This is a genomic window from Mycobacteriales bacterium (assembly GCA_030697205.1).
Lineage (GTDB): Bacteria > Actinomycetota > Actinomycetes > Mycobacteriales > SCTD01 > JAUYQP01.
On the sequence record JAUYQP010000034.1, the window covers coordinates 56,454 to 112,569 of the forward strand.

Genomic DNA, 56,116 nt, shown 5'->3' on the forward strand with positions numbered 1-56,116 from the left:
CGCCCCGAGCAGGTCCGTCGCCGTCAGCGTGATGGTGCCGTCGGCGAGGTCGGTGACGTCGACCTCGCCCTCGAACGTCGTGAGGCCCGTCGAGGTGGCCGCCGCGGGCGTCGTCTCGTCGGTGCCGTCGCTGGCCGTCACGACCTGCGGCCCCCCGCCCGTGCCTGTGTAGGCGACAGCGGCCTGGTTGGCGGCGTTGACCGGGTTGGTGACGCAGGTGAGTGCGCTCGCGGCCTGGGCCGGCGAGAGCACGAGCCCCGACAGCGAGAGGGCGACCGCAGCGGTCACGGCGACGGGGACGCGGGCGAAGCGCATGGTTCTCCTGAGGGCAGCCGCGATGTGGCGCGGCAGGACGAGCACGGGGTTCGGGCACGAGGGGTCAGACCGCCTCGTGGACAGTCTTCGGCACCAGAGTGGGTCATCCTGGCGCCGTTGGTGGGGAAGTTCGGTGAACCTCACCGCTCGACCTGCCGTGAATCCGGACAAAACGGATGAAGTGCCCGGCTCTCAGCCCCCGGTGCACCCGCGACAGGTGCCGAACACCGCGAAGTGCCCCACGTCGACCGCGAACCCGTGGGCCTCCCGCAGCGCCTCCACCGCTGGCGCGACCAGCGCCAGCGACGCCTCGGTCACGCCCTCGCAGGCGCGGCAGACCAGGTGAACGTGGTCGGCGTCGGTCGCCAGGGAGTACGTCGGAGCCCCGTGCCCCAGGTGGGCGTGGCGGATCAGGCCGAGCTCCTCGAGCAGCTCGAGCGTGCGGTAGACGGTCGAGATGTTGACGCCGCTCGCGGTCTCGCGCACGGCCCCGGCGATCTCGTCGGGCGTCGCGTGGCCGAGCGCACCGACGGCCTCGAGGACGAGCTGGCGCTGCGGCGTCAGCCGGTAGCCCTTCTCGCGCAGCGCGCTCTGCCAGTCCGCACCCACCTGCGCACCGTCGCGGCCCATCCCGCGAGACTAGATCGCGTGACCGTTCTCGCCCTGCTCGGCCCACCGCCCGTCGTCGTCGACCCCACGACCCCGGTGGTGCGCGCCGACGACGTCGGCCTGCTGCGCGGGGAGTCGGTCTTCGAGACGCTCCGCATCGCGGGCGGCTCCGTGCGCCTGCTCCAGGCGCACCTCGACCGGATGGCCCGCTCGGCTGCCCGCCTCGACCTCGCACTGCCGGGCGGGTGGGACGAGCTCGCCCGCTGCGCGGCTGCGGCGTACCCCTCCTCCGAGGGCTCCCTGCGGCTGGTCTGCACCCGCGGCGGGGTCGGCTTCGCGCTCGCGTCGGAGATCCCCGCGGTCACGGTCGCGCAGCGGGCCGGCGTGTCGGCCGTGACGCTGCCGCTCGGGGTCCCCGCGGGCCTGCGCGCCGACGCCCCGTGGCTGCTCGGCGGGGTGAAGGCCACGTCGTACGCCGTGAACATGGCCTCCCTGCGCGCCGCCGAGGCCGCCGGCGCGGACGACGCGGTCTGGGTGTCGACCGACGGCTACGTGCTCGAGGCCCCGACCTCGACCGTCGCGTGGGTGCGCGACGGCGTGCTCGTCTCGCCGGACCCGGCCGACGTCTCGACCCTTCCCGGTACGACGCTGCAGGCCGCCCTGTCGGTGTGCCCGGTGCCGTGGGAGCTGCGGCGCGGCACCGTCGCGGAGCTCGCCGCCGCCGATGAGGTACTGCTGCTGTCCTCAGTACGCGGCGTCGCCCCGGTCACCCGCCTCGACGGCCGGGTCCTGCCCGTCGGCCCCGTCACGGCCGCCCTCGCCGAAGCCTTCGAGGCCCTGCTCCTGCGCTCCTGACCCCCACGCCCTCTCCTCCCTCCCCGCGCCGGCCCCCTCTCCACCTCCCGCTTGTACGCCGCTGTCGGCGCTACGGGGCCCGCTAGCGCCGACACGGGCGTACAAGCGGGGGGGGTTGGTGGCGGGGCTGGCTGTGGGCTGACCGGGCGGTCAGTCGTCGGTGTCGGGCTCGTCGGGCTCGTCGTCGGAGCCGCTGCCGCTGGAGTCGTCGGTGCGGTCGTCGGAGTCGTCGGGCTCGTCGGCCTCGTCGTCGGAGTCACTGTCCGAGCCGCTGCCGCTACCCGAGCCGCTCGAGGTCGAGTCGTCGCTGTCGTCGGACTCGCGGTCATCGAACTCGCGGTCGTCGGAGTCGTCACTGCTGTCATCGCTGCTGTCGTCGCTGCCGCGGCCCGAGTTGTCGTCGGAGTCATCAGAATCGGAGTCGTCGTCGGAGTCGTCGTCGCTCGGGGTGGGCTTCGGCGTGGGCGCCTCGGTGGACCGGGTCGTGACCGGGGGCGCGATCGTCTCGACCGGCGTCGGGGCGTCTTCGTCCAGCGAGTCGTCATCCGTGGCGTCGTCGTCGCGGGTCGGGAGGTCCCAAGGCGTCAGCGCGTTGACGGTGCCGGCGACCGCGGTCTGCGCCGGGCCGGGCAGCGCGTTGGCCGCGGCGGCCCCGACGAGCGAAGCGGCCAGCGCCGCCGCGACCGACGCGGCGAGCGCGGCGACCCGGCGGCGTCCGCGGGGGGCGGCCGGGCTGACGACGGCCTGCAACCCCGACGGCAGCGCGACCTCGCCCGAGGGCAGCGCGAGCACCGAGGTCGGGTCGGCCTGCGACCACGTCACGGCGGCCGGCGCGGCCGCCGTGACGTGACCGATCGCCTCGACGCCGAGGGGGGACGGAGCGTCGAGACCGATGAAGGCGGCCAGGGCCGCGGAGGGCGCGACGGGTGCCGCGGTCGAGGCGGCGCGCAGCTCGGCGAGCAGTTCGCTCAAGCCGGGCTCGCCGGGGACCGATCGTCCTGACAGCAGGGATTCCACCGCCCGGTCGTCGAGCCCGGCGGTGTCGTCTGCGTCGCGGAAGTCGGTCATCTCAGGGCTGTCATCGTCGGAGTGGCTCACGGGGTTACGCCCCGGTCCGCGAGCTGCGCCTTCAGCGCCAGCAGCCCGCGCCGCTGCAGCTGCTTGACCGAGCCCTGCGACCGGCCCATCGCGGCCGCGACCTGCTCGACGGACAGATCACCCACCAGGCGCATGAGCAGCACGTCGCGCTGGTCGTCCGGGAGCGAGGAGAGGATCCGGCGTACGCCGTCGACCTCCAGCGACGCGAGCGCCTCCTGCTCGGCGGACGGTGCGGTGCGGGTGTCGTGGTGGGGCTCGAGCTCGACGGTGGGCTGGCGGCGGGACTGGCGGCGCAGGTCGTCGACGAGGCGCGCGTGGGCGATCGCGAAGGTCAGCGTCCGCAGGCCCGCCACCCCGCCGGTGACGCCCGGCAGCCGGGGGAACAGCGCGAGGAACACCTCGCTGGTCAGGTCGTCGGGCTCGAGCGCGCCCCGGCCGCGCAGGTAGCCGGCGACCTGCGGCGCGAGCGTCTCCCACACGACCCGCAGGGCCCAGGGCTCGCCGAGGCGGGCGGCCTCCCAGGCGTCCTCGAGCGCGGTCACGCTGCGAGTGTGCGGCCTGGCCTGCCCGGGCACGCGAGGGAGCCGGACCTCGGTGAGGTCCGGCTCCCTGCGCGGTTCGGGCGCGGTCACGCTCTGCGGCTCAGTCGCTCAGGCGGGCGCGGGCGTCGTACGCGGGTCAGTCCTCGTCGCTGTCGTCGTCGTCCTCGTCAGCGTCGCTGTCGTCGTCGCTGTCGTCGTCCTCGTCAGCGTCCTCGTCAGCGTCGTCCTCGTCGTCGTCGCTGTCGTCGCTGTCGTCGTCGCTGTCGCGGGAGTCGTCGTCACGGTCGTCCGAGTCGTCGTCGTCCTCGCGGGAGTCGTCGTCACGGTCGTCGCTGTCGTCGTCGTCCTCGCGGGCGTCGTCCTCGGCCTCCTCGGCAGCCTTCGCGGCGGCCTTGGCGGCGTCCTTCGCGGCCTTCTCAGCGGCCTTCTGCTCGGCCTCGGCAGCCTTCGCCGCTGCCTTGGCGGCGTCCTCAGCAGCCTTCGCGGCAGCCTTCGCCTCGGCCTCGGCGGCCTTCTCGGCAGCCTCGCGGGCGTCCTCGGCAGCGTCGTCCGCGTCGTCGTCGCTGTCGTCGACCGTGCTGACCGTGACCGTCTGCGGCCCGCTGAACGGGTTGTCCACCGGCACCACGCCCGCGGCCGCACCCGCGCCGAGGGTCGTCACGGTCGCGACGCCGGCGACGGTGGTCTTGACGAGCAGGCCGCCGGTGGCGAGCTTGGTGATGAGGATCTCGACGAGGGGGAGCACGGCGACCTCCGGGGTCGGGGTGAGGGACGGTGGGCCGGCGCCGACCAGGTGGCCGCGCGCCGTACTGGTCCCGTCATCGCCCGACCCGGCTGTGGGGTTACGCGCCCGCCCGCCGCTCCGCTTCCCCGCGCCCTCCTTCCCGCCTGTGCGCAGGTGTCGGCGCTACGAGGCGCTGGTGCGCCGACAGCGGCGCAAAGGCCGCAGCCGCCCGCGGAGCAGTCCCGCTTGTGCGCGAGTGTCGGCGCTACGGAGGGCGCTTGCGCCGACAGCGGCGCACAAGCCGCAACGGAGCCGGCGCGGACGCCCGGGGGCGCGGACGTCCCGAGGCGCGGACGTCAGGAGGCGCGGTTGCGGGCGGCGCGCTCGAAGACGCGCTCGCCCTTGCGTCGCAGGTCCTCCGGCCGGTAGACGGTCTCGTCGTAGGTGTAGCGGAACACCTCGAACCCGTCCTCCCGGATCGCGTCCTCCCGCCGCTTCTCCTTGCGCAGCGCGAAGCGGTCCTCGTCGTACTTCAGCATTCCGTCCGCCTCGCCCACGACCCGTCGCCGCAGCCACGCGTGGTCGACCCGCACGTCGGAGTGGTCGACCAGGCCGCGCAGCCATGCCTGCGGCTCCGGCGGCTCCCATCCGAACTCGTGGAACCGCCACCGCGCCATCGACTCGAGCCCCGACTCCGACCGGTCGTCGGCGAACTCGACCATCTCCCGCGCGAGCCGCACGCCCGGCCAGCCGCGGCACTCCTCGACCACCCGCCGGAGGCTCTCCCGAGTCGCGCCGAGCCGCAGCGCCGAGTCCATCGCGACCACGGCGAGCAGCGGGTCACCCCGGCGCGCGAGGTCCACCGCGGTCCGCTCGAGCATCGAGACCAGCACGCCGTCGACCTCGATCAGGTGCGACCTCGGCAGCTCCGACACCAGCGGCGCGGGCGCGGTCCCGCCGGGACGACCCTCGCCCTTCACGCGCACCCGGCTCACGGTCGGCGGTCCCGTCCACGGGCGGACGAGCCACAGACCGTGGTACGCCGCAGCCGCCTCGTGCGTCACCGCCACCTCGTCTCCCGTGGCCGCCGCCGCCGCCCGTGCCGCGGCCCAGAGCTCGGCGCGCCGCTGCGCGTAGCGGTCCGGCTCGCGGCCTTCCGCCAGCAGGGGGCGCGGGCCGTCCGGCGTAACGATCAGCGGACCGGTCGGTGGCGGGATGATCGGCGGCAGCGGTGCGCTGGCCGAGCGGTACACGCCCCGTCGTACGGTCAGCAGCCGCCCCGCTCGGAGCTCCGTGTCGAGCTGCCCGGTCGTCCAGCCGGCCGCGAGGGCGGCGCGGCGCGTGAAGGCCCCCGTGGGGACGTCCGGCCGCACCGAGGGTCGCCGCCCGGCCGCCGGGAGCGGTGCGTCAGGCGTCCCCTCAGGCGGGCACGGCGCGTCGTCCATCCGCGCACTGTCCCGCGCTCCGCAGACGACCGTCCGCGGTTGTCCACACCCCTCGCTCCAGCCCCTGCCCACTACCCCCGCTTGTGCGTGGGTGTCGGCGCTACAGGGTCCCGTAGCGCCGACACCGGCGCACAAGCGGAAGGTTGGGGGGTGGCGGGCGGGGCGGAGCGGGGCGCCGTGCGGGCGGCGCGGTCGGAGGGCTACGCGGCGTCGGGGGCGGTGTCGGCGGCTTCGGCGCGCAGGAGCTCCTCGGAGTGCGGCCCGAAGGCCAGGTCCAGCAGCAGCGACAGGGGGATGCCGCTCTCCAGCAGGTCCATCACAGCAACGTCCTTCGTCTACAGGGCCTCGGGGGAAGGCCCTACAGGGATCGACCACTGCCGCCCCCGTTCCGAAGTACCGACCGGGTGACGCTGCACTCACCCGTACATTCCTCCATGTGGCCCATGGGAACGCGCGCCTCTGGGTCATCAGCGGGTGGTTCGCGGCCTCTGCCCTCGTGACGGCGTGGTTCGCGACCGGTCACGCGAGCGCCCCGGACGACGGCCTGCTGCAGCTCGACGTCTTCACCTTGTCCGAGCGGGTCGACGGCCTCGACGCCGTCGACGGCCGCCCCACGATGGTGGTCGTCCCCGGCAGGGGATGCCCCGCGCGGACAGCGCGCCTGTCGTCGTACCCCGTGGTCCTGCGCCAGGACCTCGCCCGTGTCCTCGCCCTGCCACGCGCTGCCACGACGTGCCAGCCCGGCTACGTCCTGCTCGACGGCAGTGGCACGGTCCGCTACCGCACCTACGACCCCGGCTGGGCCGAGCACGCCGAGGAGCAGGAGATCTTGCTCGAGCACCTGGACGACCACGGATGAGTCCCCGGAGCGCCGCCCGCTGGGCCGCCGTCGCAGGGATCGTGGCAGGCATCGTGGCACTGCAGTACGGCATTGCCACCGCCTACCACTCCCGTGGCACGTGGTGGCACTACCTGCTCCACCAGCAGGTCGGCTGGGGGCTCGGTCTGGCAGTCGGTGCCACGGTCATGGTGACGACCCGCCGGTGGGTCAACCCGCTCGGCGCCGCGCTCGCCGGCCAGCTGCTGAGCATCGCGCCCGACCTCGCCTTCCGCTACCTGCGGATGCCGCACGACCCGCTCATGGACGTCTTCGCCGGCCACATCTCGATCCACCGCGGCCTCAGCCCGGTGCTGGTCACGTGGGCCTTCCTCACGCTCGGCTGCGCGGCCTGGCTCCTGGCCTCGGTACGACGCGACCGCTCCGCGGTCGGGGCCGCCGCGCTGGCCGCCCTGCTGCTGACCGTCGCCTGCCTGACGGCCGACCCGCTGCCCGAGCGGCTGGCCGACTTCCCTTCCGACAGCACCCCAGTAGCATTCCCATCTTGATGGTAGCCTCATGGTATGAGAACTACCATCGACAGGGCCGGACGGCTCGTCGTGCCCAAGGAGCTACGTGACCGCATAGGGCTCGTCCCGGGCGAGGTCGAGATCGAACTCGACGGCGCAGCGCTGCGGCTCGCGCCCGTCGCCGCTGACCGCGTGCACGAGATCGGTGGCCGCCTCGTCGTGAGCAAGACCGGGGTGCCGTTGTCCGACGACGACGTGCGGGCTCTGCGCGATGCCGACCGTCGCTGAGCTGCCGCTGCCGCTGCTGCTACTGGACACCAGCGTCGCCGTCCCGTGGCTCGTTGAGGATCACGAGAGCCACGTCGCCGTCGTGGAGGCTCTGCACAGCCGCGTCCTGGGGCTCGCCGGCCACGCCGCTTTCGAGACGTTCTCGGTCCTGACACGGCTGCCCGGCGACCAGCGGGTCAGCCCCGCCGTGGCCGCTGCTTTGCTAGCGCGCGGCTTCCCCGAGACCCGCCACCTCAGCTCCGAGCGCTCGACAGCCCTCCTCGACTCCTTCAGCCGACTGCGGGTCTCGGGCGGTTCGGTCTACGACGCCCTCGTCGCAGCCGCGGCCGTGGAGCACGGCCTCACGCTTGTCAGCCGCGACGCGCGTGCGCTCGCGACCTATGACGCCGTGGGCGCAGAGGTGCGCTACCTCGACGGCTGACCGGCTCGGTCCAGCGCTTCCCAGTGCTCGTCCTCGAGGTGCCCGCTGCGGCAGATCGCCGCGGTCAGCAGCAGCGCCACGACGGAGAGCACGAGCCAGAGCGAGAGCACCCACGGGAGCACCGACAGCACCATGGCGACCTCCAGGTCAGCGGACCACTGTCCGCCTTCGCGGTCCCATCGGCGCATGACACGCCGGCGTGAGCGACCCGCGGATTTTCCGATGACAGACCCGGGATCGCGTCGTACCGTGGTCTCACACGGGAGAGGAGGTGGTCCAGAATCAGTACTTCTGGGACTCGTGAGGTGGCTGTCCGCTAGGACGCCGTAGCAAGGACAGCTTGCTGGATCACCGCGCGCCTTCTACGGGCGTCACGGCGACTCCAACGACAGGCACCAGACCCCCGGGCGCCGGCCCAGTCCGACCGGCCCTCACCACCAGGTGAGGAAGCGCCCGGGGGTTCGCCATGTCCACACCATGCCCGCTCCGCACGCCAGATGGCTGACGCCAGGGCCGCCTGCCACATGGTCGGCTGCCGTACGAAGCAGCACCGAGTGTCCTCATGGAGTTCGACCACGTCACCGGCACCGGAAGCGAGACGTCGGTCGACAGCTCCGCGACGCAGGCATCCTGCAGCGTCTGCTCGGCTAGGGTCTGCGCCACCCGACTCACTGGCGCGAAGCAGACGGAGGTAAGGGCACGTGGTGGCGGAAGCGCGCCCTCAGAAGGCAGGATTGACCACCACCGTGGTCATCCGGTGCCTCAACGAGGAGGAGCACATCGGCCGGCTGCTGACCGGCCTTTCCCGGCAGGCCGTACCCCCGGACCAGGTGGTCGTCGTGGACTCGGGCTCCACCGACGCCACCCTCGACATCGCTCGGCGGTTCGACGCCGAGGTCCACCACATCGCCCCTGAGTCGTTCTCGTTCGGGAGGGCTCTCAACGTCGGCTGCCGGGCTGCCACTGGCGACGTGCTGCTCTTCGTGTCAGCTCACGTCTACCCGGTGCACACCTCCTGGCTGCAGGACATGGTGGCTCCCTTCGTCGACCCGGCCGTAGCCCTGTCGTACGGCCGCCAGATCGGCAACGAGCAGACCCGCTTCAGCGAGCACCGCATCCTCGACCGCTGGTTCCCGCCGCGCAGCGACCCGGCGCAGCGCCACCCCTTCTGCAACAACGCCAACGCCGCGGTGCGCCGTTCGCTGTGGGAGAGCTGGCCCTACGACGAGGAGTTGACCGGCCTGGAGGACCTCGCCTGGGCGAAGAACGCGATCGAGCACGGTCACAAGGTGGCCTACATCGCCAGCGCACCTGTCGTCCACGCGCACCGGGAGACCTTCTTGCAGGTCGCCAACCGCTACCGGCGCGAGGCGATCGCGCACAAGGCGATCTACGAGGACCAGGAGATGCCTGCCGGGGAGGCGGCCTGGCTGGCGCTCCTCAACGCCGGCAGCGACCTAGCCCACGCGACTCGGGAGCGGCGACTCCGGGAGGCTGGCGACATCTTGTCCTTCCGGACCGCGCAGTTCCTGGGCACATATCAGGGCTTCCAGCAGGCCGGTCCGGTCCGGGCGGACCTCAAGCGGCGCTTCTACTATCCAGCCGCTGTCCGCCCCGGCGCGCGCGATCTGGGAACCGACCGTGTCATCGACTACGGAGCGACCCCCGAGGAGGGCGCGTGACGCACATCGTCGGCCTGGTCCCCATGCGGCACTCGAGCGAGCGCGTGCCAGGGAAGAACTACCGGATCCTCCAGGGGCGGCCGCTGTACCACCATGTCGTACAGGCCCTGCTCGACTCCGGAGTCGTTGACGAAGTGCTCATCGACACCGACAGCGAGCTCATCGCAGAGGACGCCGCCCGCAACTTCCCGCAGGTTCGGGTCGTCCCTCGGCCTGAGCACCTGCTCGGCGGTGAGGTGCCGATGAACGCGATCCTGTTGCACGACGTCACGCTTGCCGAGGCCGACCTCTACCTGCAGACCCACAGCACCAACCCCCTCTTGCAACCCACGACCGTGCGGCGGGCGGTCGAGGCGCTGATGGCGGCTCCGGAGCACGACAGCCTCTTCGGAGTGACATCGCTCCAGACCCGGCTCTGGTGGGCCGACGGCACGGCCGTCAACCACGATCCGGCGGTGCTCCTGCGCACGCAAGACCTCCCGGCGGTCTACGAGGAGAACAGCAACATCTACCTCTTCCCCCGGGATGTCTTGGAGCTCCGCGGCAATAGGATCGGCGAGCGGCCGATGCTCTTCCCCATCGACCGTGCAGAGGCATGGGACATCGATGAGCAGATCGACTGGGACGTCGTGGAGGCGCTGATGGCGCAGAGGGCGGCGGAGCGTGGCTGACCGGGTCCTCATCACCTGCCCGCAGATGGGCGTGAGCTTTCCCCAGTTCGCGCACCGCTTCCAGTCGCAGGGCGTCCTCGTCGACCTGCCCGAGGTGGTCCAAGCGCTGTCGGAAGCCGAGCTGCTGGACGTGATCGACCGCTACGACGGCGTCATCGCAGGCGACGACCAGTTCACGGCGGCTGTCTTGGAAAAGGCCGCGGGTCGACTGAGGATCCTGTCCAAGTGGGGGGTCGGCGTCGACGGCATCGACCGCGACGCCGCTGACCGTCTCGGCATCCTCGTCACCAACACCCCGGGCACCTTCGACGGCGAGGTCGCCGATGTCTGCGTCGGCTACCTCGTCATGCTCGCGCGACAACTGCACGTGCTCGACGCTGGCATCCGGGGCGGCAGCTGGCCGAAGGTCGAAGGAACGTCGCTCGGCGGAAAGGCGCTCGGCGTGGTCGGGCTCGGCGGTATCGGCTTCGCGCTGTGCAAGAGGGCCCTCGCCATGGACATGCGGGTGCTCGGCGTCGATGCCGACCCTGCGATGCGCGAGCGCGCTGCGGCCGCAGGGGTCATCGTGCGCGAACTGGACGAGGTCCTGCCCGAGGTCGACTTCCTCAGCCTCAACTGCCCGCTGACCGCCGCCACCCGCCATCTGCTTGACGCGCACTCGCTGTCTCGCATGAAACGGGGTGCCCGCATCATCAACACGGGTCGTGGGCCGCTGATAGACGAGCTTGCCCTGGTCGAGGCCCTGCGTTCCGGGCAGGTCGGCGGTGCCGCCCTTGACGTCTTCGAGACCGAGCCGCTCCCCTCCGACAGCCCGCTGCGCGACCTGCCCAGGGTCATCTTGGGCTCCCACAACGGCAGCAACACCGCGGAAGGAGTGGCCCGAGTCAGTGCCCGCGCGGTCGACAACCTGCTCGCGGGCCTCCGGGCCGAGCGGACCGGGCCCGCCGCGTGACCCGGACCGCCGTCGTCACCGGGTGTGAGGGCGGCATCGGATCAGCCGTCGTGATGCTCCTGCGCGAGCAGGGCTGGCGGGTCGTGGGCCTTGACCGCTCTGGGGTGCCGGCGCTCGCCGGGACACACCGTCGGATCGACGTCGACCTGACCGACCCGGCGGACGTCACCCGGGCGGTGGAGCTGCTGGCCGAGGAGGCGCCCGCCGGTCTCGTCAACAACGCGGCCGAGCAGATCTTGCGGCCGCTACGCGACCTGACGGCGAGCGAGCTCTCGTCGGTCCTCCAGGTCAACGTGGTCGCTCCGCACCAGCTGACGGCTCGGCTGGCAAACACACTCGAAGCGGTGGTGAACGTCGCTTCCGTGCACGCACTCGCGACAACGGACCAGATGGCCAGCTACGCAACCAGCAAGGCGGCACTGGTGTCCTACTCGCGCGCAGCGGCGGTAGAGCTCGGGCCCCGCACCCGTGTCAATGCGGTGCTCCCCGGCGCAACGGACACCCCCATGCTGCGAGCTGGCTGGGACCGCGACAGCACACGCACACCACAGCAAGCACTCGCCGCGCTGGAGTCACGCACACCTCTCGCACGCATCGCAGGACCGCGGGAGATCGCCCACACGGTGGCTTTCCTGCTCGACGACGAGCGCAGCGGGTTCATCACAGGGCAGTCGTTCGTCGTGGATGGCGGCGTGACGGCGAGGCTGGCCTCGGAGTGAGCGACGTGGTGTTCGTCTCATGGGTGCACCACGGGCGCAGCTCAGACCTGGCAGAGCGGCTCGGGGCCACCCCTGTCTTCATCACCTCCGACGCGCGCCGCACGCCAGCGACCGCGTTGTGGCGCTGGACCGTACAGCTGAGTCGGACCATCGCGCTGCTGATGAGACTGCGGCCCAGGTGCCTCGTCGTGATGGCCCCCCCAATACCTCTCGTCGCGCTCGCGGTCCTGTATCGGCGACTGCCCGGGCGTCGCCTCGCCATCGACGCGCACACCGGTGCGGTCCTGCGGATGCACTACGGAAACCGACCCAACCGCGTGCTCCCGCTTCTCGCCCGGCACTCCGACGCCGTCATCGTCACCAACGCGCCACTTGCCGGTCATGTGGAGCGAGCGGGGACATCCGTGCTCGTTCTCCACGACCCGCCGGCACGAGCTGCGCCTGCCGAGGACCCGGACGGCTCCGTGCTGTTCCCCTGCGCCTGGGCACCCGACGAGCCGCTGGCGGCCGTGGCCGAGGCTGCGAGGTCGATACCGCGAACGCCGTTCGTGTTGACGGGGACGCCGCGCGGCGCCGGCGCGCAGCTGGACTGGCCACCTAACGTGACCTTGACGGGTTGGCTCCCTGACGAGGACTACGCCAGCCACCTGGCAAGGTGCTCGGTGGTGCTCGCCCTGACGACGCGGGAGCACACCATGCAGCGCGCGGGCTACGAGGCCTTGGCCGCGGGCAAGCCGCTCGTCGCAAGCGCAACTACCGCGCTGCGCACCTGGTTCGCGGGTGGGACGATCTTCGCCGAGCACAGTGCGGCCGATCTCACCGCGGCGGTGACCACGGCACTGGAGCGGGCCGACGAGCTGACCGAGCAGATGGTTGCGCTGCGTGCGGTGCGCGCGGACGACTTCGAGCGCGACCTCAGCGCGGTGCGCGCCGCCCTCGCGCTCTGAACCGACTGCCGCCCTCGCCTGGAACCAGCGGAGTCGCCAGACCCTGCAGCCGTAGCCGCAGCTCGCCGTCCGCCATCCGACCTGTCCGGGCGCGCAACCGCCAGCTCAGTCGCGCCGCCAATACCCAGACCCGGGCGGCTCTGGGACCCCGCCAGGTGGCGAGGTAGTGGAGCAGGCTGCGGGTCGGGTGGTCGACGCCGGCGAAGTCGTCCTGGGCGCGCGAGGCCCCACCGACGTGCTCGGCGACTGCTGTCGCACACAGCTCCACAGTCCATCCGGCCAGCGCCATCCGGTGCGCGAGGTCGATCTCCTCATAGGCGAGGAAGTACGTCTCGTCGAAGCCGCCCACCGCGTCCAGCGCGGCTACTCGCGCGAGCATCACCGCGCCCTCGACGTAGCCGACCGGCCCGTCGCGGACCTCGTCCACGGGCGTGCGCCGCGCGGGCAGCAGCCGGCCCACCGGAGCAGGCAAGAGGGGGCGCAGCTCGGTGGCGAGCGTCGGCAACCGACCCGATGACCACGAGGGCCGCGCGTTGGCGGTCAACCGTGGCGCAACCAGGCCGAGCCGAGGCCGTGCCGAGGCGTAGGCGAGAAGGGCCCGCAGCGCCTTGGCGTCGATCACGGCGTCGGGGTTGAGCAGCAGGACCCACTCGCACCGGCCAGCGAGGTGGCGCCAGCCGGTGTTGCAGCCCGCGCCGAAGCCGACGTTGCCCTGCTCCAGGACCTCCGCGCCGAGCAGGCGGGCCACGGCTGCGCTGCGATCCGGGGAGCCGTTGTCGACCACGACGACGCCCGCCAGCTCGTCGCGCGGCAGTGGTGCCAGACAGGCCGGGAGGTACTCAGCGGAGCGATAGGCGACGACGACGACGCCCACCGGCGCGAGCGCGTGCATGCGGGCATGATGCCAGTCGGGCGACGGATGAGGAGGCAGGATGACGGAAGGGCTTCAGGGGGTTCCCGTCGTCGCGCTCCTGGGCACCAGATGGGCGCAGCTCGAGGGGCACGGCACCCGGTGGCGAGCACTCGTCACCCGCTGGGCGGATCGGGGTCCGGTCACGGTCGTGGACTTCCCGCGCTTCTCTCGTCGCGTGCTGGGTCCGCGGGTGCGGGAACGTGAGTCGTGGCTGCCCGGTACGCGACTCCTCGACGTCACCGTGCCGGTCCTGCCGGTCGCGCAGTGGGGACGCACCGCCGACGCTCTGCGACCGCTGCTGCCTCAGGACGCCGTGCACGTCGCCGCGACACCCCTGTGGGCCCCGCTACTGCCCCACCTGGCCGGACGATGCGGCTTCGATGCCGTCGATGACTGGCGCGAGCACCCGGCCTTCGCCCATCTGCGCGCCAGGGTCGAAGCCGGCTACCGATCGCTGCCCCGGGTGGACGTGGTGACAGCGGTGTCCGACGAGCTGGCGCGCCGGCTGCGGGCCGACTACCGGGTCGAGCCTGTCGTGGTGCGCAACGGCGTTGACCTCTCGGCCTACGACGGAGACCGACCCGCCCCTGCAGGCCTGCCGGATGGTCCGTTTGCGGTCTACGTGGGAGTCATCGAGGACCGGGTGGACCTCACCCTGCTGGCGGAGGTGGCCCAGTACCTCCCGGTGGTCGTCGCCGGCCCGGCCCGGCGCACGCACGAGGCCGGGCTACTCGCGACCGGGGCGACCTGGCTCGGCCCCGTCGCCACCGGACTGGTTCCAGGGCTGCTGCAGCGGGCCGCTGTCGGGCTGGTGCCGCACCGAGCCTCGAGCTTCACGGCGAGCATGGACCCGATGAAGGTCCTCGAGTACTTGGCGGCTGGCCTTCCCGTGGTGGCTACTCCGGGCATCGACCATCCTGCCGTGGTTACCGTGGAGCCATCGCGCTTCGCGGCGACCGCGGCCCGCCTCGCGGGCGAGGGTCGGAACCGCTCCTCGCACCCCTCGGTCCGGGACCTCGACTGGGACGTCGTGGCCAATCAGATCCTCGGCCTACTGCTCGGGGACAGGGGCCCCACGTGAGGCCAGCGGTGGCATCCACGACGGCGTAGTGCCGCGCACGGACTTGCCCTGCTCCTCACCGATCCGGATGAGCTGCTCGAGCTGCGTCAGGTGGCGGTCGTAGTAGTCGGCGTAGCTGCGGTACCGGAAGAAGGCGGGATGGGCCTCGAAGACGTCGTTCATGAGCTGCTGGTCGTACTGCGTACCGGGGTTGTGCTTCCAGAAGTAGTTCTCGGTCGGCTGCCGTCCGTCGCAGCCGGCGACGTCCACGGAGTCGGCCAGTGCGAAGGCGATCGGCAGCAGGAACTGGGTGAGGATGTTCCCGCTGTCCCTGACCCGAGGCTCCTCCCGCGAGGGGATGTTCCAGTCTCCGGCAGTCGCCAGTCCCACCAGCCGGCCGGACAGCTCGGGTACGTGCTCGAGGATGAGAGAAGCCGAGTGCTCTGGTACCACCACCGTGAACGGCGCCAGCGCGAGGGCCTCCCGGAGGTCCGCTCGGAAGGCGGCCGCGTAGCGGCTCGGACCGAAGTGGAAGATCGGGTCACCGAAGACGACGTGGGTCGGCTGCAGGCGTGAGATCAGTTCCTTGTTGCGCACGGCAGAGTTGCAGAGAATCCGGACGTCCGCGTCGACCGCGTCGGGGTCCACGAGGGCCGCAGACGGACCGGTCCCCATCACGAAGGCCTTCGCGCCGGGGCGGTGACCGGAGAGCATCTCGTCACGCAGCGGGCCCTGGACAAACGGCGCGCAGAAGACCGCCCGCAGCAGGCGGTAGGGCACGAACTCCGACGTGTAGGACAGCGACGGATCGACGACAAGGCTGCTCCGCAGCACCCTCGCCACGGCCGGCAGGGTCCGCGGCCGCACGTCGTGCAGCAGGTGCAACGGGGACCCCGCGGCGCCCTGCGACTGCCAGGGCCCTGGGCCCACGAGAGTCGCGTCGAGGTAGGGAGCCGCTGCCGGGTCGACCTCGGAGACGCCGGGCACCACGACCGGCACATCGCTGCCCCGGAGGTAGAAGCAGATCCGGCCGACGACGTCGGCTGCGGCACGAGCGTCTGTCGGCGGCGGCCAGTAGACGAGGGTTGCCGCCTGGTCGCGATCAGGTGTTCGAGCAGCGGTCCTGAGTGCCTTGCTGAAGGCCCACCGTGAGTAGAACACCGCCTTGGAACGCGGTCCGTAGGCCGCGCGATTACCCGTCGAAGTCACGTCCCCAGCCTAGAGTGCAAGGGTGACCGGCGATGTGATGCGCGTCCGCCTGGCGTCCGCCGCCGGGCCACTGACGTCCGGGGCTGCCGTCATCGTCGTCTTCGCCGCGACGTCGGGCTTCCTGCCGGCGCCGTTGCTCCTCGGAGCCACCGTCGGCGCCTTGCTGGCCCACCTCGCCCTGGCCCGGCCTCGCGCTGCTGTCGCGATCGGCCTCGTCGCGATCGCTTGCGTGCCGGTCTACTACGGTCAGTACGTCGGTGGCACACAGCTCGGCATCACGCCGGTGGCGGTGGTGTCGGCGCTGCTCCTCCCGCTGGCGCTGCGGGAGTGCCACCGGCTGCGGCTCGGCCCGCTCGACGTGGCGGTGCTGGTGTTCGTGGGGCTGCGGGCCCTGTCCTACGCACTCAACTTCGAGGGGGCCTTCGGCCTCACCGCTGCGCTCCTGCTGCTCGTCCTGCTTCCGTACGCGGTATTCCGGGTGGTGCTGCTCCTCCCCGGGGCATTGCGAGCTGCCTCGTGGGCGCTCGCCGCCGCCGCCGTGCCGCTGTGCGTCGTGGCGCTGCGGGAGCGGGCGGGGAAGCCCAACCCCTTCTTCACGTGGGTCACACCGGAGTACCAGGCCGACGAGTGGGCGAAGGCCACGTCGCGTCTGTCGACCGCCCGCGTCGAAGCCAGCTTCGGCCATCCGATCGCCTTCGGCATGTTCCTCGCGCTGGCCTTCGTACTCCTGGTCGCCCTCGCCCTCACGACGCGCCAGACCTGGGCCAAAGTCGGGTGTTTCGCCGCGATGCCACTTGTCCTCGTCGCGCTCGTGATGACCTTGAGCCGCGGCCCGATGCTCATGGTGGCCGTCGCGCTTCCCGTCTTCCTGCTGACACAGGCATCCCACCTCGACCCGCGTCGACTGCGCGCGGTCCTGCTCATCGGACTCGCCCTCGGGATCGTCGTGCTGCAGAACTCCGGCACCCTGGCCGAGTTGCGAGAGGACAGCAGCGGGGAGTCCACAACGGCCAGCAGCGCGCAGTTCCGCCTGGAGATCCTTGAGATCGTCCGAGACCCGGCCCAGTTCTCCGTGCTCGGGCAGGCAAGCGAGAGCGACACTGGCGTGACGGAGTCGGTCTACTCGCGGGTCGGGGTCGTGTCGGTCGACAACGCCTACGCGCTGCTGTACCTGGCGAGCGGGGCGCTCGTGCTACTCGCTTTCGTCGGCGTCGCGGTCCTCGTGTGGCGCTCTGCGGTGGCCCGCGGACTCGACGCCCTGCAGCGGGCTTGGGCGGTCTCGGTGGCCGTGGCTCTGCTCAACCTCCTGACGGTCAACCTCCTCACCAGTTACGCCGACCTCTTCTGGATCGCGGTCGCGTCCGTCGCGGGAGTCGCGCAGACCACGGTCAGCCGCGGAAAACGGGCACAGGAGCTCCCGCTACCCCAGGATCACAGCGGAAGAGTCCCCCTGCCTGCGGCTGCCCACTGACGCCAACAGCCGCACTGGTCACCCAGAGCGCGTCGTCGGAGAACGCACAAGAGGTGACCTGTTCCGCTGGAACGTCGATCCGGCCAGTCACCGTGCCACGGTCGTCGTAGCGCAAGACGCACCAGCCCCCCCACACCGCGACCCACACACCGCCCTCGTCGTCGAGGGCCAGCCCGTCCGGGACTCCCGCAACGTCGTCGGGCAGCTCCGCGGCCGTGCGGCGGCCCGTCAGCTCGCCATCCGACGTCACGTCGAACAGATCGACGCGACGCGTCGGCGAGTCGACGAACCACATGCGCTCGCCCGCACGGTCGAAGGCAAGCCCGTTGCCGATGGAGAGGCCCCGCAGGACAGCGACTGGCTCCTCCTCCCCGTTCCACCGCCACAGGGTGCCCGCGCCGGCCGCTCCCGTCCTGTCCATGGTGCTGGCCCAGAACCGTCCTGCCGGATCGCACCCACCATCGTTCATCCGGTGCGTCGGCAAGCCGCGCTCCACATCGACGACCGGCTCGAGCTCGCCGTCCCGGACCCGTGCGAAGCCGTCGGCCGTCGCAGCGACTAGTCCGCCGTCGAGGGACAGCACGATGGCGCCGACCTCCATCGGAAGTTCCACCGGCTGCTGCGGGCCTTGAGCTGGGTCGTAGGCGTGCAGTCGCCGCCCCGTGATGTCAAGCCATCGCAACAGGCCGGCAGACCGGTCCCACAGCGGGCCCTCGCCGAGCTCCGCCCGGGCATCGTGCACCAACTCGGCTCTCAACGCAGCGCCCGAGCGGGCACGCCGACCAGCACCGTGCCTGCGGCGAAGCTCCGCGTCACCACAGCACCGGCGCCCACGACACAACCGGGACCTAGCTCGATCCCACCGACCAGCTGGGCACCCGGACCGAGGTAACAACCGTCCCCGACGACCGCGGCGCGACCGTCGCTCTCACCGATGTTGACCCCCGCGTGGATGCGGACGTCGGCCCCCACCTGCGCCTTGCGGCTGACCACGACGGTCCCGACGTGCGCGAGGCAGAGGCCCGGCCCGGTCGTGTTGACGGGGACGGTGAAGCCGAGCCGGGTGCCTGCGCGCAGCAGCCGGTAGCGCAGCAGCGCGGCACCGGCCCTCCCCCAGGGTCCAGGCCAGCAGTTGCTCGCCCACTCAGCGGCCCGTAAGCGCCGCTGGAACGCCAGCTGAGGGCGGGTGAGGAGGGCGCCCGGTCGCACCCGGTCCAACCCGTGCGCCGCCGCGTCGCGGCGCAGGTGCTCCCGGTAGTCCATACGGGACGTGATGGGCACGCTCGTCCTGCCTCCGATCGCCGTCGTTGGAGAGTCTAGGGTTGGGGTCGTGGGAGGTATGCGCGGCACGACAGAGCACCTGCCCGTCGCCGCAGTGGTCCTACCAGTGCACGCCGACCCGGGCATCGCCCACACGCTGCGCTCGCTAAGGCGGCTCGACTGGCCGGCCGACCGCCTCCACGTCCTGGTGGCCCTCGACGGACCGGACCCGGAGACCGAGCGCGTGGCACGCCAGCACGGTGCGCATGTCGTCGTGCTGCCGACCAACCAGGGCTCGTATGCCGCCCGCAATGCCGCCGTGGACGCCCTGCCCGACGACGTCGAGATCGTCGCTTTCACCGACGCCGACTGCGAGGTGATGCCGAGGCTCCTGCACGAGCACGCGGCAGCGCTGCGGGTAGCGGACCTCTCTGGCGGTGCCGTAGAGGTAACGCTGCGGCGACGCGCTTCACCGGCCGAGTGGGTCGACAGCCGCAGACACCTCAGGCAGAAGCAGTACGTCGAGGTCGACGGCTATGCTGCCACGGCCAACCTCGCGGTCCGGCGCTCGGTGCTGGGCCAGGTCCGCTTCACATCTGGCCTGCGCAGCGGGGGGGACGCCGACTTCTGCCTCAGGGCGCGAGCCGCTGGCCTCTCACTCGTCTACACGGAGGGGGCTCGCGTCTTGCACCCCGCGCGGACCACAGACGCCGAGGTGATGAAGAAGGTGCGGAGGATCTGCACCGGCATCGAGGCCAACCCGGCGCGATGGAAGGACAGGGTCATCCGCAAGCCCTCACTGCGGGCCAGCCTCCGCGTCGTCCGCCAAGCCCACCGGGCGAAGACCTCGCGCGGCCCACTGTGGGACCTACGCGCCTTCCTCCTGGACCAGCGCGCGTCGCGAGCCGTCTTCCGAAGTGCCGCCCGCGCGAAGAGCCGCACGTGACCTCGGTGCAGAGCATCGTGCGCACGGTGGTTCCCCACCCGCGGCTGCGGTGGACCCTGGGGCTCATCGGCGTCCTCGCGCGCAAGAACTTCCAGACTCGCTTCAAGCGCAGTTACTTCGGTGTCGCGCTGATCGCGCTGCAGCCCATGGTGCAGGCGCTGGTCTACAGCATCGTGTTCCTCAAGATCTTCAAGGTGACCCGGGTGGAGCACTACCCGCTCTACATCCTGTCCGGTGTGATGCCCTGGGCGCTGATCACGGCAGGGATCCTCGGCGCCACGACATCAGTGGTGGAGAACAGTTCCCTCGTGCGCAAGATCGATGTGCCGCGGATGGTGTTCCCGCTCGCGGCGATCGGCGGTGCCTGCCTCGCCTTCGTCGTCCCGCTCGCGATCCTGCTCGTAGCCGGAGGCGTGACGGGCACGCTGGGGGTCAACACGCTGTGGGTGCTGCTCGCCCTCCCCCTGCAGCTGGTGCTCATCGCCGCTGTCGGCATCCTCGCCTGCGGGCTCCATGTTGCCTACCGCGACGTCCGCTACGTCTTGGACGCAGCCCTGCTCCTGCTCTTCTACTCCGTGCCCGTGCTCTACGTCATGGAGATCGTTCCCGAGGGGGGGCGCGACCTGGTGCGAGCCAACCCCTTCACCGGTGTCCTGTCGCTATGGAGGGCGGCGATCCTCGACCGACCGCTCGACGGGCGTGCCGTGACGATCAGCCTGGTGGTGGCGCCCCTGCTGCTCACGCTCGGCGCCTGGTCCTTCCAACGGCGCTCGCGCAACTTCGCGGACCTGGTGTGACCGCCCCCCTGCTCGTCGCTGAGGGCATCTTCAAGCGCTTCGCGACCGGAGGCACCCGTTCCTTGTTGGCAACGGTTCGTCGGCGTGAGCGTCCGCCGGACATGTGGGCGCTGCGGGAGGTGGACGCGACCGTCGGACCCGGCGAGGTGCTGGCCATCGTCGGTCGCAACGGTGCCGGTAAGTCCACGATGCTCAAGGTCTGTGCCGGCGTCACACGGCCGACGTACGGCACCCTGAAGCGCCCACCACGCGTCGCGCCGCTCATCGAGGTCGGCGCGGGCTTCCACCCCGAGCTCACTGGGCGAGAGAACGTCTTCGTGAACGGCCGACTGCTGGGGATCGGGCAGCGGGAGCTCGAGGCGCGCTTCTCCGAGATCGTGGAGTTCGCAGAGCTCACCGACGCCATCGACCGACCCGTGCGCCAGTACAGCTCGGGGATGTTCATGCGGCTCGGCTTCTCGGTCGCTATTCACACTCGGCCGCAGCTCCTCATCGTCGACGAGGTGCTAGCCGTCGGGGACCTGCCGTTCCAGCTCCGGTGTCTCGACAAGATCCGTGAGCTGCGCGAGCAGGGGACTGGCGTGCTCTTCGTCAGCCACAACCTGGCGGCGGTCCTGAGCCTCGCTGACCGTGCGATGCTCCTCGAAGGCGGTCGCGCGACCCTCACCGGTGACCCGCGCGATGTGGTCGGCGCCTACCACGACAGCCTCGCTGTCACCCAGAGCGCGGCTCGTGACGTGGGCGAGGACGGCGCCTTCGCTGGTGAGGTCGAACTCGAGCAGGTCACGGTGCTCGATGCTGCCGGCCAGCCGCGTTCGCTGTGGTCACCCGGCGAACGGGCCACCCTCGTGCTTCAGGTCCGGGCCCATGCCGATGTCCCGGAGTCGGCGCTCGGGATCCGACTCATCAAGGAGGGCGCCGGGATGATCGGCACCTTTCTCGGCACCGACGGTCCCTACGTGGCTCCGCTGCGCCGCGGCGAGACTGCCCAGGTCCGGGTCGACCTCGACCTCAACGTCGGCGAGGGCTCCTACTTGGTCGACATCGGGATGGGTCTCAAGGACATCTCGCGCGTGTGGTTCGACCAGAAGGGCGTCGCCCGATTCGGGGTAGCGGCACGGCCGGGTGCGAGCGGCATCGTCGATTTCGCGCCCGTCGTGCGCCCGTGATTCGCCCCGGCCGGTCGGCACCGCCCCTCGAGGTGGCCTACGTGCTCGCGCGCTATGCCCAGCTGTCGCAGACTTTCGTGGATGGCGAGATCTCCGAGCAGCGTCGCCGAGGCAGCACCGTGCCTGTCCTGGCTCTTCGCCGTGGTGACCGAGATCTCGGGGACGACCCGAGGGTCACCTACCTCGAGGACGTGCCGGACGACTGGCCGCAGGTCTTCCGGCACAACCTCGCAGCCCTCTTGCGACATCCCCTGGGCTACTCCACGTTCCTGCGGCGGGTCCGGCTGCTGCGCACGGAGATGGGGAGAAGCCGCCCGGAGCTGTTGCGATGGTGGCGCCTGCCCGGGGTCGCGACAGAGCTCCGCAGCCAGGGGGTCCGGGTGCTGCACGCCCACTTCGCCTGGTCTGGCGCGGCGGCCGCGGCCTGCCTCAGCCCGCTGCTGGGCGCGCCGTGGTCGATGACCGTGCATGCGAACGACATCCACGCCCGTCGTCGCAACCTCGAGGTCAAGCTCGCACTCGCCGACCAAGTCGTGACCGTCTGCCGCTACAACCTCGAGGCCCTCCCCGGCACCCGATCGCCCGTCCGTGTTCTCACCTGCGGCATCACACTTCCCCAGGAGGCGCCACAGGTCGAGCGTGACCTCGACCTCGTCTGCGTCGGCCGTCTCATCGCGAAGAAGGGTGTGGACCTAGCGGTGGAGGCGGTGGGGCAGCTGCGCGACCGAGGGATCGCGACGACTCTCCATGTCGTCGGCGATGGTCCCCTCCGATCGGCCTTGGACGAGCAGGTCACCCGGGCAGGCCTGCAGGACCACATCTGCTTCCACGGTGCGCTGCCCCACGAGGAGGTGCTCGGCCTCGTCGGACGCGCGAAGGTGCTGTGCCTGCCTTGCCGGGTAGCGCCCGACGGAGATCGGGACGCGATGCCGACCGTGCTCGTGGAGGCGATGGCCCGCGGGGTCCCCGTGGTGTCGACTGACATCGGAGGGATCCCCGAGATGGTCGACGCCGACGTCGGACGCTTGGTCCCACCCGAGCAGGTGGACGCCCTGGCTGACGCGCTGGCCGAACTGCTCACCGACGCCCCGCTGCGGGAGCGCTTGGGTAACGCAGGACGTGTGCGAGCCGCAGAGCGCTTCGACGTGCGTCAGCAGACAGCGACGCTCGCGGAGTGGCTGCAGGAGCTGGCGACCCGATGACCCCTCTCGACTTCGGCATCGCGCTGCTGCGCCGGCACGCCGACGCGCACCCAGGGGGCGAGGCTCGGCTCAGGAGGCGGTGGAAGCGATCGCAGGAAGCCTCCCGCGTACGTCGGGGACGCCGCCTGGCCCGCTGGATCCGGCTCTGGGGTGGCACCGTCGGCGAAGGCCTCCGCGTGGAGAGGGGCGTTCACCTGCGCCACCTGCCCCACGCCGGTTGGGCGCTGGGTGACCACGTCTACTTCGGCCGCGGTCTCGTCCTCGACGTCTGGCCCGGTGCGCGCTTCGAGCTCGGCGATCGCGTCAAGCTCATGCACTTCGTCGTGGTCAGCGCCGTCGAGCACCTCGCACTGCACGAACGTGCTCAAGTGGGCGAGTGCGCGACGCTGCGAGACAACGATCACGACACGGCAGCCGGCACCTCCATGTCCACGGCCCCGGTCGTGTCTTCGCCCACCGTGATCGGGGCCGACGCCTGGATCGCGCGGGGCGTCGCGGTCACGGCTGGTTCGACCGTCGGATCCGGGACTGTCGTTGGCGCCAACGCGGTGGTGCGAGGCGAACTCCCGTCACACAGCGTGGCTGTCGGCCTGCCGGCGCGCGTCATTCGCTCCCGGTAGCGCTCCGGCCAAGTGCTGCACCAGCGCTGCAGCGACGCGTTGTGAGAACGCATCACGCCCCCGACCGTTCAGGTGGACCATGTCCGCGTAGTAGGACGAGTCCTCGAAGTCGTCGGTGACGTCCATCAACGGCACCTGCTCCTCGGCTGCGAGCCGACGCAGGTCCTCCTTCATCGCGATCCAGTTGGTCCGGCCACCGACGAACATCTCGTCGAGCATCTCGGTCGGCACAGGCAGCATCAGGTAGACGACCTGCGCCCCCCTGGCGCGGGAGGAACGGGCCATCTCGCGCAGGGCGCCGCTCTGCACGCCGCCGTCGTTGAAGTCAGTCTGTGCCTGCTGACGGATCAGCTCACGCATCTTCGGCCCGTTGCGGTAGCTCCGCTCGAGCAGGTCAGTGCCCTGTCCCAGCGGCCCGAGCCTGCCCTCCACCTCGAGCGGCACCCGCCACCCGAGCAGCCCGGGTCGACGCGCCAGCTCCCGCAGGGCGCGGGCGAACGCTCGCGGTCGCCGCACGAGCCCGGCGTGCCGCACCGCGTAGGAGCGATCCTCGCACCGGCGACGCAGCCGCTGGCCGCGGCTGAGCCGATGAGCAGGCGCTGCGAGGTACTCCTCCAGTCGACTGGTCAGCGGGCTGTTGTCATTGACGATGAGCGGCGCGACCTCGATCAGCACGAGCCGCGGTCGGGCGACGGGGAGCACGACGTCGGTCATCCAACGTGCCGACACGCTCGGGACCCCTCTGTAGATCGACGCGTTGTAGCAACGCAGCCCGGTCGCGCGGACGAGCGGATCCGGGTCCACGCCGTACAACGTCATCGACGTGCCGATCACGATGACGTCGATCGGCCCGTTGCGGGCCAGCCGCCGCAGCTGCGCCTCCTTGCGCTGGGTCACGAGGTCGTGCCACCACAGCGGCTCGTCCACCACCTTGGCCAGACCTCGGGCGAGCAGCTCGAGCGCCAGGGCGAGCGCGACCACGCCCGAGAGCAGCGCGACCATCATGGCTGCTTCACCGCAGTGGCCGAGAGCCCGGTCACCATCGTGCCCTCGCGGAACAGCTCAGGCCGCCGATCCTTGGCGGAGAGCACACGCACCACGGGCACCAGGATCCGACTGAGAACGGCGCGCTTCCAGCGGTTCATCGGTCGACGTCGCACCCAGAGGCCGAGCATCTGCGCGAGGCTTGCATCCCACCCGCCCATCGCGCGCACCTCGACCTGTGAGAACCCGGCAGAGCCGAGCAGTCGCTCCAGCGCGAAAGGGGTGTAGCGGTACTCGTCGTACGGCACCTCGTGCAGCGGCCAGAGGAAGGGCACCGTGAGAAGTAGGCGGCCCCCCGGTGCCAGCACGCGGAAGCACTCGCCGAGCACGGACGCAGGGTCCTGGCAGTGCTCGAGGACTTCCGTCAACAAGATCTGCTGCACCGCCGCGTCAGGCAACGGCATGACGCGACCGTCCCACGTCAGCTCCTGGTCCGGATAGCGATCGGACGTCATGTCCAGCCCAAGATGACGCGTTGCACCGCTCGGCGCCACTAGCACGAGCTCGCGGTACGGCGCGGTCCCACAACCCACGTCGAGCACGGTTCCGTGCATGCTCGCCAGCTCTCGCACGACGGCCTCCCGCACAGCGGTCCGATGCAGCCAACCGTCGAGGGTCGCGCTCGTGGGACGCCCCGCGACGGGGGGCCGAACCGGCACGGGCCGGGGAGGGGGACCATCCGCCGAGCGACTGACTGGGGGGGAAGCGTGCACGATGTGGGAGCTCTTTCGCTGGGGGGATACCGCTTCGACGGAGAAGGAGGGCCAGGCGCTCTGCCCAGCCGCCGGCTCCGAGCGTAGGAGCAGAGTCGAGGCCGGGGACGCCGGCGAGGCGCGCAAGACCGCCGACCTACGGGCGGGGGTGCTGCGGATGACGGCCTCCTAGTGCTGGGTCAGGTCCCTGTAGTCCGCGACCACCGGTTGTATCGGCAGTGACAGCGGAATGACGTCGGTCGCATCGAGGCCGTCGAGTGCCCCGACCTGCGCACCGAGCCGCTGACCCCCGACGACGACGTCGGCGAGATCACCGTCTGAGACCAAGAGGCCATCGGCGTCGAGCGCGAGCGGCACAGGCCGCTGGCCCGCGGCGACGGAGAAGCCGAGGTCTTCCGTCGCGCCCGGAGCTGCCAGCCGGTCAGCAGCCTGGGCGATGGCCCGGACGTAGTCGGGCGCCTGCGACTCCCAGACCCAGTTCTGGTCGAGTCGAGCACGTGCCGCCAGGCCGCGCTGCCGTCTCTCTTCGGGGTCGAGGAGCAGCCGCGCGGCGACGTCCGCAAGCGCTCCGGGGGTCTGTACCAGGCTGACGGCTGCGGCGCTGCCGGCAACGCGCTGTGTCTCCTGAAGCGCGTAGCAGACCATCGGCAGCCCGTGCGCCATGTACTCCAAGACCTTGTTGTGCGTGGAGACGTTGGCCAGCGGGTTCGCCGGGTCGGGCGCGATGCCCAACGACGCTGTCGAGAGGTAGGCCTTGATCTGCTCTGGACCTACCCGTCCCGGCCAGCTGCAGTAGTCCGCCAGCCCGAGCTCCTCAGCTCTCACCATGAGCCGTTCGCGCTGGTCTCCGAATCCGAGGAAGGCGCAGTGCACGTCGAGTCGGTGGCGGTGCACAAGCTCGGCCAGGGCGTCGACGGCGTGATCCACGCCGTCTTGCGGGCCCATCACGCCGAGGTACACGAGCAGGTGCTCGCGCCCCTGAGCGAGTTCGAGCTGCGGGGGGCCAGCTCGCATGCTGTCGCGGCGCGGGCCACTCATGACGACGTAGGAGGGCACCCGGAGGCGACCGAGGGCTCGGGCTCGTTGCCGATAGGCCTCATTGGGGAAGACCACGACGTCGGCGAGTCGGAAGGTGAAGCGCTCGAGGAGGACGAGGATGCGGTGAAGCAGCGCTCCGTCAGTGCCCCCGCGCGACAGGAAGATCTCCGGGCAGAGATCGTGCTGGTCGTACACGAAGCGCGTGCGTTGCCACAGCCGCAACATGCCCGCGATCAGGAACATCGTGTCGGGGGGGTTGCAAGCCTGGACGACATGCACGCGCTCACGACGGGCGACCCTGACGACGAGATGGGCCATGCGCAGCAGCGCGACGAGGAACTCGCGGGCGAACCCGAGGGGACCGCGGCCCTCGCGCGGTGCCCGGTAGCGGTGGATCCGGACGCCGTCGAGCACCTCAGCGCGGACGTCGCCGGCGCCCATCGGGCACACCACCGACACCCGCCACCCTGCGGCCTGGGCCTCCGTGCACTCCTGCCACACCCGACGGTCCATGGGCACGCTCAGGTTCTGCACGAGGACCAACAGGTGCGCTCCGGTCGGACGCGAGCGCTCGCGCCGGCGGGAACGCCGACCACTGTGCGTCACACTCCGTGGTTCGACCAGCGCACCCTCCCTCCCTACGAGGTCGAGCGGCGCAGACCCGGTCATGCTCCTCCTAACGTCGGGGAGCCCCAATCGTCGCGCCCTGCTACGTAACGTTACGTGACGATACGATAACCCTCGGTGAAGGTCCGTCGACATGTCGCCGTTGGGGCACTCCTGGCCTCCTGCCGCTGAGCCGCCGGTCGTGAGCCGTCACGAAGCAGGATCCGGCGGCCGAGCATCCCCGCGCTCGCGTTGCCGGCCCGTAGGATGTGGTCCCCCGCGCGGTGCGCCACAGCAGCCCCGCCGCACGGAGCGGCCCCGCGCCGAGCGGCGTTCCATACCGCGGTGGGACGCAGATAGATTGCAGCGATGGACCCTGTGGCTTTCCTCGCTCTGCTACGTCGACGCTCGGGCGCACTCGTGCTCTGCGTCGCGGCCGGGGTGGCGGGTGCCCTCGTGTTCACGGCGCAGAGCACCGAGCTCTACCGAGCGACGACCCGCGCCTACGTTGACATCCCCAGCGGTGTCAGCACGGTGGTCACGGCCAATCAAGGGCAGCAGCTCGTCACTGACCTCCTGCCGAGCATCGCGGAGCTGGCGTCGTCGCGAAGGGTCGCCGAGCAGGTGAAGGCTCAGTTGCGACTGCCCGACTCCATCTCTGCCATCCGGTCCAAGCTGTCCGCGACGACCAAGCCCCGCACCCTGTTCATCGACATCTCGGCGGTGGATCCGGACCCGATCAGGGCTCGGTCTCTCGCTGATGCAGCAAGCCTCGCGGTCTCGGGCGTCTTCAGCGACCTGCAGGCCGGCCGGCCGAAGAACACCATGGTGTCGCTCAAGGCACTCGACGGCGCGGTGACACCGGGGCAGCCCTTCGAGCCGAGGCCCGGATACAACCTCGCGCTCGGGCTCGCGCTGGGCCTCACGTCAGGAATCCTGCTCGCACTGCTCCTCGACGCTCTCGACCGGACGGTGAAGACCTCGGTTCAAGCAGAAGACGTTACAGGAGCACCCGTGCTCGGTCTCCTACCCCGTTTCAAGCGCGGAGCAAGCACCAACATCACGACGACCGTTCCCGATGACCCGGCAGCCGAAGCGTACCGGGCCTTACGCACGAGCGTTCGATTCCTGGACCCAGACCATCCGCTCCAGATCATCGCCGTGACCTCGCCTTCGGCGTCTGAGGGCAAGACCACTACCGCGGTCAACCTCGCTGTGGCCATGGCTCAGAGCGGAGAGCGGGTCATGCTGGTGGACGCGGATCTGCGCCGGCCGAGCGTCGCGACGTCGCTCGGCATCGAGGGCGTCGTGGGGCTGTCCAACGTCGTGACGCGCACGGCGACTCTGTCGGATGCAGTCCAGCACTGGGGGGGCCTCCTGGACGTGCTCCCTGCTGGTCAGCTACCCCCCAACCCTAGCGAGATCGTGGGCTCGCAGAGCATGGGTGCGCTCCTCGAAGAGCTGCGGGAGCGGTACGACGTCGTCGTTGTCGACGCACCACCCGTGCTCGCTGTGACCGACGCCGTCGTGCTGGCTACGCAAGTGGACGGTGTCCTACTCGTCCTGCGCGCTGGATCGACGCAGCGCGGGCTCGCTGTCGAGGCGCGGCGTCGCCTTGACGGGGTGGGAGGTTCTGTCGTCGGGTGCGTCCTGAACGCGGTCGCCAACTCGACTGCCCAGGGCTACTACGCCGCCTACCGGCACGACCAACACGGGTACCGATCAGCGTAGAGCCACGCAGTCGAATCGGACGTTTCATGGCGTACGGCGGCTTGAGGAACTCATCTCGGGTTTCGCGAAACGTTGCTCCGTTTGGCACGTTATGCCTGGTGGGGGACGTTATGCTGACTCGGAACATCTCAAGGGGGAACGCACTGTGCGCGGACGCGGAGTACTTGTAGCCGGAGGGCTCTGCGCTGCTGTGATCATCGGGCCCGCAGCCATCGCCGCGGGCCCGTATCCGCCGCCCAGCGGCGTATCAGGGTCAGTCGGCCCCAGTCGGATTCAGGCTGGTGGGTGTGCCGTGTTCACCGGCCAGGGCTTCTCCGCGAACACGGCGATCGCGGTTGCGGAGGACGGCGCGCCCCTGCCGTCGACCCAGACCGACGCAAGTGGCAAGTTCAGCACTCAGATCTGCTACCCCACCGATGCTCAGCCTGGTGAGCGCACCCTGACCGGCACCGGCTCAGCGCCAGACGGCACGACCGAGCCCACGGCACTGTCCCGCTTCCTGCTCCCTGCTGCCTCCGCGGACGTGACCCGCACCGTGTCGGTGAAGATCACCATCACCGGTGTCTCGCAGAGCAGCCCCAGCCCCAACCCGGGCGGCGGGACCACCGGAGGGACCGGCGGAACCACCGGAACCACCACCGGAGGGACCGGCGGAACCACCGGAACCAACGACAACGACGACGACGGCGAGCTCATCGAAGGCGGCGGCGGAACCATCATCGGTGGTGGCGGTGGCGACCAGGAGGGCGTGCTCAGCCCCTCGCCCGTCATCGGGCTGCCGCGTTCCGGGTTCGGCGCCCTCGTGGTGGCTGCTGTCGGCACCGGTCTCGTGGCACTCGGCAGCGGCGCGCTCCTGTTCGCCGGGCGCCGACGCCGCGCGCACGAGCCGACCGCCACGACCTGACTGGTCCGACCGACCGCCTCGGCCCACAGCCTGCGGCGCAGCACGCCCTTGCCACTAGCCTGGAACCGGGCCGACCCCGCGTCGTCCCAGACGCCGTCCTAGACAGCCCCTCGCCTGACCTCGGGAGCCGCCTTGCTGTCGCGTCGCGCCCGTCGGTGGCGTCGTCGAGGCCGTCCGGTCTGGATCGCGCTGCTCGCCCTCTCGTCGCTGCTGCTGCTCGGCAGTCTCGTGCTCGCCTTCCAACTGCGAGGCGTCTCGTCCGATCTCAGCGACGCGGCGGACGACCTGCGTTCGGCCCAGTCTGCGATAGCTGACGGCGACCTCGATGCGGCGCGCCGCGACGTGGCCACGGCGCGCACGCATTCTGCGGCGGCGCGCGACACAACAGACGGCCCGCTCTGGCGCGCCTACGGCCGGCTACCCCTGGTCGGCACCGCCGTCAACGAAGTCCGCGTCGTCTCGACCGCCCTGGCCCTCACCACTGACGAGGTGCTCCCGCGACTGGTCGCCGTCGACGTCCAGCAGTCCCGCTGGACGGGAGCCATCGACTCCACACCGTTCGTCAAGGCACAGGTCCCGCTGCGTGCCGCCGGCGCAGCGCTGGCGCGCACCCGCGACCTGCTCGTCCGCACCCCCAGCGCACGCATCACCCCGCTGGGCGATGCTCGCGACGAGCTCGAGACGGCCTTGCGTAGCCTGTCCCAGACCGTCGGCGAGGCCTCCGTTGCGGCGGAGGTCGTCCCGTCACTGGTCGGGTCGGACACTCCACGCCGATACTTCCTCGCGCTGCAGAACACCGCAGAGGCGCGCGCCACCGGCGGCCTCATCGCGACCTTTGGGATCCTGCGCGCCGACAGGGGGCGCCTCGTGCTCGAGCGGGTCGGCTCCACCCAAGAGCTCGTCGACACAGAGTCGCCCGCGCTCGACCTGGGCGACGAGTACGACCGGCGCTACTCGCGCTTCGAGACCACGTCCACGTGGCGTGCCGCAAACCTGAGCCCCCACCTCCCGTCGGTCGGCCCGCTGCTCACCGCGCTGTGGGAGCGCCAGACCGGGCAGCGCCTCGACGGCGCCGTCCTGGCTGACCCCGTGGCCCTGAGCCTGCTGCTGGGGGCAACTGGCCCGGTTTCCCTTTCCGACGGGACGCGGCTCACTGAGTCCAACGCTGTGGAGACGCTGTTGGCTGGGGTCTATCGACGCTTCCCCGACCGTCAGGAAGCGGAGCGCAACAGCGTCTACCAGGACGCAGCGCGTGCGGTCTTCGCGCGTCTCGGCCGCCCGGGGCTCAACCCACGGCGCTTGGTCGATCGGGTCGGACGAGCGGCCGCCAGCGGACACCTGCAGGTGTGGTCCGCGGAGCCCGACGTGGAAGCGCAGTTGGTGCAGTCTCGGGTGGGCGGTGCGCTGCTGTCCGCCGGCCCCTACCTCGAGGTCCTGACGCAGGACGTCGGGGGTACGAAGCTCGACTACTACCTGCGGCGCGCCGTCACCTACGACGCTCGCCCGACCGATGAGGCCATCGACCTGGGCGAGGGCGCCGAGTTCGAGGAGGAGGCGGAGGTCACGGTCCGCCTGACCAACGCGGCACCCGTGAACCTCCCCTCCTACGTCACCACGAGACGTGATGTCCGCAATGCCCCGGTGGGCCAGGCCAAGACGTGGCTGTCGGTCTACCTCGGCCGACGTGCGACGGTGCTCGGTGCCACCCTCGACGGTCGAGAGGTGGCGGTCGAGACGCAGACCGAGCGCGGGCTCACTGCGGTCTCGCTGTTCTTGACGCTGGACCGTGGGCAGGCGCGTTCCTTCGTGCTGCGCGTACGTCAACCGGCCATGACCTCCCAGCCGCTGCGCGTCCGCCAGCAACCCCGGACCAGGCAGGACGACGTGGTCGTACGACGACAGGGCGCGCCCGTCCCCGTCGAGCTGGTTTACGCCCCGCCGTCCGGCACGTCGTAGAGCAGGCCCTCGCCCTATCGGCTGCGCTGTACCCGCCTCATGCGAACCCGTCGTGGGCCAGGCGTGCACCGCTACGGACGGGGCGTCCCGGCGGCGCTGGGGTGCGCTGACTGCACGGCGGTGATCGTCAACGGCACGAGCGGCGGCCAGGAGGTGACCTTCGAACCAGGCCCGGCCAGTCGCCGCACCTCGCGTCGGCTGAGCAGCCGGTCAGTCGACTGCCAACGGTAGGCGCTTCGCGCGAACAGGCGCTGGTGGAGCCGCCGGGGCAGCCAGTGGACGAAGAACGTCTTGGTGTGCGTCTCGACCGGCGACCAGCGGTGCGGCGTGGTGTGGAAGACCGCGCAGCGCGCCACGCGGCGGCTCTCGTCGAAGTAGCGCTGCTGGTCCGCTTCGTCACCTACGTGCTCGATGACCGCGTTGCTGAAGACGTAGTCGAAGCTGTTGTCCGCGAAGGGCAGACGGCTGCCGTCACCGCGAACGACCTCGAAGCCCAGCTTGCGACGCAGGTCCTTGAGGGGTGGGTAGAAGAGCCCCACGGCGTCGCGGCCCTGGGCGAGCGCGATCTCCACCTGGTTCGTCACAGACGAGTTGCTGGGGTTCGACAGGCCGACCATCAGCAGCGACACCCCCTTCGGGATGACCGCTTCGACGGCGGCCACCTTTCGGCGGCGGGAGTAGTTGCTCACCTTGAGCGCGACGGGGTCGAGCAGCACGCGATAACAGTAGGACGGCGGGCACAGGCACGGCATACCGGGGCCGGGTGGGGCCGGAAGACGTGCGTGGCCTCCTAGCGCAGCGAACGTGGAGTCGCTGCGCTCCCTGGCGTCCTCGACGCCGACTACTCAGCGGAGGGGGGGAAGTATCCGCTGACCGGCGGGACCGCCTGCACGCCCTCCTGCGCTCCCCACGGCGACGGGGGTGCGACCGGCACAGCGATCAGTGGGGCGGCCGGTGCGTCCGGCTGAGCCGCGAGCTCCCGCGCGGCAGCGCTCTCGAGAGCCTCGAGCCGACGATCGATCCCCTCTGCCAGCTCCAGCAGCCGCGCCATCACCTCGGACTGCTCGCGGGCGAGCAGGTCGAGCTTGAGCTGCACGCGACCCAGGGCACCCAGCAGCGCAACCGTCTGCCCGCGCGCGACTTCGGTGCTGTCGTAGTCCGACGCCGTGGGCGCGGCAGCCGATCCCGAGGCGGGGGCGGGACGCCCGCGGCGCGCCGGCGCGAGTCCTTCATCGGGTCGTGTCATGCCTCGTCCTCCCGGGACGTCGGGGACTTCCGTGGAGTACGACGGGGACGAGCCGCCTGAGCGGGCGCGTCAGGCGTGGCTGCCGGTGCTGTGGGGCGCACCCGTGCGCGGGTCGCTCGCTTGGGCGCCGGTTCGGTGACTGTCGGCTCCGGCTCGATCAGGTCAGGCAGGACGTCGCCCGACGGATCAGCGGGCTCCTCAGATCCCGCGGGCGGCGACGCGGCGATGCCCCGTCGCACTCGGTCGAGCAGCCCTCGGCCCTTGACCCCGCCGCGGGACAGGACGTCCTCCAGCACTCGGACGAACTCGTCCGCGCGGCGGCTCTCGAGCTGCTCGTCCCGGGCTTCCAGGCGACGGGTCTGCGCGCCCAGCGCGTCGATTGCCGCGGCCAGTCCTGCCTCGACGCGCCCGGCCAGCTCGTGGATCTGCTGGCGACCACGAGCCGTGGCCGCTGCGTCGCGCTTCTCCTGTGCCCTCAGCCGAGCGCGCAACGAGCCCAGGAAGGCCTCGGAATCCTCGGCCAGCGACGCGGCCCGCTGTTCGGCGTCTTCCACCAGGGCGCGCGCGGCCTCCGCCATGCTGTGAAGGGCCTCAGCCGCACTGTCCGCCGACTCCTGTCGGCTTCGGATCATCCGCTGCTCGGCGTCCAGCGCCGCCTCGTCGACCGCGGTGATGGCGAACGACGCAGCCGCCTCGAGTCGGGTCGCCGCCTCGATGCCGGCCAGGCGGATCTGCTCGGCCAAGGCCGCGCCGGTGCTGCGCAACGCGGTGTCCGAGATCGCCGCCTGCGTCTCGAGCACCGAGCTGACGGCGTCCAGGCGCTGGACCGTGACCTCGGCGGCCCACTCGAGGGCTGTGCGGGCGTCCTCCGTCCGCACAGCCGCCGCCTCGGCGATGGCTGTGAGGGTCGACGTCGTGAGCCCGAGCTGCGTCAGCACCTGCTGGCTGCTCTCGGCGGCGTCGTCACGCAGCGCCTGGGTGCTGTCGGTGACCGCAGCCGACAGGCGCTGGGCCAGCGCCTCGATGTCCCCGCCCAGCTGCCAGCGCAGGTCGGCGCGCATCGCCTCGACCGCCTCGGCAGTGCCAGTCCCCAGCACCTCGGCCACCGCGCCGAGCCGCACCGCCGCGTCGTCGGTGACCTGCCGAGCAGTTGCGTCGAAGTCCTCGGCGAGAGCTGCCGCCGCGTCGACGATCCGTTGCGCCGTCGCATCAGCGACGGCACACAGGTCGGCCGTGGCATCACCGACCTGCCCGGCGGCCGCGTAGGCGGCACCGGCGAGCGAGACGGTCGCCTCCGAGACCTGACGTGCGGCTGCACCCGTGGCCGAGCTCGTGTGCTCAGCCAGCTGCCGAGCAGCCTGTTCCGCTGCCACCGCCACGGCGACCGCAGCAGCTGCCACCTCGTCAGCGGCTGCGGCGGCCGCACCCTCGGCGGCCACAACAAGAGCGGCCGTCGCCTCGCTGACCTGCTGGCTGTGCCGTCGGATCGCGGCAGCCGCCGTCTGCAGGGAGTAGAGGGTCTCGGCCTGTCCGTCGGCGACCTGATCGCGCAGGACGTCGACGAGTCGATCCCCGGCCACCCGGATCTGGCTCATGACTGCGGCCGCCTGCTCCTCGAGGGGGGGCGCTTGGTGCATGTAGTGATCCTCCAGGGTGGGTGCCACCCGAGGATACGGTGCCCGTGTCGCCCTCTCACGTCCGCTGGCTGCTGCCGATAGAGGAGCGTGGACCGTCCTCGCCCCCGCGCCTCAGGACGCCACCGCGTCCGTGACGCGGTGCTGGGCACCCATCTCGACCCGCGGATGCGGGCCGCCCGCCTCGCCGGGATCCTGCACCTCGTCGGGGCCACGACGATGCTCGTCACGGCGCCCTTCATCGCGATCCCCGACGCACCCGCCTTCTTCGTCACCGTCGTCTACGCGGTCGCCTCGGCAGCCGTCATCATGCTGCTGGACTGGACCCGCTGGCGGCCGTGGGCGACGGTGCTGCCGCTCGTCAACGGCACCCTGATCATCGGCCTGCTCATCGGTGCGTGGGCCGGCGTGATGGACCACTACCTGCTGTTCTACGCCCTCTGCGCGGTCTACGCCGGGCTCACCCAGCCACCAGGTACGGCGCTCAAGCTCGCCCCCTTCACCTTCTCCACCGCCGCACTCGCCCTGGCCGGAGCGCAGACCCGCGAGCACGCCGTCGACATCCTCGGCGCCGTCGTGCTCTACAAGGTCGTCGGTGAGGTCGTCGGCAGCGCCGTCGCCAAGCAGGACAGCGTCCACCGCGACGCCCAGAAGCTCCTGCACGCCGTCAGCAGCCTGCACGAGGAGCGCTCCGAGACCGGAGCCGCCGACCTCGTCGCCGAGCTCGCCCAGACCCTGCTCAGTCCCGACGTCGCCATCACCATGGTCGCGAGCCAGCCCGGCAGCTCGATCTACGTCAACCGCGGCCAGCGCGGCCTCGACGACGCCCTCGGGTCGCTCATCGTCGACAGCGCCGGCAACAGCGGTGTCGGGCTGTCGATGCGCGAGGACCGCGCGATCTTCGTCGCCGACGCCCAGATGTCACCGCTGCTCGCCCGCTCCGTCGTCGCCCGCCTGGGCCTGGCCAGCGTGCTGTTCGTCCCCGTCCCCGGCGAGGGCGGCTACCTCGGCTGCGTCGTCGTCGGCTGGCACACCCGCCAAGACGCCCTCGACGACTTCGGCGAGCAGGTCGTGCACCTGCTCTCCCAGCAGGCCGGGACCCTGCTCGAGCGCCTGCGCAACGAAGGCCGCCTGCAGGTCCAGGCCCGCACCGACGCCCTCACCGGCCTCGGCAACCGCCGCGCGTTCCTCGACGCCCTCGACCGCCTGCGCCCCGGCGGCGCCGTGCTGTTCGTCGACCTCGACCACTTCAAGACCGTCAACGACACCCTCGGCCACGCCGCCGGCGACGAGGTCCTGCGCGACTTCGCCACCGCCCTGAAGCGCAGCGTCCGCGACGGCGACTGCATCGCCCGCTACGGCGGCGAGGAGTTCGCCGTCGTCCTGCCCAGCGCCGCCAGCGTCGACATGAGCGCCGCCGCCCAAGTCGTCGTCCAACGCCTACGCGCCGCCTGGCAAGGCCCCTGCACCTTCAGCGTCGGCATCGCCACCCACCGCCTCGGCGATGCCCCCAGCACCACCCTCGCCCGCGCCGACCAAGCCGTTTACACCGCCAAGGCCAACGGCCGCAACACCCTCGTCCTCGCCGCCAGCTGACCTGCGGTCGACGACGCGCCGCTCACGTCGAGACAGCCCGGAACTCAGGCCGCGTCGATGGTCACCCTGATGAGCCCTGTCTTCGCGGCCGTCGGGGCCTCGCTCCCGGGCTCTGCGAACGACGACAGGTACTCCCGCAGGGCGTCGACGACGGCAACTCGGGCCGCCGCCTCAGTCGGCGCGCACGTCACCACACCGGGCAGCTCGCGCAGCTGAGCCTGCGTCCATCCGCCTTCCACCGGCGTGAGCACGACGGTGAAGGCGAGCGTGGTCGACATGAGGCTGATGCTACGGCGACATGGCCCTGTGACGGGCTTCCCCAAAGACACCTAAAGATGCTTGGGTGTAAGTTACTGCTAGCGGACTTTAGGTGGCAGGGAGCGAGGGCAGCTATGCGATTCGTCGGGCGGGCTCCGGACCTAGAGCGTCTTCGCGAGCTGCTCGCGACCGTCGCTGAGCGCGGCACAGGCACGCTGGTGAGCGTCCGTGGACGGCGCCAGGTGGGGAAGTCCCGCCTGCTGACGGAGTTCCTGTCGAGGGAGGACGTCCCGCACGCGTACTTCACCGCGATCAAGAACGCCTCGACGCAGCAGCAGATGGCAGCGCTCCACACTGACGTCTTGGCGTCCCGTCACCCGATCGCGGGCGCAGCCGAGCTCTTCGCGAGCCCGCCCGTCGACTGGTCGGACGCGTTCGGCAAGCTCGCGCTCGCGGCCCGCCTCGCCGACGGCCCAGTTGTCGTCGTGCTCGACGAGCTTCCGTGGGCGGCCGAGACCGACCCGACCCTCGAAGGACGCCTGCAGAACGCCTGGGACCGCTCGCTCGAGGCCACGCCTGTCCTCCTGGTGCTCGTGGGCTCCGACCTCGCGGTCATGGAGCGGCTGACCGCTCACGACCGTCCGCTCTACGGCCGCGCGCGCGAGCTCCAGGTCCGGGCCTTCGACCCGGTCGAGTGCCAGGCCGCACTCGGGCCGGGCTGCAGCGCCCTCGACGCCTTCGACGCCCACCTCGTCACGGGCGGCTACCCACGTCTGGTCCAGGAGCTCCGGGAGGCCGGCAGCCTCGACCGCTTCGTCCGAGAGGGTCTCAGCGACGACAGCAGCGCCCTCGCTCTGCTCGGGCAGCGCTCGCTCGACGCCGAGTTCGCCCCGCACCTGCAGGCCCGCAGCGTCCTTCGCGCGATCGGGTCACAACCGGTCGGACGGGCGAGCTTCAGCAACGCGGTGGCCCTGCTCTCGTCCGACACGGGGCCTGCGCCGCGCACGGCGATCGCCCGCGGGGTCGAGCACCTGCGGGAGAAGGCTGCCGTCGCGGTCGATCTCCCCTTCGGTGCACCCACGCGATCCAAGCTCACGCGCTACCGCGTGACTGACCCGTACCTGTCTTTCTGGATGCGCTTCGTCGAAGCCCACCTGGCCTCGATCGCCCGCGGCCGTACGGACCTCGCCATCGCGGCCTTCACCCGCGACTGGACGACGTGGCGCGGCACCGCCGTCGAGCCGATCGTGCGCGAGGCCCTCCTCAGGCTCGGCGGTCGTCACCCCGACCTCTCGGGCGTCGAGTCCGTGGGTGGCTGGTGGAACCGCGAGAACAACCCCGAGGTCGACCTCGTCCTCGGCGACCGCCGAGGCGCCGTCTCCTACCTTGGTTCCGTGAAGTGGCGGGCTCGCAAGGCCGTCACAGCAACCGAGCTGCGCGACCTCAGCTGGGCTCGCACTACGGTCCCTGGCTCGGCTGACGCCCGACTGGTGACCGTGTGTCCTGCCGGCCTGGCGCGCGGTGTCGAGTCGGACCTGCACCTCGGTCCCGACGAGCTCCTCGACGCCTGGCGCCCAGGGCCGCCCTGAGAGGAGCGCAGGATCTGGCGCGGACACGAGCACAGCGCGGGGCCGGATCACCGGACGCCCACGCTCTCCAGCGCCTGCTCGATGGCGTCGAGCAGGGAGCTGCAGGGGTCAGAGCTCGCCGGGGCGACCCAGGGCATGGCCCTGCCCGAGGTCCACGCCGAGCGCGCGCAGGGCGTCGCGCTGCCGGTCGGACTCCACGTGCTCCGCGACCACGAGCGCACCTGCCCGATGGGCGACCTCCACCAGGCCCCTGATGACCGCCGTCGCCCCGACCGACGGGAGCCGGCGCACCAGCCCGCCGTCGATCTTGATGTAGTCCGGGGTCAGGCTGGCGAACCACTGCAGCGAGCTGTAGCCCTCGCCCAGGTCGTCCAGGGCGACCTGCAGGCCACGGCTCCGCGCCTCCGCGAGGACCTCCGCGAAGCGCTGCTCGTCGGAGAGGGGACGCCGCTCGGTGACCTCCAGCACCACGCGCGACAGCGGCACCCCGGCGTAGAGCGCGGTGCGCTCCAGCAGGGTGAGCAGGCGTCGCAGCGCGTCGGCATTGGAGGCGCTGGTGTTGACGAACAGCCGCCCCTCGCCGAGCCCGTCCGCGGCCCCCGAGATCGCGGCCACGACGGCGCGCGCGTCCAGCTCGTCGTGCAGCGCCACGGACCCGGCGCCGCCGAACAGGGCGCCGGTGTCGAGCAGCCGGCCGTCCAGCCGGACCCGCAGCAGCGCCTCGTGGCCGTGGACCGCACCGTCGACGAGGCTGACGACGGGCTGGTACGCCGCGGACCACCTGCCCCGCTCCATCACGGCAGCCAGCGCACCGCCCTGCTCGTCGAGCAGGTCGGCCAGCGACCCGGCCGACATCGCCCTGACGACGGCCGACGTACCGATCGGCCCCGGGGGCAGGACGACGGCGCGGACGTGCGTGGCGCGCTCGTGGTTCACCAGCAGCGACAGGCGCTCCAGCAGCACGTCGAGGTCGGGGACGCTGAGCAGCAGCGCCTCCTCGACCACCCGGCTCCCGCCGCCCGGCAGGGCGGCCACAGCGTGCCGGACCGCCGTCACCGTGGCGGCGTCCACGCCGCTGAGCAGGACGCTCACCGGCGACCCATCCGGGGAGCCGCCGACAGGCACCAGCGGCCTCCTCGTCGACGGGATCGCCGTCGCCGAGGCGTCAGCAGGCAAGGGGCAGGGCGGGGACGACGCGCCTCCAGGTGACCGCGTCCTCGCCGCAGGCGCGGGCGTCGAGCCAGGTCAGGTGCTGCTGGACCGCGTCGCCGAAGGGCTCACCCGCCGCACCGAGCAGGTGCAGGGCCGACAGGTCGGGGTCGAGGGCCCGCAGGACGACGATCTCGCGGTGGAGCGCAGCGAGCGCCGGGTCGAGCGGCAGCCCGGACGGTCGACCGCACAGCGCTGCCGCGAGGCAGGCGTGGTCCGCGTCGAGGCCCCGGACCAGTGCGGCCAGGGACCGCAGCAGGTCGCCGCTCATGCTGTGCGCTCCTCGAGCAGGGTGAGCTCGGAGGACAGGCGCGGGTCCACCAGGTCGAGCAGCAGCGTCAGCGGTACGCCGTGCTCCAGCAGATCGAGGACGTTCACGACCACCTCCACATAATGGGACATGTCGAGCATCCCCCAGTTCGACGGTCATTGCGTCAGCCACTCAGCCGGACCTGATTTCGCCACCTAGGGGTGGTCTGGCAGGTCGACCGGACACGTCGGCGCTAGTCCGTTTGGCCCTGGCAGTTGACCAGTGACGGCAACACCTTTGACATCAGACCGTGGCAATCGGGGCGGCACATGGCGTAGAACCTCACCCCGAGTCCGTGCCACTATTATGTCGCCACGACAGTCACCCAGCTCGAGAGCAAGGTCACCACCATGGCCAGCACACGCGGCCTCGTCGTCGACGACCACACCTACATGCGCGCCGCGATGGTCGACTGCCTCCAGCAGGCGGGGCTGGAGCCCGTCCTCGACGCCGACACCCTCGCCGCGGCGCGCGAGATCGCGGCGGGCCCTCCGGTCGGTCTCGTCGTGCTCGACCTCCGGCTGCCCGACGGGTCGGCGCTCGAGATCATCCCCACGCTGCGCGCGACCGGGGCTCGGGTCCTGTGCTTCACCAGCGCCGACGACGGCTACAGCGTGCGCTCGGCCTACGCCGCCGGGGCGAGCGGCTACCTGCTGAAGTCCGCAGCGCACGACACGGTGACCCACGCGGTCCGCGAGGTGCTCGCCGGCCGCGTCTACGCCGACCCGACGGTCGCCGCCCTGCTCGTCCAGGGCGTGCAGGAGGCGCCGAAGGGCGACGGCACCCCGCTCACCCGGCGCGAGATCTCCGTGCTGGAGCTCGTCGCCGAGGGCCTGTCCAACCCCGAGATCGCCGAGCGGCTCGCCATCGCGCCGCTCTCGGTCAAGAGCCACCTGGCCAGGATCGGCCGCAAGCTCGGGGTCGGCGACCGCACCCAGATGGTGACCGCCGCGATGCGCGCCGAGGTCCTGCGCTGAGCCGGGCAGCCTCGCCGAGGGCGGTCAGCCCCGGCCGGTGAGCAGGTCGACGGCGACGCGGTCGAGTTGCAGCGGGATCGCCTCGCCGAGGGTGGCGGGTCGCGCGGAGGTGCGGCGGGCGTCCAACCAGTCGAGGTGCGCGACCACGGCCGCGCCGTGCTCCACCGCCGCCTCGGCCAGCAGCCCGAGCCCGGTGAGCCCGGGCTCGCGGTAGCGGCGCGACACCAGGTCGGCGCACAGCGCGGCGAGCGCCGGGTCGAGCGGGGGCTGCGCGACCAGGTCGCCGGCCAGCACCGCGGCGACCCGAACGTGGTCGGTGTCGAGGTCGCGGACGGCTGCAGCCATCGCCTGGAGCAAGTCGCTCATGACGCGTCCTGGCTCGGCCCGTCGCCCAGCGCGCCCTTGCCCTCGGCGAGCAGCTCGTCGGCGCTGGGCAGCCGCCAGGCGAGGTCGATCAGCAGGGTCAACGGGACACCGGCCGCCAGCAGTCGCATCGCTCGCTCGTTCACGGACGGTTCCTCCCGGTCTGCGTCGTTCTCTCCCTTGACTATCGCCGCAGGAGGGGGGCCATCACAGACCCGAGCAGTCGGACCTGAGCGGGTGGGATGACCCCTACCGGTTGGGGCCGGCCGCGTCCGGCCCGCTGCTCCGTACGGCGCAGCGCTCAGGCGGACTGCAGGCGCGCGTGGGCGCCACCGTGCGCCAGCGGCACCCGGAGCCGGACCGTCGTGCCCTGCCCGGGCCGCGACGCGATCTCGACGCGGCCACCAGCGAGGCGGGCCCGCTCCCGCGCGATCCGCAGGCCGACGTGGCGCCCGAGGCTGCTGTCGACCTCGTCGAGGCGGAACCCGGGGCCGCGGTCGGAGACGACGACCTCCAGCTCCGCGCCCGCGAGGTGCACGTCGAGCCGCACCCCGACGCCGTCGGCGTGCTGGACGGCGTTGAGGAGCGTCTCCTGCACGAAGCGGTACGTCGTCGTCGCGAGCGTGCCCGACATCGGCACCGACACGTCGGGCCACGTCACGTCGACGTGCACGGCGTAGCGGGCACGCAGCTCGGCACACAGGTCGGCGATCGCCGCCGCGAGGTCGCCGCCCGCGAGCTCCGGCGGTCGGATCCGGGCGAGCACCGCCCGGAGCTGGTCCTCGGCCTCGCGGACCGTCTCGATGCCCCCGAGGCCACCCGCGGGCAGCTCCCTGTCCAGCTGGAGCAAGGCCTGCGCGAGGGTCTGCGCCACCGTGTCGTGCAGCTCCCCGGCCAGCGCGGCCCGGGTCGCCTCCTCCGCACGGACCAGCTCGGCGAGGATCCGGCCGGTGTTCTGGGTGGCGCTCGAGACGCTCTCCCGCGAGGCCCCCACCACCCGCTTGATGACCTCGGCGTGGCCCGTGTCGCGGATGACGCGGGAGTGCAGGGCGAGCAGCTCTCGCGAGACGGCGGGCGTGCGCCGGCCGACGGCCCTGACCTCCCTCGCGACCGTGGCGCCGCCGGCGAGCGAGACCAGCGCCGCGGCGCTCGCGACCAGCACGGCGTGGTGCGGCAGCAGCACGACCCCCAGCAGAGCGGCACAGGCCGGCCCGGCGACCAGCAGGGCGAGCGGGACCCGACCGAGGAGCTGGCGCAGCGTCAGGGCGGTCATGCCGACTGCCAGCGACCGATGACGACGACGTCGTCCGGCTCCTGCTCGGCGGGCGACACGAGGTCGGCGAGGAAGGAGCTCAGCTTCTCCTCCGCCGCGAGCAGGTCGTCGGCGAGCGACGTGCGGTGCCGCAGCGACACGACGGTCGCGTCGGTCTCGAGGCGCTGGCGCACCAGCCGGACCGCCTCGAGCGCACCGGCAGCGTCGCCACCGCGGTCGCGCAGGTCGACCAGGGGCGGGTCGCCGGCGCCCTCCTCGCGGGCCTTCAGCCAGCCCGAGGTCTCGGCGGCGAGGGTCGACAGCAGCACCAGGTCGCTCTGCCGGAACGGCTCTTGCGAGGGGTCGCGCCACACGCCGATCAGCGCACTCGGGTCGGTCCCGCCGACCGCGATGCCGATCCAGTGGCCGCGCAGGGCCCCGTCCGGCAGGGCGAGCACGCAGGCCGGCCAGCCGGCCCGGAGGACCTCGTGGGACACGCTCGTGTGGGTCACGGTGCCGTCGACGTCGCGCGTGCGGTTGAGGCGCATGCCGTCCAGGGCGAGCAGCTCGGTCCTCGAGGCGGCAAGCAGCTCCCGCACGGTGCGGGCGACGAGGGCGGCGCTGTGGTCGCCGCGTCCGGCGTACAGCTCCTTGGCGTGCCCCGCGAGCGCGAGGCTCACCGACGAGCGCACCCGGCGTCGCGTCGACTGCTCCTGCGACCACAGGATGAGCACCGCGGGGGCGGCGAAGGCCGGGAGCATCGCGGGGTCGAGCTCGAAGGTGTGACTCGCGAGCAGGGCCGTCGAGCTGATCGCGACGACGTGGAGCAGCCACGGCCAGCTGGCGCCGGCCAGGGGGCGGAGGTTGCCCTGCCCGGTGGCGACCCCGAGGACGAGGCGGACCAGCCCGTCGTTGACGAGGACGAAGACCACGAGGCCGAGGATGGTCCCGGCGTCGCCCGGCACCCTCTCTGCGATGACGCAGGCGAGGGCGGTCGCCACGCCGAACTGCGCGGCGTTGAAGGCGAGCTTGTACGCCGGGAGCTGCCTGCGCACCTGGGCGAGCACGACAGCCGAGACGAGCACGAGGACGATCCACCGTCCGGGTTCGAGGGCGAGCGCCACGACGAGCGGGCCCTCGGTGAGGGTGAAGGACTGGCGCTCACCGCCACGGCTGACGTGCACCGGCCGCAGCTCGGTCACCGCGCAGGCGGCCCCGAAGAGCAGCAGGCCGACGATCGAGCCGTGGGCGCCCTCGATGGACAGGACCAGGGCGACAGCAGCGAGGCCGGTCGCGACGGTGAGCGCCGCGACCCCCCTGACGCGCTGCGCCTCGGTCCGCAGGGGCATCAGCGCAGCGACCAGGAGGTCGCGGACCAGGACGTGGCGGACCAGGACGTCGCCGACCAGGAGGTGGCGGACCACGAGGTCGCCGACCAGGACGACGCCGACCACGAGGTCGCCGACCAGGAGGTGGCGGTGGGTGCCGGCTCGCCGGCCGTGCCGCTGCCGTCCCACGCGGGCTGGTCCGCCGCGCGCCGGACCTCGGTCGGGATGCGCAGCAGGCCCGCGCCGTCCGCGGTGCCGGACAGCGGGCTGGCGGCGTGGGCGAAGCTGACGCGCACGTCGTCGGGGCTGAGCCCCTCCCTGCCGGAGAGGAAGACCGCGACGGCACCCGCGGCGACCGCGGTCGCCTGGCTGGTGCCACTGCCGCTCCACAGTCCGGAATCGGTCTGCGCCTCCGGGTTGCTCTGCGCGATCCGCGACGACGGCGGGAGGACCGACAGGACCGAGACGCCGGGCGCGACGAGGTCGGGGCGCTGCAGCCCCGCGACGACGGCGGAGCCGCTGAACGACGCGGTCGACGCCGCCGTCTGCGTGGTGTCGGCCGCGCCCACCGCCATGAGGAGCGGGTCCTGGCCGGGGTCGCCGACCTGCGAGGGGTCGTTTCCGGTGGCGACCGCCACGACGATCCCCGCGTCGCGCAGGCGCTCCGCCCCATCGGTCAGGGGGTCGCGCCCGTAGCCCTCCTCGGGGCGCGCGGCGGACAGGCTGAGGGAGACGACGTCGATGTCGAGGCGGGCGCGGTTCTGCACCACCCAGTCGAAGCCGTCGAGCACGCGCGAGAGGCTGGTCGAGCCGTCAGCGGTCGCGACCTTGACGTCGACGACGCGGGCCGCCGGCGCGACGCCGACCTGCATGCCCTTCCACTTGCCGCCGGCCACCAGGTTGGCCATGAACGTGCCGTGCCCGTGCCCGTCGCGCGGCCCGTCGCCCTCACCGGAGGTGTCGGCGCCGTCCACGAGCCGGCCGCTCTCGCGGGTCAGCAGCGCGGTGTCGGCGACTCCGGTGTCGATGACGGCGACCGTCACCCCGCTGCCCGCGTCGCCCTGCCCCGCGGTGCCTCCGACGGCGGTCGGCGCGAGGACGCCCTCGCCCTTGCCCCCGTTGCCGGCGACGGAGAGCATCCGGTCGGGCGCGACCCCGCGCACCCCCGGCACCGACCGCAAGGACAGCAGGTCCGCCGGAGCGGCGTCGACCACGACCGCACCCACAGCCGTCAGCTCCCGGGCGACCGTGACCCCTGCCGGCAGCGCGCCGGTGTCGAAGCCCGGCGCGACGGACAGCACGAAGCGGGCACTGCCCGCGGCTCCGGCCTGCGGGCGCTCCGGCTGCGCGACCGACGGCGTGGCCGACAGGGCCACTGCGAGGAGACCGGCGGCGCCGGTCAGCGGTACGAATCGCACGGGAATGCTCCAACTTCGAGGGGTATGGCAGGCCCGGCAACACTCCCAGCACCGAGGCCTCCCGCAGCAGGTGCAGCCGACCACCGCGCCACTGCTGCGACCGGAGCAGTCAGCCGGCTCAGACGGCCCTGGGGTGTGCGTCGCCCTCGTCCTCGAGCAGCAGCGCGAGCGCGGCCATCAGGTCCTCCGGCCGGCCCCGGCGAGGGGCGGCGAGCTCTCCGGCGAGCTGGGCGAGTGCGGCGTCGTGCGTCATGGTTGCTCCTGGGTCGTCGGGTGACTCGACCAACGCAGCGGCGCCGCGCGAGGCACGGCCCGCGGCCCGCTTTCACCCGACCGGGCGACGACACACCCGGGCGTTGCGGACAACCGCCCGTAATGGCACGAGTAACTGCTTGCCGATGTTGACGGCACTGGGCAGCGACCGAGGCTTGGTGTCCGAGGGCTGGCACAGCAGGTGCGCGGCGTCGTCGCCTCGTCTGCGGCGATCTCTGCGACGCCGACTCGCTGCTGGTCGACGCTGACCTGCGGGCCGCGGGCACGGGCAGATTCGCCCACTGGTGTCTGCGTGGGCACGCTACATTCGCTCCCGTCGGGGGGGGAACCAGGCCGCTGCCGCGGCCGCGATCATTACACTGGAGTACACGACAGGTGGTAGAGCAGGGCTTGCGCGGCCTTCGCATCCTCGTCGTCGGGATCAACTACGCGCCGGAGCACTCCGGGATCGCTCCCTACACGACGCAGGCGTGTGAGCACTTCGTCGCGCAGGGAGCCGAAGTGTTCGTGCTCGCCGGGGTGCCGCACTACCCCCACTGGTCGATGCCCGGTGAGTACTCCGGCCGCTTGCGCACCGACGAGGTCCGCAACGGCGTCCCCGTGCGTCGCCTGCGCCACCATGTGCCGGCGAAGCAGTCGGCTCTCCGCAGGATCGTCTACGAGGTGAGCTTCGGCTCCCACGCCTACACCCAGCGCCTCCCGTTCCGGCCCGATGTCGTGCTCGCGGTGGTGCCCTCCCTGTTCGGCACGGCTGCCGCCGCACTGCTGGCGCGGCGGCACGGCGCGCGCCTCGTTGTGTGGGTCCAGGACCTGATGGGGCCGGCGACCGCCCAGAGCGGCATCGCGGGTGGAGCCAGCATCAGTCGGGTCACGACGCTCATCGAGGGCTGGGCGCTGCGCCGCGCCGCCGCTGTCGGTGTGCTCAACGCCACCTTCCGGCCCTACGTCGAGAGCATCGGGGTGGCCCCCGAGCGCATCCACGTCGTCCCCAACTGGTCCCATGTGGAGCGGCCCGGAGCCGACCGACGGGTGACGCGCGCGCGACTCGGCTGGGCCGACGACCAAGTGATCGCGCTGCACAGCGGCAACATGGGCCTCAAGCAAGGCCTGGAGAACGTCGTGGCGGCCGCGCGGCTCGCGATGGACGCCGCCCCAGAGCTGCGCTTCGTGCTGATGGGCGACGGCAACCAACGACTCGCGCTGGAGGACATCGGGGGCATGCTCCCGAACCTCGACTTCCTGCCGCCCGCTGACGACACGGAGTTCACGGACGTGCTGGCGGCGGCCGACGTCCTGCTGATCAACGAACGCGCCGCCACCCTCGACATGAGCCTGCCCAGCAAGCTCACCTCCTACTTCCGTGCCGGACGACCGGTGCTCGCCGCTGTGCCCGGCCTCGGGACGACCGCCGACGAGATCCGTCGCTCGGGCGGCGGCGTCGTCGTCGCCCCTGAGGACGCCTTGACGCTGTTGCGTGGGATCCAGGACCTCATGGCCGACGAGGAGCTGCTGTGCCAACTGGCTGCAGCCGCGGCCGCCTACAGCGAGGAGCACCTCGGCGAGCAGTCCAGTCTCCGGCGGTTGGCTCGGCTCGTGAGCTTGTCGGGCGCCGGCGTGGACCAGCCCGCCGGACGCGGCCTCAAGTAGGTCCTGGACCGGTCGATCCAAGAACGTGGGCAGGCTGCGAGTACGAGAGCTCGGTACGTCGCAGGGTCGCTGTGCCTCGTGCGGGGCCACCGCGGATCTCCGCCTGACCGAGTTCCGCGACGCCCGCTCGCCACGCGAGTTCCTCGACCGCCGACGCCCGACCCCGGTGTGGCGATCTGTCAGCTGCGCTGCCTGCGGCGTCAGCTATCCGGTGCGCGGCACCGACCGGACGCCGCGGGGAGCCGAAGACCGGGCAGCGTTCGTCGCACCCGGGCGCGACTGGCACTACGCGGGCTCTGCTGCTGAGGCCCGCAACTGACTCATACCTGGCATGCTGAGGCCGTGACCAGCGAGTCCCTCCCCACCTGTGCCCAGTGCGGGCGTCGCCAAGAGCGCCTTTTCCCCAGGGCGGAGCTGGGTCAGGTCTGCGCCCACTGCTACGAGTCGCTGAGCCGGTTGCGCCCGGAGTGGTCTCGCCTCGAGTACCTCGGCACAGCGGGCCTGCTGGCGGGGTTCGCGCTGGTCGTCGTGGCCGTCGTCGCCTTGCTCGTGCGATAGCCATGCAGCTGACAGTCGAGTGACAAGGCGACGGCGCGCGCTCGTCCTGGTCGCGGTCCTCGCGACTCTGCTCCTCGGAGTCGGCAGCTGGCTGGCCGCGCGGGGCGTGATGGCGCGTGACGAGCTCCTGGGTGCCCGCGCCGATCTGGCCACCGCGCGCGCCGCTCTGATGGCGCACCGCAACGAGGCGGCAGACGTGGCCATCGAGCGAGCTGCGACGCGCACGCGACGCGCGGTAGCGCTCATGCACGACCCGGTCTTCCGGGCGGCTGCCAGGCTTCCCCTCGTCGGGAGGTCTGTCAGGGTCGGCCAGGAGGTCGCGAGCGCGGCCGAGGTCGTGGCCGCGGACATCCTCCCTGACGCACTGGTCACGGCGCGTGCCCTCGATCCCTCGCTGCTCCGGCGACCCGACGGGAGCGTGGACGTGATCCGGCTCCGTGCGGCGTCCCCTCGCGTGACCCAGCTCTCCGTCAGAGCCACGGCGCTGGCGCGTCAGACCGCGGGTCTGCCGCGCGCCAGGGTGCTCGGCGTCGTCGACCGCGGGCGGGACGACATGCTGGGTCAGCTCGACGAGCTCGCCGAGGGTCTCGACAACGCCTCACGGGCGGTGCGTCTCGCACCGGTGCTGCTCGGCGCGGACCGGCCCCGGCGCTACTTCGTGCTCGTCCAGCAGACGTCCGAGAGCCGTGGCACCGGTGGGCTCCTGGGGGGGTTCGCGGTGTTGGAAGCGCGCAGCGGCCGCGTCACCGTGTCGGCGCAGGGCTCGACCGCCGACCTGCGCAACGGACCGGTGAGAGTGCCCGCCGAGGTACCGCAGGACTACCGCGACCTCTACACCGCCGACGGCATCGTCCCGTTCTGGCAGAACATCAACCTGAGCCCGGACCTGCCGATGGTGGCCAAGGTGGTCGCGGCCCGGTGGACGTCGCAGACGGGTCAGACCATCGACGGCGTGGTCGCGCTCGACGCGATCGCACTCTCCGACATCCTCAGCGGAAGCGGCCTCGTCGACCTCGGCAACCGCACGATCCGTCCCGAACAGCTGCCCGAGTACCTCGCAGTCGGCCAGTACCGCGAGTTCGTCACCCTCGCGGAGCGCCGCGCGCGAAAGGACAAGCTGGCGGCGGTGTCGCAGGCCGTCACGTCACGGCTCACCCGGGGGGGCGGGAGCTCCGCCAACCTCGTGCGCGGGCTGGCCAAGGCGGTGAGCAGCGGCCACCTCCGGATGGCGAGCGAGGATCCGGCGCTGGGCCCCGAGCTGAGAGAGGCCGGGATCGATGGGGGGCTTCCACGGGGACCCGCGCCCGTCGCCTACCCGGTGGTCTACAACTCCTCGGCCGGCAAGCTCGACTACTTCCTGGACCGGCACGTGCGCTACACGGTCGGGTCCTGCGACGGAGAGCGGCGGGCCAGCACCATCGAGGTGCGGCTGCGCAACAGCGCACCGGCAACCGGACTCCCGCCGTACCTGACCATCGACTACGACGGCCACGTGGAGAGGCAGAGCTACGACGCGTCGGTCGTCCTGTCGGTCTACGGCACCCAGGGCGCCCTGCTCGACACAGCCACCCTGGACGGCGAACCGGTGTCACTCCTGCCGACCGGGCCGGGCGGACCCTTCCTCACACCTGCGACGGAGTCCGGCCTGCCGCTCTGGTACCTCGACCTCGACCTACCGCGCGGCACGACGCGCACCCTCACGCTCCACCTGGACGAGCCCGTGGTCGGGGGCCCGCCACGACTGCCCGAGCAGCCCCTGGCCAGAAGCCTCGAGGCGACGACGTCTGGGCCGACCTGCTGAAGCGGTTCACGACGAAGGCCTCCGCTCCGCCGATGTGGCGGTGCGGAGGCCTTCACCTCAAGATGTGAGAGCTAGGCAGGTGAGTCGGTCATCCGACGGCGACGACCCGCGATGACAGCGCCGGCGCCGACGCCGACGAGCGCCAGACCGGTGACGCTCACCAGCGCGATCTCGTTGCCGGTCGCCGGCAGGCCGAGCCCGCCACCAGGCGCACCCGTGCCACCGCGCGCGATGGCCACGTTGGCTGCGGTGACCGTGATCGGCGTGCTGATCCTGAGCGGTGCGCCAGTGGGCGACACACCGGTCAGGACGATGCTGTGCGCACCCACGCTCAGGCCGAGCGGGATGGTGACCTCCGCGTCGATGACACCGATGCTGTCAGCGGTGAACGTCCCGAGGAGGATCGGCGTCGACTCCGCGTAGACCTCGACCTGCGAACCGGGCTTGAAGCCCTCGCCGTGCACCTTGTACTTCTGGCCGGGTACGGGAGTGGGGTCTTCGACGGAGGTCTTGGGCGGGCACTGGCCAGGCGGGTAGTGCCCAGCCGGGTTGGGGCAGTTGTGCGTCGCGAAGGCGGGCGCCTGGAGTCCGAAGACCGCCAAGCCGCCCAGGGTCACGGCTGCAGCCGCAGATCCCACACGGGAGACGGACATAGGAACTCCTTCGGTCGAGAAAGTGTGCGGAGAGAGGTTTGAGAGAGTGTCGCACACCGTGAGTGACCGTGGCGGCGCGTGAGCTGAATCACAAACATGTCACGCTGAGGTGAGAGGCCGCTGCTAGCGGTCGATGCGCACGTTGCGGCCGGCGAGCTCGTCCTCGAGCTTCTTGACGTCGCCGTCCACCATCCGGTTCACCAGGTCGGCACCGAAGGTCTGCGCCTTCCAGCCGAGCACGCGCTCAGCCTTGCTGGCGTCGCCGATGAGGGCGTCGACCTCGGATGGCCGCTCGTAACGGGCGTCGTAGGCGACGTGCTTCTCCCAGTCGAGGTTGACGCGCGCGAAGGCGGCTTGGCAGAAGTCGCGCACCGTCATGGCGTGTCCGGTCGCGAGCACGTAGTCGGTCGCCTCATCGGCCTGCAGCATGCGCCACATGCCCTCGACATACTCAGGCGCATAGCCCCAGTCCCGCACGGAGTCGAGGTTGCCGAGCCACACCTTGTCCTGCAGACCCGCGGCGATCCGCGCAACCGCGCGCGTGATCTTGCGCGTCACGAAGGTCTCGCCGCGCCGCTCGGACTCGTGGTTGAACAGGATCCCGTTGCAGGCGTACATCCCATACGCCTCGCGGTAGTTCACGGTCGCCCAGTAGCCGTAGAGCTTGGCGACGGAGTACGGCGAGCGCGGGTGGAACGGCGTCTCCTCATTTTGCGGCGGCGGCGTCGAGCCGTAGAGCTCGCTGCTCGAGGCCTGGTAGAAGCGCGTGTTCACGTGGGCGGCGCGCAGGGCTTCCAGCAGGCGCATCGTCCCGAGGCCCGTGATGTCGCCGGTGTACTCCGGCATCTCGAAGCTCACCTTGACGTGGCTCTGCGCTCCGAGGTGGTACACCTCGTCCGGCTTGATCATTGCAAGCAGGTTGACGAGGCCGGTGCCGTCCGACAGGTCGCCGTGGTGCAGGACCAGCTTGCGCTCCGGGTCGTGCGGGTCCTGGTAGTACTCATCGATGCGATCGGTGTTGAAGGTCGACGCACGTCGGATCAGCCCGTGGACCTCGTAGCCTTTACGCAGCAGCAAATCAGTCAGGTAGCTCCCGTCTTGCCCTGTAATGCCGGTGATGAGCGCTCGCTTCTTCATCCTTCAAATCTAGCGCGTTGCGACCCGAAGACAGCTGGCCAGGTGGATGCTCCAGGCAACCGCAGCCCCCTCTTCCCGCCCGCAAGTCGGGGCCTCAGACCACGAACGGCGCGGCGCCGGAACGGTCCTTCTCCAGTCCCAGCTGGCGTCTGGCCGCTGCTACCTGAGGCTCTCGCCAGTGACGAACCGCGACCGAACCTCCTCACGAGCCCTCAGCACGCTCCGACGCGTTCCTTAAGGAAATAGCCGCGCCCGAGAGTGGCGCGGTGTACTAACCAAACTTGGCGGGGGCCCTACCAACCGTGCCGTTGTACGGGGTGACCGCCGCGCGATAGCGCTCATAATTACGTATAACAGAACAGTCACGTACAGCATTCTGCAGGCAGTACGGAGATTGTACTGGGCAAACAATATCGCCGCTAAGAAAGCCACGCCCGTGGGGGCCACCGATATATATACGTACCGCCCGGCCTTTAAAAGCCGTGCAGTGGCGGATTCAGCTAGTCCAAATATGCCACCGGCGAACAGGAAAAAAACGGCCGTGAACCACGCTCCGTGATTGGCCACTTCGCCGAGACCAGCGTAGGGAACAGATGAAGAAAGTCGCAGCGACGCGCCCGCGGGGGATGCTAGAAGCGACCCAGGCAAGGGCCCGACCGAGAACCAGAAAGCAGACCAGTCAATGTGACCGGCGCTATAAATTGTGAGCGCTACCACATTAAAGCCGGATAGAAAGTTGGCCAAGGTCGTCAGGTAGATGTCGTACGCAAAAAAGGTCACGCTCGGCAACGCTTCTATGTTTGGCAATAAGCCCTGCACGGCCAAGCCTCGCATATGAAGCGGTATGGGTACGAGAATCAGCGCCGTGCCCACTCCCGCTAGCAAGAGGAATGGCCTCGCCCGTCGGGACCCCAACGCCAGCCCAACGAAGTACATAAGCGCTACAAGCGACATCATACGACTTGACAGGGCGAATGAAAATAATTCAAGACCGAAGAACAAGCCTAGCGAGGCCAGACGACCGGGCCACCTGGACGAACGCAGCGCAAGTCCAAGAAGAGCCGCCGCTGGAATCATCAGATATGTAAGAACACCGCCAAAGGGGGTTGGTATCAAGTAGTCATCGCGTGCCAGCAACTGATCGAACGGCCGAAGGCTCACGTTGAAGGCCAGAGTGACCACACCGAACGCCAGCGCCCCAGTCGAGCGACGCAAAGCTTCAACGACGGATCGGAGGTCTCCTACGGAAACCTGCCGGACCCCTCGTCCACGAGTGATAGCTGCGCCGACGAGCGAGGCCAGCGATGCCAGTTGAAAGGCACCCAGCGCGCCATTGCGTTCCAATCCTCCGAACGCGGCAAGGTAACTGGGCATGTGGTGCGTTCTGGCCAAGTATTCCGTGGCGGCAAAGCCAGAGAAGCCGAACAGCGTCAGGGTCAAAGAGAAAAGGAGTGATGGAGTGAGGAGAGAGCGTCCGCCTCGCGCATACGTGGCCGCGATGGCGTAGGCGTTCAGACATACCAGGACGGCTAGGCGACCCGGCAAGGCCAAAGCTAGTGCGACAGCCAGTCCTGACCCGAACGCAGCCAGCCGCAGCATCTCCTCCCGAACGTGCTCCGGGGACACGGTTCGGCTGCTTGATACATCGGCGAGTCGTGAAGTCTGCACAGACCGTCCTCAGAACGGATGGGTTGAGCAACGTTTGACGAAGCGGCTACGTGCGGGCGTCGTCATGGAAGTGCAGTTACAAGCCTACGGACAGTAAGCGGGGAACCCAAAGCCACCACTCGTGCGAGCAACAGCGCGCCCCATGCAGCCAGCGCAAGACGCCGCATGCGCCTCGTTGCCTCCGCAGTGCCGTTGCCTGCTCGAAGTCAACAACGCGGTGCCCGCCGTCTTGAATACGCCAGGTCGTAACCTACACCCGCCGCCGTCGCAGGCTTTATATCTGGGCGAGCCCGCGACGATAGGCGATTTGGCTGCCTACGAGGCTTATCGCCGTCGCCCCGGCAAGGGTGATGCCAATCGGGTCGCCGACCACCGTCGTGGAGGAGGCAGCCAAAATGATCGCACATGCGTAGGCGGCACTCACAAGCCGGGTTATTGCGCCTACTCGCTGCATGCCTAGCGCTTGGGACGCCGCCTGCCGCGCAGACATCCAGCCGCCGGCCATTGTCGCGACCGCGACGATCAACCATGGTTGCCAAGAGTCGCCTAGGGACATCTGCGCAAAGAGCAGCGCACTACCGACTCCGAGGCTCGCCAACATCGCCGCTAGCGCGACGAGTGCAGATGTAGCACGCTTCACCGCCAGGGCGAGCTTTTCGCGGGCATCGGGGAGGCCTAGTTGCCAGGCGCCGAGCCCGAAGGACATGACCAGCACACCGTTTATCAGGTTCATAGGTGATACAGCCGATTGGGTCACACGATAAGCCGCCACTAGCGACTGGTCGTAAAAACTGGTGACGAATGTTGGTCCTGCCACCACGAAAGCAGCCAGGCTTGAATCTAGAAGACCCCACTTGCCGAGCGTCCACGAGGAGACGAATCGGGTAGCAGGCAAGTCGCTAGCGCTCCTGAAAATTAGAATGACAAATCCAAAGGCTGCCCCTGCAATCCATGCTAGGGAGGCGCTGATAAGACTTGAACCAAACACAGCCACTAAAGGCAGTGTTATGCAGAGCCAAGCGAGATCGCTAAACAAAACAGCACCGATTTGCGATTCGGACATGCGAACGTATCGTAAGCCATCTTGACCATAAACGACGACGGGCGCTAAAGAAACAAAAGCCACTTCCCATGCCCTAAGGGACGTGGTCTCGGTGAGGACCCAAGCAACGAGCGGGGCGCTCGCAGCCGTGAGCGCAATCGACACCGGCAATACCCACCGGACCGGTATTCGCGATCTTCCATGGTGACGTTGGGAACTGAGCGCCGGTCCGTATACCGACAGCCGCCCGACACCAATGAGCGTGATAATAGTTAGTTGGACGGTCGCGAACACAGCAAAATCGCCAGTGTCCATCCTCCGAGCCGCTAATAAAACTAATAGCGCATTTGATCCGCTTGAAGCCACTTGGTCCAGCAAGAGCGGGCTCAAAAGAAGACGTACGCCTCGGCGGAGCCTCCTCATTCCAGTTCTCCATCGATCCAACCGCGTGGAAGCGGTGCAGTGCAGAACAGACTCTCACCAGCTGCCATCTCAGTCAGCATCTGGAAGTACCTTCCTCCTACCTCCGGGTAGCAGGTTCCACTAGGCTCCAACACGGCCGACCTAAATCAACGGCGGCTAAGGAGCGCGAGATGCTCCGCACGTTGCGCATCGCTTCCGAATCTGTACGCGACGACTCGGGCAGGACATCCTACCGCTATGGCGAACGGTGGAATGTTGTTCGTCACCACCGCTGCGGCGCCAATTATCGCGCCATCCCCGATCGTGACGCCGCTCAGAACGGTGGCATGACCACCAATCCAAACATCGACGCCGATGCTGACCGCGTCCTCCGGCCGCGCCGGACGATCGCCGACCCATACGGACTCGAGGATCGGCGTACCGATTTCGTCGATGGCGTGATCGTGTCTACCGGCGATCTGCACATTCATTCCAATAACGGTGAAGTTTCCAATCGAACCGTCCACCTGAATTGTCGTCCGCGGCCCGATTGCCACCCCCCGGCCGATTCGCAGGCCGTGAGGGGAACTAAGGACGACGCCGCGTCCCACCCTCAGGTTTTCTCCGACGGAAACATTTTCATTGATAGCAAGGAAACGCATGACCTTTCGGAGAAGTCGTTGGCTGACCCGCGGCGCGCCACTTCGGGTCCCTACCGACGGGCTAGTCACTGGGCCAACCGTCCCTTCCGAGTTGCTGCGGCTGCCCCGAGAGAGCTTTTCCGAGACCTTCTGACATAACTTCTGCCGAGTAAGCGGTCGCGATGGCATCCGACCATCTTATTCGCTGCCTGTCGGTCGTGGGCTGGCTAGTCTGAGCGCACAGCGCCTCCGAGAGGGCAGATGCGTCGTCGCTAGGGAAGAACGTTATAGCGCCGGTCCGCACGAGTTCGATCTCCGGCGAATGTCTTTCATTCAAAGCCACGAGAACCGGGACGCCGAAGCCTATGCTCTGCGTCAAGCCGAGGCCTGCGTAGCCGGGTGAAAGACTGCAAATGGTCCGAGCGTAATGAGCACGCAATCGGTCAGCGTCATAAACCCAGCCAGGAAAATGCACGTTACTTGTTAAACCGAGCGTTTCTGCCTGCGCGCGAAGGGCTGGCTCATCTGAACCTCCTCCGATAAGGATGAGATTAAACCCTTGCTCGACGAGCTTGGATCGCGCAAAAGCCTCAATCGCTAACGAGACCTTCTTTTTGGGCTCAAAACGTCCTACATAGAGGAAGTCACGGCGCTGCAGGGTGCCCTTTTCGTGCCGCATGGTAGCGGCTGGATAAATGGCGTTAGCCGCGACCCAAACTGGCTGACTCGGGAGAGCCTCCTTAGCGGGAAGAACGCTGTCATACCCGTAGAGGACGGTTCCTTGCGAAAGTTGACGCATCATGCGTCGCAGCCATGCAGTTCCTGAGCCGGCACCCGCCTGCGGTTCAAGGTGACCCCATACTAAGGAACGTCGCCTCAATACACGGCGTCCAATTAAGAGCACCCAAGCCGTAAGGCTGCGAGGATTAAGGTCCACGATGGTGGCCCGTGCGGCTAACGCTGTCCTCCAACCGCCCAACTGCAGAAAAGCTTGCCCATGGAACAGTCGTCGATTCCGCACCTCCACGTACCAATGATCCGGAATGCCGGTCCGAACTGTTGGATCTATGTGTTCCCTGCTACAGAAAAGCACGAGTTTGGGGCCAAGCCGATTACGCAACTCCTGTATGCAAGCGTGCCGATACGCAGGCAGGACGGCGGTGTAGATCACGAACTCGTCACGCCTATTACCCACGACGGAACTCCTTTGCCTTCACGCCAACTTGCCATAGATAGAAGGATTGAGCGACTGCGTAGTGGAAGCCGGCCGAGCCGTCGAAACAGCCCCCGCGCAGCAAATAGGCGTACACAAAAAAGGCAAACGGCCGGAACGGAATGCGCGCGTAGCGTTGCGCCCGAACCGACCGATGCCGCAGAACTTCCTCCGCTGCCCCGGGCCGAGCTAACAGATGCGCCTCCCAATCGCTGTACCTATTGTGCCTCCCGAAGTAGTCATACAAGCTGTCCAGATCCTCGTGCGCCATCGTCGCCTTTAAGGCGTCGACCCGACCCTCTACGACAGGTTGGTAATGCCCTTCTACCTCCCACATGTTGACCGCGCCGAGGTCATCTACCTGAGGCCACTGCGTTTTATCACGGCGTACTAGTACCCGCTTGCTTACTTTGTGCCCGTGACGCAGTTTTCGCCCCATAAAATGGTAGTCTATGGTTACGTCAAACGCCGCGATGCCCAACGAATCCGCTGTCTCTAAACGATGCCGGATTTCCTCGGAGAGCTCCTTTGTCACGACTTCGTCTGCGTCGAGATACAGCACCCATCCGTGGCGCAAGGGAGCATGAAGCAGCGCCCACTCCTTCTTTTTCGGGTATCGCCCATTCCATTCAAAGCGGACGACCTCA

Annotated in this window: 56 protein-coding genes (2 of these 56 only partly in view); 25 read left to right on the forward strand and 31 right to left on the reverse strand. The window is 70.3% G+C overall.

The window, feature by feature from the left end; translation table 11 throughout:
* Together Q8R60_10945 and Q8R60_10950 are read right to left on the reverse strand one after the other, a co-directional pair.
* On the reverse strand, positions 1-315 hold the beginning of the coding sequence (locus tag Q8R60_10945; GenBank protein MDP3712983.1) for a fibronectin type III domain-containing protein. 5,091 nt of this gene lie to the left of the window's left edge; only the first 315 of its 5,406 coding nucleotides appear in the window; its start codon is at positions 313-315; its stop codon lies beyond the left edge, outside the window.
* Between the two features lie 192 nt (positions 316-507).
* Positions 508-945, reverse strand: a complete 438-nt coding sequence (locus Q8R60_10950; GenBank protein ID MDP3712984.1) for a transcriptional repressor — start codon at positions 943-945, stop codon at positions 508-510.
* An 18-nt stretch (positions 946-963) separates the two neighbouring features.
* Here Q8R60_10950 and Q8R60_10955 point away from each other — a divergent pair, with 18 nt between their 5' ends.
* On the forward strand, positions 964-1,779 hold the full coding sequence (locus tag Q8R60_10955; GenBank protein ID MDP3712985.1) for an aminotransferase class IV: 816 nt from the start codon (positions 964-966) through the stop codon (positions 1,777-1,779).
* 150 nt (positions 1,780-1,929) lie between these two features.
* Here Q8R60_10955 and Q8R60_10960 read toward each other — a convergent pair whose 3' ends face one another.
* The 4 genes from Q8R60_10960 to Q8R60_10975 all read right to left on the reverse strand — a co-directional run bounded on the left by Q8R60_10960 (position 1,930) and on the right by Q8R60_10975 (position 5,588).
* On the reverse strand, positions 1,930-2,847 hold the full coding sequence (locus tag Q8R60_10960) for a hypothetical protein (protein MDP3712986.1): 918 nt from the start codon (positions 2,845-2,847) through the stop codon (positions 1,930-1,932).
* Between the two features lie 26 nt (positions 2,848-2,873).
* Positions 2,874-3,419 (reverse strand): RNA polymerase sigma factor, encoded by a 546-nt coding sequence (locus Q8R60_10965; GenBank protein MDP3712987.1) that lies wholly within the window; start codon positions 3,417-3,419, stop codon positions 2,874-2,876.
* A 136-nt stretch (positions 3,420-3,555) separates the two neighbouring features.
* Complete coding sequence (locus Q8R60_10970; GenBank protein MDP3712988.1) at positions 3,556-4,164, reverse strand: hypothetical protein; 609 nt, start codon at positions 4,162-4,164, stop codon at positions 3,556-3,558.
* A gap of 335 nt (positions 4,165-4,499) precedes the next feature.
* Positions 4,500-5,588 carry a hypothetical protein gene (locus Q8R60_10975; GenBank protein ID MDP3712989.1) on the reverse strand — a complete coding sequence of 363 codons (1,089 nt, stop codon included), beginning with the start codon at positions 5,586-5,588 and terminating at the stop codon, positions 4,500-4,502.
* A 436-nt stretch (positions 5,589-6,024) separates the two neighbouring features.
* Between Q8R60_10975 and Q8R60_10980 the strand changes: the two genes are divergently transcribed.
* The 4 genes from Q8R60_10980 to Q8R60_10995 are packed head-to-tail and all read left to right on the forward strand — an operon-like array spanning position 6,025 to position 7,644.
* Positions 6,025-6,447: a hypothetical protein gene (locus Q8R60_10980; GenBank protein MDP3712990.1), complete on the forward strand. Its 423-nt coding sequence runs from the start codon at positions 6,025-6,027 to the stop codon at positions 6,445-6,447.
* Entirely contained in the window at positions 6,444-6,974 is a 531-nt protein-coding gene (locus tag Q8R60_10985) for a hypothetical protein (protein ID MDP3712991.1), read from the forward strand. The genes Q8R60_10980 and Q8R60_10985 overlap by 4 nt, the downstream gene beginning before the upstream one ends.
* A 15-nt stretch (positions 6,975-6,989) precedes the next feature.
* Positions 6,990-7,223, forward strand: coding sequence for an AbrB/MazE/SpoVT family DNA-binding domain-containing protein (locus Q8R60_10990; GenBank protein ID MDP3712992.1), 234 nt, complete (start codon positions 6,990-6,992; stop codon positions 7,221-7,223).
* A complete protein-coding gene (locus tag Q8R60_10995) occupies positions 7,207-7,644 on the forward strand; it encodes a type II toxin-antitoxin system VapC family toxin (GenBank protein MDP3712993.1) in 438 nt (145 codons plus the stop codon). The genes Q8R60_10990 and Q8R60_10995 overlap by 17 nt, the downstream gene beginning before the upstream one ends.
* Here Q8R60_10995 and Q8R60_11000 read toward each other — a convergent pair.
* A complete protein-coding gene (locus Q8R60_11000; protein MDP3712994.1) occupies positions 7,629-7,832 on the reverse strand; it encodes a hypothetical protein in 204 nt (67 codons plus the stop codon). The genes Q8R60_10995 and Q8R60_11000 overlap by 16 nt on opposite strands.
* Positions 7,833-8,378: 546 nt before the next feature.
* Between Q8R60_11000 and Q8R60_11005 the strand changes: the two genes are divergently transcribed.
* From Q8R60_11005 to Q8R60_11025, 5 genes are all read left to right on the forward strand, one after another.
* Positions 8,379-9,326 (forward strand): glycosyltransferase, encoded by a 948-nt coding sequence (locus Q8R60_11005; protein MDP3712995.1) that lies wholly within the window; start codon positions 8,379-8,381, stop codon positions 9,324-9,326.
* Positions 9,323-9,997, forward strand: coding sequence for an acylneuraminate cytidylyltransferase family protein (locus Q8R60_11010; GenBank protein ID MDP3712996.1), 675 nt, complete (start codon positions 9,323-9,325; stop codon positions 9,995-9,997). Before Q8R60_11005 ends, Q8R60_11010 begins: the two co-directional genes overlap by 4 nt.
* Positions 9,990-10,949 (forward strand): phosphoglycerate dehydrogenase, encoded by a 960-nt coding sequence (locus Q8R60_11015; protein MDP3712997.1) that lies wholly within the window; start codon positions 9,990-9,992, stop codon positions 10,947-10,949. The genes Q8R60_11010 and Q8R60_11015 overlap by 8 nt, the downstream gene beginning before the upstream one ends.
* Positions 10,946-11,668, forward strand: a complete 723-nt coding sequence (locus Q8R60_11020; protein MDP3712998.1) for an SDR family oxidoreductase — start codon at positions 10,946-10,948, stop codon at positions 11,666-11,668. The genes Q8R60_11015 and Q8R60_11020 overlap by 4 nt, the downstream gene beginning before the upstream one ends.
* 191 nt (positions 11,669-11,859) lie before the next feature.
* Entirely contained in the window at positions 11,860-12,615 is a 756-nt protein-coding gene (locus Q8R60_11025) for a glycosyltransferase (protein ID MDP3712999.1), read from the forward strand.
* Here Q8R60_11025 and Q8R60_11030 read toward each other — a convergent pair.
* Positions 12,584-13,507 carry a glycosyltransferase family 2 protein gene (locus Q8R60_11030; GenBank protein ID MDP3713000.1) on the reverse strand — a complete coding sequence of 308 codons (924 nt, stop codon included), beginning with the start codon at positions 13,505-13,507 and terminating at the stop codon, positions 12,584-12,586. The genes Q8R60_11025 and Q8R60_11030 overlap by 32 nt on opposite strands.
* 40 nt (positions 13,508-13,547) lie before the next feature.
* Here Q8R60_11030 and Q8R60_11035 point away from each other — a divergent pair, with 40 nt between their 5' ends.
* Complete coding sequence (locus Q8R60_11035; GenBank protein MDP3713001.1) at positions 13,548-14,609, forward strand: glycosyltransferase; 1,062 nt, start codon at positions 13,548-13,550, stop codon at positions 14,607-14,609.
* Here the strand turns inward: Q8R60_11035 and Q8R60_11040 are convergent.
* On the reverse strand, positions 14,580-15,749 hold the full coding sequence (locus Q8R60_11040; protein ID MDP3713002.1) for a hypothetical protein: 1,170 nt from the start codon (positions 15,747-15,749) through the stop codon (positions 14,580-14,582). The genes Q8R60_11035 and Q8R60_11040 overlap by 30 nt on opposite strands.
* 70 nt (positions 15,750-15,819) lie before the next feature.
* Here Q8R60_11040 and Q8R60_11045 point away from each other — a divergent pair, with 70 nt between their 5' ends.
* A complete protein-coding gene (locus Q8R60_11045) occupies positions 15,820-17,268 on the forward strand; it encodes an O-antigen ligase family protein (protein ID MDP3713003.1) in 1,449 nt (482 codons plus the stop codon).
* Here the strand turns inward: Q8R60_11045 and Q8R60_11050 are convergent.
* Both Q8R60_11050 and Q8R60_11055 read right to left on the reverse strand, forming a co-directional pair.
* Complete coding sequence (locus Q8R60_11050; GenBank protein MDP3713004.1) at positions 17,186-18,010, reverse strand: SMP-30/gluconolactonase/LRE family protein; 825 nt, start codon at positions 18,008-18,010, stop codon at positions 17,186-17,188. The genes Q8R60_11045 and Q8R60_11050 overlap by 83 nt on opposite strands.
* An 11-nt stretch (positions 18,011-18,021) precedes the next feature.
* A complete protein-coding gene (locus tag Q8R60_11055; GenBank protein ID MDP3713005.1) occupies positions 18,022-18,549 on the reverse strand; it encodes a DapH/DapD/GlmU-related protein in 528 nt (175 codons plus the stop codon).
* Between the two features lie 58 nt (positions 18,550-18,607).
* Between Q8R60_11055 and Q8R60_11060 the strand changes: the two genes are divergently transcribed.
* The 4 genes from Q8R60_11060 to Q8R60_11075 are packed head-to-tail and all read left to right on the forward strand — an operon-like array spanning position 18,608 to position 22,642.
* Positions 18,608-19,474 (forward strand): glycosyltransferase family A protein, encoded by an 867-nt coding sequence (locus Q8R60_11060; GenBank protein MDP3713006.1) that lies wholly within the window; start codon positions 18,608-18,610, stop codon positions 19,472-19,474.
* On the forward strand, positions 19,471-20,271 hold the full coding sequence (locus Q8R60_11065; GenBank protein ID MDP3713007.1) for an ABC transporter permease: 801 nt from the start codon (positions 19,471-19,473) through the stop codon (positions 20,269-20,271). Before Q8R60_11060 ends, Q8R60_11065 begins: the two co-directional genes overlap by 4 nt.
* Positions 20,268-21,440, forward strand: a complete 1,173-nt coding sequence (locus Q8R60_11070) for an ABC transporter ATP-binding protein (GenBank protein ID MDP3713008.1) — start codon at positions 20,268-20,270, stop codon at positions 21,438-21,440. Before Q8R60_11065 ends, Q8R60_11070 begins: the two co-directional genes overlap by 4 nt.
* A 41-nt stretch (positions 21,441-21,481) precedes the next feature.
* Positions 21,482-22,642 carry a glycosyltransferase gene (locus tag Q8R60_11075; GenBank protein MDP3713009.1) on the forward strand — a complete coding sequence of 387 codons (1,161 nt, stop codon included), beginning with the start codon at positions 21,482-21,484 and terminating at the stop codon, positions 22,640-22,642.
* Here Q8R60_11075 and Q8R60_11080 read toward each other — a convergent pair.
* The 4 genes from Q8R60_11080 to Q8R60_11095 all read right to left on the reverse strand — a co-directional run bounded on the left by Q8R60_11080 (position 22,591) and on the right by Q8R60_11095 (position 26,726).
* Positions 22,591-23,010 carry a hypothetical protein gene (locus Q8R60_11080; GenBank protein ID MDP3713010.1) on the reverse strand — a complete coding sequence of 140 codons (420 nt, stop codon included), beginning with the start codon at positions 23,008-23,010 and terminating at the stop codon, positions 22,591-22,593. The genes Q8R60_11075 and Q8R60_11080 overlap by 52 nt on opposite strands.
* 201 nt (positions 23,011-23,211) lie before the next feature.
* Positions 23,212-24,267, reverse strand: coding sequence for a hypothetical protein (locus Q8R60_11085; GenBank protein ID MDP3713011.1), 1,056 nt, complete (start codon positions 24,265-24,267; stop codon positions 23,212-23,214).
* On the reverse strand, positions 24,264-24,878 hold the full coding sequence (locus tag Q8R60_11090) for a class I SAM-dependent methyltransferase (protein MDP3713012.1): 615 nt from the start codon (positions 24,876-24,878) through the stop codon (positions 24,264-24,266). Before Q8R60_11090 ends, Q8R60_11085 begins: the two co-directional genes overlap by 4 nt.
* Positions 24,879-25,187: 309 nt before the next feature.
* Positions 25,188-26,726 carry a glycosyltransferase family 4 protein gene (locus Q8R60_11095; protein MDP3713013.1) on the reverse strand — a complete coding sequence of 513 codons (1,539 nt, stop codon included), beginning with the start codon at positions 26,724-26,726 and terminating at the stop codon, positions 25,188-25,190.
* A gap of 306 nt (positions 26,727-27,032) precedes the next feature.
* Here Q8R60_11095 and Q8R60_11100 point away from each other — a divergent pair, with 306 nt between their 5' ends.
* The 3 genes from Q8R60_11100 to Q8R60_11110 all read left to right on the forward strand — a co-directional run bounded on the left by Q8R60_11100 (position 27,033) and on the right by Q8R60_11110 (position 31,254).
* Positions 27,033-28,394, forward strand: a complete 1,362-nt coding sequence (locus Q8R60_11100; GenBank protein MDP3713014.1) for a polysaccharide biosynthesis tyrosine autokinase — start codon at positions 27,033-27,035, stop codon at positions 28,392-28,394.
* 292 nt (positions 28,395-28,686) lie between these two features.
* On the forward strand, positions 28,687-29,298 hold the full coding sequence (locus tag Q8R60_11105) for a hypothetical protein (protein ID MDP3713015.1): 612 nt from the start codon (positions 28,687-28,689) through the stop codon (positions 29,296-29,298).
* A gap of 132 nt (positions 29,299-29,430) precedes the next feature.
* A complete protein-coding gene (locus tag Q8R60_11110) occupies positions 29,431-31,254 on the forward strand; it encodes a DUF4012 domain-containing protein (protein ID MDP3713016.1) in 1,824 nt (607 codons plus the stop codon).
* A gap of 71 nt (positions 31,255-31,325) precedes the next feature.
* Here Q8R60_11110 and Q8R60_11115 read toward each other — a convergent pair whose 3' ends face one another.
* The 3 genes from Q8R60_11115 to Q8R60_11125 all read right to left on the reverse strand — a co-directional run bounded on the left by Q8R60_11115 (position 31,326) and on the right by Q8R60_11125 (position 34,137).
* The gene (locus tag Q8R60_11115; protein ID MDP3713017.1) at positions 31,326-31,970 is read right to left on the reverse strand and encodes a methyltransferase domain-containing protein; all 645 of its coding nucleotides are present in this window, start codon (positions 31,968-31,970) and stop codon (positions 31,326-31,328) included.
* A gap of 125 nt (positions 31,971-32,095) precedes the next feature.
* Positions 32,096-32,500: a hypothetical protein gene (locus Q8R60_11120; protein ID MDP3713018.1), complete on the reverse strand. Its 405-nt coding sequence runs from the start codon at positions 32,498-32,500 to the stop codon at positions 32,096-32,098.
* Entirely contained in the window at positions 32,497-34,137 is a 1,641-nt protein-coding gene (locus Q8R60_11125) for a hypothetical protein (protein MDP3713019.1), read from the reverse strand. The genes Q8R60_11120 and Q8R60_11125 overlap by 4 nt, the downstream gene beginning before the upstream one ends.
* Before the next feature lie 138 nt (positions 34,138-34,275).
* Between Q8R60_11125 and Q8R60_11130 the strand changes: the two genes are divergently transcribed.
* Entirely contained in the window at positions 34,276-35,730 is a 1,455-nt protein-coding gene (locus Q8R60_11130; GenBank protein ID MDP3713020.1) for a sensor domain-containing diguanylate cyclase, read from the forward strand.
* A gap of 44 nt (positions 35,731-35,774) precedes the next feature.
* Here Q8R60_11130 and Q8R60_11135 read toward each other — a convergent pair whose 3' ends face one another.
* A complete protein-coding gene (locus Q8R60_11135; GenBank protein MDP3713021.1) occupies positions 35,775-36,008 on the reverse strand; it encodes a hypothetical protein in 234 nt (77 codons plus the stop codon).
* Positions 36,009-36,122: 114 nt separating this feature from the next.
* Here Q8R60_11135 and Q8R60_11140 point away from each other — a divergent pair, with 114 nt between their 5' ends.
* Complete coding sequence (locus Q8R60_11140; protein ID MDP3713022.1) at positions 36,123-37,577, forward strand: ATP-binding protein; 1,455 nt, start codon at positions 36,123-36,125, stop codon at positions 37,575-37,577.
* A gap of 108 nt (positions 37,578-37,685) precedes the next feature.
* Here Q8R60_11140 and Q8R60_11145 read toward each other — a convergent pair whose 3' ends face one another.
* Both Q8R60_11145 and Q8R60_11150 read right to left on the reverse strand, forming a co-directional pair.
* The gene (locus Q8R60_11145) at positions 37,686-38,669 is read right to left on the reverse strand and encodes an EAL domain-containing protein (GenBank protein ID MDP3713023.1); all 984 of its coding nucleotides are present in this window, start codon (positions 38,667-38,669) and stop codon (positions 37,686-37,688) included.
* 73 nt (positions 38,670-38,742) lie between these two features.
* Positions 38,743-39,057, reverse strand: a complete 315-nt coding sequence (locus Q8R60_11150; protein MDP3713024.1) for a hypothetical protein — start codon at positions 39,055-39,057, stop codon at positions 38,743-38,745.
* 389 nt (positions 39,058-39,446) lie between these two features.
* Here Q8R60_11150 and Q8R60_11155 point away from each other — a divergent pair, with 389 nt between their 5' ends.
* On the forward strand, positions 39,447-40,073 hold the full coding sequence (locus tag Q8R60_11155; protein MDP3713025.1) for a response regulator transcription factor: 627 nt from the start codon (positions 39,447-39,449) through the stop codon (positions 40,071-40,073).
* A gap of 24 nt (positions 40,074-40,097) precedes the next feature.
* On the opposite strand, the gene Q8R60_11160 is transcribed toward Q8R60_11155, so the two are convergent.
* The 5 genes from Q8R60_11160 to Q8R60_11180 form a co-directional block, all read right to left on the reverse strand.
* Positions 40,098-40,439 (reverse strand): hypothetical protein, encoded by a 342-nt coding sequence (locus Q8R60_11160; protein MDP3713026.1) that lies wholly within the window; start codon positions 40,437-40,439, stop codon positions 40,098-40,100.
* Positions 40,436-40,582 carry a hypothetical protein gene (locus tag Q8R60_11165; protein MDP3713027.1) on the reverse strand — a complete coding sequence of 49 codons (147 nt, stop codon included), beginning with the start codon at positions 40,580-40,582 and terminating at the stop codon, positions 40,436-40,438. Before Q8R60_11165 ends, Q8R60_11160 begins: the two co-directional genes overlap by 4 nt.
* A 155-nt stretch (positions 40,583-40,737) precedes the next feature.
* Positions 40,738-41,709 carry an ATP-binding protein gene (locus Q8R60_11170; GenBank protein ID MDP3713028.1) on the reverse strand — a complete coding sequence of 324 codons (972 nt, stop codon included), beginning with the start codon at positions 41,707-41,709 and terminating at the stop codon, positions 40,738-40,740.
* Positions 41,710-43,036: 1,327 nt separating this feature from the next.
* Complete coding sequence (locus tag Q8R60_11175) at positions 43,037-44,434, reverse strand: S8 family serine peptidase (protein ID MDP3713029.1); 1,398 nt, start codon at positions 44,432-44,434, stop codon at positions 43,037-43,039.
* Between the two features lie 118 nt (positions 44,435-44,552).
* Positions 44,553-44,687, reverse strand: a complete 135-nt coding sequence (locus tag Q8R60_11180) for a hypothetical protein (protein ID MDP3713030.1) — start codon at positions 44,685-44,687, stop codon at positions 44,553-44,555.
* A gap of 410 nt (positions 44,688-45,097) precedes the next feature.
* Between Q8R60_11180 and Q8R60_11185 the strand changes: the two genes are divergently transcribed.
* The 3 genes from Q8R60_11185 (at position 45,098) to Q8R60_11195 (ending at position 48,713) form a co-directional block, all read left to right on the forward strand.
* The gene (locus Q8R60_11185; GenBank protein ID MDP3713031.1) at positions 45,098-46,354 is read left to right on the forward strand and encodes a WcaI family glycosyltransferase; all 1,257 of its coding nucleotides are present in this window, start codon (positions 45,098-45,100) and stop codon (positions 46,352-46,354) included.
* Positions 46,355-46,696: 342 nt separating this feature from the next.
* The gene (locus Q8R60_11190; protein ID MDP3713032.1) at positions 46,697-46,912 is read left to right on the forward strand and encodes a hypothetical protein; all 216 of its coding nucleotides are present in this window, start codon (positions 46,697-46,699) and stop codon (positions 46,910-46,912) included.
* Positions 46,913-46,931: 19 nt separating this feature from the next.
* Positions 46,932-48,713, forward strand: coding sequence for a DUF4012 domain-containing protein (locus Q8R60_11195; GenBank protein ID MDP3713033.1), 1,782 nt, complete (start codon positions 46,932-46,934; stop codon positions 48,711-48,713).
* A 71-nt stretch (positions 48,714-48,784) separates the two neighbouring features.
* Here Q8R60_11195 and Q8R60_11200 read toward each other — a convergent pair whose 3' ends face one another.
* From Q8R60_11200 to Q8R60_11220, 5 genes are all read right to left on the reverse strand, one after another.
* Positions 48,785-49,366, reverse strand: a complete 582-nt coding sequence (locus Q8R60_11200; GenBank protein MDP3713034.1) for an LPXTG cell wall anchor domain-containing protein — start codon at positions 49,364-49,366, stop codon at positions 48,785-48,787.
* 123 nt (positions 49,367-49,489) lie between these two features.
* A complete protein-coding gene (gene gmd, locus Q8R60_11205) occupies positions 49,490-50,503 on the reverse strand; it encodes a GDP-mannose 4,6-dehydratase (GenBank protein MDP3713035.1) in 1,014 nt (337 codons plus the stop codon).
* Positions 50,504-52,445: 1,942 nt separating this feature from the next.
* A complete protein-coding gene (locus Q8R60_11210; protein ID MDP3713036.1) occupies positions 52,446-53,528 on the reverse strand; it encodes a hypothetical protein in 1,083 nt (360 codons plus the stop codon).
* Between the two features lie 254 nt (positions 53,529-53,782).
* The gene (locus tag Q8R60_11215) at positions 53,783-54,277 is read right to left on the reverse strand and encodes an acetyltransferase (protein ID MDP3713037.1); all 495 of its coding nucleotides are present in this window, start codon (positions 54,275-54,277) and stop codon (positions 53,783-53,785) included.
* A 1,166-nt stretch (positions 54,278-55,443) separates the two neighbouring features.
* Positions 55,444-56,116: the 3' portion of a glycosyltransferase family 2 protein gene (locus Q8R60_11220; GenBank protein ID MDP3713038.1), read on the reverse strand. Its footprint extends 155 nt past the window's final position; only the last 673 of its 828 coding nucleotides appear in the window; the start codon falls outside the window, past its right edge; its stop codon occupies positions 55,444-55,446.

What these genes read in the sequence shown, in the direction of transcription:
- Q8R60_10985 (MDP3712991.1), top strand. Translation starts at nt 6,444, where the DNA reads ATGAGTCCCCGGAGCGCCGCCCGCTGGGCCGCCGTCGCAGGGATCGTG.
- Q8R60_11060 (MDP3713006.1), top strand. Translation starts at nt 18,608, where the DNA reads ATGCGCGGCACGACAGAGCACCTGCCCGTCGCCGCAGTGGTCCTACCA.
- Q8R60_10960 (MDP3712986.1), bottom strand. Translation starts at nt 2,847, where the DNA reads ATGACCGACTTCCGCGACGCAGACGACACCGCCGGGCTCGACGACCGG.
- Q8R60_11030 (MDP3713000.1), bottom strand. Translation starts at nt 13,507, where the DNA reads ATGCACGCGCTCGCGCCGGTGGGCGTCGTCGTCGTCGCCTATCGCTCC.
- Q8R60_11095 (MDP3713013.1), bottom strand. Translation starts at nt 26,726, where the DNA reads ATGACCGGGTCTGCGCCGCTCGACCTCGTAGGGAGGGAGGGTGCGCTG.
- Q8R60_11210 (MDP3713036.1), bottom strand. Translation starts at nt 53,528, where the DNA reads ATGGACACTGGCGATTTTGCTGTGTTCGCGACCGTCCAACTAACTATT.
- Q8R60_10975 (MDP3712989.1), bottom strand. Translation starts at nt 5,588, where the DNA reads ATGGACGACGCGCCGTGCCCGCCTGAGGGGACGCCTGACGCACCGCTC.
- Q8R60_11140 (MDP3713022.1), top strand. Translation starts at nt 36,123, where the DNA reads ATGCGATTCGTCGGGCGGGCTCCGGACCTAGAGCGTCTTCGCGAGCTG.
- Q8R60_11170 (MDP3713028.1), bottom strand. Translation starts at nt 41,709, where the DNA reads ATGACCGCCCTGACGCTGCGCCAGCTCCTCGGTCGGGTCCCGCTCGCC.
- Q8R60_11125 (MDP3713019.1), bottom strand. Translation starts at nt 34,137, where the DNA reads ATGCACCAAGCGCCCCCCCTCGAGGAGCAGGCGGCCGCAGTCATGAGC.
- Q8R60_11085 (MDP3713011.1), bottom strand. Translation starts at nt 24,267, where the DNA reads ATGATGGTCGCGCTGCTCTCGGGCGTGGTCGCGCTCGCCCTGGCGCTC.
- Q8R60_11215 (MDP3713037.1), bottom strand. Translation starts at nt 54,277, where the DNA reads ATGCGTTTCCTTGCTATCAATGAAAATGTTTCCGTCGGAGAAAACCTG.
- Q8R60_10950 (MDP3712984.1), bottom strand. Translation starts at nt 945, where the DNA reads ATGGGCCGCGACGGTGCGCAGGTGGGTGCGGACTGGCAGAGCGCGCTG.
- Q8R60_11120 (MDP3713018.1), bottom strand. Translation starts at nt 32,500, where the DNA reads ATGACACGACCCGATGAAGGACTCGCGCCGGCGCGCCGCGGGCGTCCC.
- Q8R60_11035 (MDP3713001.1), top strand. Translation starts at nt 13,548, where the DNA reads ATGACGGAAGGGCTTCAGGGGGTTCCCGTCGTCGCGCTCCTGGGCACC.
- Q8R60_11180 (MDP3713030.1), bottom strand. Translation starts at nt 44,687, where the DNA reads ATGACGCACGACGCCGCACTCGCCCAGCTCGCCGGAGAGCTCGCCGCC.
- Q8R60_11025 (MDP3712999.1), top strand. Translation starts at nt 11,860, where the DNA reads ATGGCCCCCCCAATACCTCTCGTCGCGCTCGCGGTCCTGTATCGGCGA.
- Q8R60_11160 (MDP3713026.1), bottom strand. Translation starts at nt 40,439, where the DNA reads ATGAGCGACTTGCTCCAGGCGATGGCTGCAGCCGTCCGCGACCTCGAC.
- Q8R60_11100 (MDP3713014.1), top strand. Translation starts at nt 27,033, where the DNA reads ATGGACCCTGTGGCTTTCCTCGCTCTGCTACGTCGACGCTCGGGCGCA.
- Q8R60_10990 (MDP3712992.1), top strand. Translation starts at nt 6,990, where the DNA reads ATGAGAACTACCATCGACAGGGCCGGACGGCTCGTCGTGCCCAAGGAG.
- Q8R60_11150 (MDP3713024.1), bottom strand. Translation starts at nt 39,057, where the DNA reads ATGAGCGGCGACCTGCTGCGGTCCCTGGCCGCACTGGTCCGGGGCCTC.
- Q8R60_11200 (MDP3713034.1), bottom strand. Translation starts at nt 49,366, where the DNA reads ATGTCCGTCTCCCGTGTGGGATCTGCGGCTGCAGCCGTGACCCTGGGC.
- gmd (MDP3713035.1), bottom strand. Translation starts at nt 50,503, where the DNA reads ATGAAGAAGCGAGCGCTCATCACCGGCATTACAGGGCAAGACGGGAGC.
- Q8R60_10995 (MDP3712993.1), top strand. Translation starts at nt 7,207, where the DNA reads ATGCCGACCGTCGCTGAGCTGCCGCTGCCGCTGCTGCTACTGGACACC.
- Q8R60_11135 (MDP3713021.1), bottom strand. Translation starts at nt 36,008, where the DNA reads ATGTCGACCACGCTCGCCTTCACCGTCGTGCTCACGCCGGTGGAAGGC.
- Q8R60_11000 (MDP3712994.1), bottom strand. Translation starts at nt 7,832, where the DNA reads ATGCGCCGATGGGACCGCGAAGGCGGACAGTGGTCCGCTGACCTGGAG.
- Q8R60_11155 (MDP3713025.1), top strand. Translation starts at nt 39,447, where the DNA reads ATGGCCAGCACACGCGGCCTCGTCGTCGACGACCACACCTACATGCGC.